The organism is Bartonella sp. TS82HLJMH, from assembly GCF_042193495.1.
Classification (GTDB): Bacteria; Pseudomonadota; Alphaproteobacteria; order Rhizobiales; family Rhizobiaceae; genus Bartonella; species Bartonella grahamii.
In genome coordinates this window covers 115,343-173,013 of the sequence record NZ_JBHILU010000002.1, presented here as the reverse complement: position 1 = coordinate 173,013, position 57,671 = coordinate 115,343, and the positions used below count along the sequence as shown (strand labels likewise).

Annotated in this window: 42 protein-coding genes; 13 read left to right on the top strand and 29 right to left on the bottom strand. The window is 37.9% G+C overall.

What is annotated here, in order from left to right; all coding sequences use genetic code 11:
* Nucleotides 1-72: 72 nt before the first annotated feature.
* Nucleotides 73-1,572 (top strand): helicase HerA domain-containing protein, encoded by a 1,500-nt coding sequence (locus ACFIKO_RS01660; protein WP_375619360.1) that lies wholly within the window; start codon nucleotides 73-75, stop codon nucleotides 1,570-1,572.
* Here ACFIKO_RS01660 and ACFIKO_RS01655 read toward each other — a convergent pair.
* From ACFIKO_RS01655 to lgt, 4 genes are all read right to left on the bottom strand, one after another.
* Nucleotides 1,569-2,501, bottom strand: a complete 933-nt coding sequence (locus ACFIKO_RS01655; RefSeq protein ID WP_012754888.1) for a ribose-phosphate pyrophosphokinase — start codon at nucleotides 2,499-2,501, stop codon at nucleotides 1,569-1,571. The two genes, ACFIKO_RS01660 and ACFIKO_RS01655, sit on opposite strands and share 4 nt — an antisense overlap.
* A gap of 478 nt (nucleotides 2,502-2,979) precedes the next feature.
* Nucleotides 2,980-3,771 carry a peptidoglycan editing factor PgeF gene (gene pgeF, locus ACFIKO_RS01650; protein WP_375673120.1) on the bottom strand — a complete coding sequence of 264 codons (792 nt, stop codon included), beginning with the start codon at nucleotides 3,769-3,771 and terminating at the stop codon, nucleotides 2,980-2,982.
* A gap of 102 nt (nucleotides 3,772-3,873) precedes the next feature.
* Nucleotides 3,874-4,953, bottom strand: coding sequence for a class I SAM-dependent methyltransferase (locus ACFIKO_RS01645; RefSeq protein ID WP_375673119.1), 1,080 nt, complete (start codon nucleotides 4,951-4,953; stop codon nucleotides 3,874-3,876).
* Entirely contained in the window at nucleotides 4,928-5,806 is an 879-nt protein-coding gene (lgt, locus tag ACFIKO_RS01640; RefSeq protein ID WP_375673118.1) for a prolipoprotein diacylglyceryl transferase, read from the bottom strand. The genes ACFIKO_RS01645 and lgt overlap by 26 nt, the downstream gene beginning before the upstream one ends.
* 295 nt (nucleotides 5,807-6,101) lie before the next feature.
* Here lgt and ACFIKO_RS01635 point away from each other — a divergent pair, with 295 nt between their 5' ends.
* A complete protein-coding gene (locus ACFIKO_RS01635; RefSeq protein WP_012754892.1) occupies nucleotides 6,102-6,371 on the top strand; it encodes an accessory factor UbiK family protein in 270 nt (89 codons plus the stop codon).
* Between the two features lie 381 nt (nucleotides 6,372-6,752).
* Nucleotides 6,753-7,253, top strand: a complete 501-nt coding sequence (locus ACFIKO_RS01630; RefSeq protein WP_273724125.1) for a YbjN domain-containing protein — start codon at nucleotides 6,753-6,755, stop codon at nucleotides 7,251-7,253.
* A 44-nt stretch (nucleotides 7,254-7,297) separates the two neighbouring features.
* On the opposite strand, the gene ACFIKO_RS01625 is transcribed toward ACFIKO_RS01630, so the two are convergent.
* Complete coding sequence (locus tag ACFIKO_RS01625) at nucleotides 7,298-8,638, bottom strand: ATP-binding protein (protein ID WP_375619364.1); 1,341 nt, start codon at nucleotides 8,636-8,638, stop codon at nucleotides 7,298-7,300.
* A gap of 8 nt (nucleotides 8,639-8,646) precedes the next feature.
* Nucleotides 8,647-9,351 carry a response regulator gene (locus ACFIKO_RS01620; RefSeq protein ID WP_375619366.1) on the bottom strand — a complete coding sequence of 235 codons (705 nt, stop codon included), beginning with the start codon at nucleotides 9,349-9,351 and terminating at the stop codon, nucleotides 8,647-8,649.
* Nucleotides 9,352-9,492: 141 nt separating this feature from the next.
* Between ACFIKO_RS01620 and ACFIKO_RS01615 the strand changes: the two genes are divergently transcribed.
* Nucleotides 9,493-10,143, top strand: coding sequence for an MBL fold metallo-hydrolase (locus ACFIKO_RS01615; protein WP_375619367.1), 651 nt, complete (start codon nucleotides 9,493-9,495; stop codon nucleotides 10,141-10,143).
* 70 nt (nucleotides 10,144-10,213) lie between these two features.
* Here the strand turns inward: ACFIKO_RS01615 and ACFIKO_RS01610 are convergent, their stop codons facing one another.
* The 3 genes from ACFIKO_RS01610 to ACFIKO_RS01600 all read right to left on the bottom strand — a co-directional run bounded on the left by ACFIKO_RS01610 (nucleotide 10,214) and on the right by ACFIKO_RS01600 (nucleotide 14,525).
* Entirely contained in the window at nucleotides 10,214-11,026 is an 813-nt protein-coding gene (locus tag ACFIKO_RS01610; RefSeq protein ID WP_375673117.1) for a BA14K family protein, read from the bottom strand.
* 582 nt (nucleotides 11,027-11,608) lie between these two features.
* Nucleotides 11,609-13,951: an excinuclease ABC subunit UvrB gene (gene uvrB, locus ACFIKO_RS01605; RefSeq protein ID WP_375619369.1), complete on the bottom strand. Its 2,343-nt coding sequence runs from the start codon at nucleotides 13,949-13,951 to the stop codon at nucleotides 11,609-11,611.
* A gap of 259 nt (nucleotides 13,952-14,210) precedes the next feature.
* Entirely contained in the window at nucleotides 14,211-14,525 is a 315-nt protein-coding gene (locus ACFIKO_RS01600; RefSeq protein ID WP_375638625.1) for an SH3 domain-containing protein, read from the bottom strand.
* 338 nt (nucleotides 14,526-14,863) lie between these two features.
* Here ACFIKO_RS01600 and greA point away from each other — a divergent pair, with 338 nt between their 5' ends.
* Together greA and ACFIKO_RS01590 are read left to right on the top strand one after the other, a co-directional pair.
* Nucleotides 14,864-15,337: a transcription elongation factor GreA gene (gene greA / locus ACFIKO_RS01595; RefSeq protein WP_007347010.1), complete on the top strand. Its 474-nt coding sequence runs from the start codon at nucleotides 14,864-14,866 to the stop codon at nucleotides 15,335-15,337.
* 17 nt (nucleotides 15,338-15,354) lie between these two features.
* Nucleotides 15,355-16,413, top strand: coding sequence for a glycosyltransferase family 4 protein (locus tag ACFIKO_RS01590; protein ID WP_375619371.1), 1,059 nt, complete (start codon nucleotides 15,355-15,357; stop codon nucleotides 16,411-16,413).
* 1,147 nt (nucleotides 16,414-17,560) lie between these two features.
* Here the strand turns inward: ACFIKO_RS01590 and ACFIKO_RS01585 are convergent.
* Nucleotides 17,561-18,955 carry a TrkH family potassium uptake protein gene (locus tag ACFIKO_RS01585; protein WP_375673160.1) on the bottom strand — a complete coding sequence of 465 codons (1,395 nt, stop codon included), beginning with the start codon at nucleotides 18,953-18,955 and terminating at the stop codon, nucleotides 17,561-17,563.
* A 312-nt stretch (nucleotides 18,956-19,267) separates the two neighbouring features.
* Between ACFIKO_RS01585 and trxB the strand changes: the two genes are divergently transcribed.
* Both trxB and ACFIKO_RS01575 read left to right on the top strand, forming a co-directional pair.
* Nucleotides 19,268-20,224, top strand: coding sequence for a thioredoxin-disulfide reductase (gene trxB / locus ACFIKO_RS01580; protein ID WP_375619372.1), 957 nt, complete (start codon nucleotides 19,268-19,270; stop codon nucleotides 20,222-20,224).
* Nucleotides 20,225-20,266: 42 nt separating this feature from the next.
* Complete coding sequence (locus ACFIKO_RS01575; protein ID WP_375619373.1) at nucleotides 20,267-21,172, top strand: LysR family transcriptional regulator; 906 nt, start codon at nucleotides 20,267-20,269, stop codon at nucleotides 21,170-21,172.
* 1,145 nt (nucleotides 21,173-22,317) lie between these two features.
* Here ACFIKO_RS01575 and ACFIKO_RS01570 read toward each other — a convergent pair.
* The 3 genes from ACFIKO_RS01570 to carB form a co-directional block, all read right to left on the bottom strand.
* Entirely contained in the window at nucleotides 22,318-23,520 is a 1,203-nt protein-coding gene (locus ACFIKO_RS01570; RefSeq protein WP_375673116.1) for a pyridoxal phosphate-dependent aminotransferase, read from the bottom strand.
* Nucleotides 23,521-23,841: 321 nt separating this feature from the next.
* Nucleotides 23,842-24,051: a cold-shock protein gene (locus ACFIKO_RS01565; protein WP_012754908.1), complete on the bottom strand. Its 210-nt coding sequence runs from the start codon at nucleotides 24,049-24,051 to the stop codon at nucleotides 23,842-23,844.
* Between the two features lie 246 nt (nucleotides 24,052-24,297).
* Nucleotides 24,298-27,783, bottom strand: coding sequence for a carbamoyl-phosphate synthase large subunit (gene carB / locus ACFIKO_RS01560; RefSeq protein WP_375673115.1), 3,486 nt, complete (start codon nucleotides 27,781-27,783; stop codon nucleotides 24,298-24,300).
* 817 nt (nucleotides 27,784-28,600) lie between these two features.
* On the opposite strand from carB, the gene ACFIKO_RS01555 reads away from it, so the two are divergent.
* Nucleotides 28,601-29,125, top strand: coding sequence for a methylated-DNA--[protein]-cysteine S-methyltransferase (locus tag ACFIKO_RS01555; RefSeq protein ID WP_273788414.1), 525 nt, complete (start codon nucleotides 28,601-28,603; stop codon nucleotides 29,123-29,125).
* Here the strand turns inward: ACFIKO_RS01555 and ACFIKO_RS01550 are convergent.
* The 9 genes from ACFIKO_RS01550 to thiC all read right to left on the bottom strand — a co-directional run bounded on the left by ACFIKO_RS01550 (nucleotide 29,122) and on the right by thiC (nucleotide 40,824).
* Nucleotides 29,122-31,443 (bottom strand): ATP-binding protein, encoded by a 2,322-nt coding sequence (locus tag ACFIKO_RS01550; protein ID WP_375673114.1) that lies wholly within the window; start codon nucleotides 31,441-31,443, stop codon nucleotides 29,122-29,124. The two genes, ACFIKO_RS01555 and ACFIKO_RS01550, sit on opposite strands and share 4 nt — an antisense overlap.
* A 285-nt stretch (nucleotides 31,444-31,728) precedes the next feature.
* Entirely contained in the window at nucleotides 31,729-34,356 is a 2,628-nt protein-coding gene (pepN, locus tag ACFIKO_RS01545) for an aminopeptidase N (RefSeq protein ID WP_375673113.1), read from the bottom strand.
* Nucleotides 34,357-34,428: 72 nt separating this feature from the next.
* The gene (locus ACFIKO_RS01540) at nucleotides 34,429-35,259 is read right to left on the bottom strand and encodes a uracil-DNA glycosylase family protein (RefSeq protein ID WP_375673112.1); all 831 of its coding nucleotides are present in this window, start codon (nucleotides 35,257-35,259) and stop codon (nucleotides 34,429-34,431) included.
* Between the two features lie 452 nt (nucleotides 35,260-35,711).
* A complete protein-coding gene (locus ACFIKO_RS01535) occupies nucleotides 35,712-36,470 on the bottom strand; it encodes a hydroxymethylpyrimidine/phosphomethylpyrimidine kinase (RefSeq protein WP_375673111.1) in 759 nt (252 codons plus the stop codon).
* Nucleotides 36,461-37,066, bottom strand: coding sequence for a thiamine phosphate synthase (locus ACFIKO_RS01530; RefSeq protein WP_375673110.1), 606 nt, complete (start codon nucleotides 37,064-37,066; stop codon nucleotides 36,461-36,463). The genes ACFIKO_RS01535 and ACFIKO_RS01530 overlap by 10 nt, the downstream gene beginning before the upstream one ends.
* On the bottom strand, nucleotides 37,063-37,836 hold the full coding sequence (locus ACFIKO_RS01525; RefSeq protein ID WP_375619381.1) for a thiazole synthase: 774 nt from the start codon (nucleotides 37,834-37,836) through the stop codon (nucleotides 37,063-37,065). The genes ACFIKO_RS01530 and ACFIKO_RS01525 overlap by 4 nt, the downstream gene beginning before the upstream one ends.
* Before the next feature lie 4 nt (nucleotides 37,837-37,840).
* Nucleotides 37,841-38,038 carry a sulfur carrier protein ThiS gene (thiS, locus tag ACFIKO_RS01520; RefSeq protein ID WP_375619382.1) on the bottom strand — a complete coding sequence of 66 codons (198 nt, stop codon included), beginning with the start codon at nucleotides 38,036-38,038 and terminating at the stop codon, nucleotides 37,841-37,843.
* Between the two features lie 3 nt (nucleotides 38,039-38,041).
* On the bottom strand, nucleotides 38,042-38,992 hold the full coding sequence (gene thiO / locus ACFIKO_RS01515) for a glycine oxidase ThiO (RefSeq protein WP_375619383.1): 951 nt from the start codon (nucleotides 38,990-38,992) through the stop codon (nucleotides 38,042-38,044).
* Nucleotides 38,989-40,824, bottom strand: a complete 1,836-nt coding sequence (gene thiC / locus ACFIKO_RS01510; protein ID WP_375673109.1) for a phosphomethylpyrimidine synthase ThiC — start codon at nucleotides 40,822-40,824, stop codon at nucleotides 38,989-38,991. The genes thiO and thiC overlap by 4 nt, the downstream gene beginning before the upstream one ends.
* A gap of 2,575 nt (nucleotides 40,825-43,399) precedes the next feature.
* Between thiC and ACFIKO_RS01505 the strand changes: the two genes are divergently transcribed.
* The gene (locus ACFIKO_RS01505) at nucleotides 43,400-44,374 is read left to right on the top strand and encodes a tail fiber protein (RefSeq protein ID WP_375673108.1); all 975 of its coding nucleotides are present in this window, start codon (nucleotides 43,400-43,402) and stop codon (nucleotides 44,372-44,374) included.
* Nucleotides 44,375-44,594: 220 nt separating this feature from the next.
* Here ACFIKO_RS01505 and ACFIKO_RS01500 read toward each other — a convergent pair whose 3' ends face one another.
* From ACFIKO_RS01500 to ACFIKO_RS01480, 5 genes are all read right to left on the bottom strand, one after another.
* The gene (locus ACFIKO_RS01500) at nucleotides 44,595-45,428 is read right to left on the bottom strand and encodes a heme ABC transporter ATP-binding protein (protein WP_375619386.1); all 834 of its coding nucleotides are present in this window, start codon (nucleotides 45,426-45,428) and stop codon (nucleotides 44,595-44,597) included.
* A complete protein-coding gene (locus tag ACFIKO_RS01495; RefSeq protein WP_375673107.1) occupies nucleotides 45,425-46,522 on the bottom strand; it encodes a FecCD family ABC transporter permease in 1,098 nt (365 codons plus the stop codon). Before ACFIKO_RS01495 ends, ACFIKO_RS01500 begins: the two co-directional genes overlap by 4 nt.
* 5 nt (nucleotides 46,523-46,527) lie before the next feature.
* Nucleotides 46,528-47,430, bottom strand: a complete 903-nt coding sequence (locus tag ACFIKO_RS01490; protein ID WP_375673106.1) for a hemin ABC transporter substrate-binding protein — start codon at nucleotides 47,428-47,430, stop codon at nucleotides 46,528-46,530.
* 18 nt (nucleotides 47,431-47,448) lie between these two features.
* On the bottom strand, nucleotides 47,449-48,492 hold the full coding sequence (locus ACFIKO_RS01485; RefSeq protein ID WP_375673105.1) for a hemin-degrading factor: 1,044 nt from the start codon (nucleotides 48,490-48,492) through the stop codon (nucleotides 47,449-47,451).
* A 270-nt stretch (nucleotides 48,493-48,762) separates the two neighbouring features.
* Nucleotides 48,763-50,940, bottom strand: coding sequence for a TonB-dependent hemoglobin/transferrin/lactoferrin family receptor (locus tag ACFIKO_RS01480; RefSeq protein WP_375619390.1), 2,178 nt, complete (start codon nucleotides 50,938-50,940; stop codon nucleotides 48,763-48,765).
* Between the two features lie 243 nt (nucleotides 50,941-51,183).
* Between ACFIKO_RS01480 and ACFIKO_RS01475 the strand changes: the two genes are divergently transcribed.
* The gene (locus tag ACFIKO_RS01475) at nucleotides 51,184-51,936 is read left to right on the top strand and encodes an energy transducer TonB (RefSeq protein WP_375673159.1); all 753 of its coding nucleotides are present in this window, start codon (nucleotides 51,184-51,186) and stop codon (nucleotides 51,934-51,936) included.
* 1,025 nt (nucleotides 51,937-52,961) lie between these two features.
* Here ACFIKO_RS01475 and ACFIKO_RS01470 read toward each other — a convergent pair.
* The gene (locus tag ACFIKO_RS01470) at nucleotides 52,962-55,052 is read right to left on the bottom strand and encodes a lytic transglycosylase domain-containing protein (protein WP_375619391.1); all 2,091 of its coding nucleotides are present in this window, start codon (nucleotides 55,050-55,052) and stop codon (nucleotides 52,962-52,964) included.
* Nucleotides 55,053-55,303: 251 nt separating this feature from the next.
* Between ACFIKO_RS01470 and dapA the strand changes: the two genes are divergently transcribed.
* Together dapA and smpB are read left to right on the top strand one after the other, a co-directional pair.
* Entirely contained in the window at nucleotides 55,304-56,188 is an 885-nt protein-coding gene (dapA, locus tag ACFIKO_RS01465) for a 4-hydroxy-tetrahydrodipicolinate synthase (protein ID WP_375619392.1), read from the top strand.
* A gap of 19 nt (nucleotides 56,189-56,207) precedes the next feature.
* Nucleotides 56,208-56,684, top strand: coding sequence for an SsrA-binding protein SmpB (smpB, locus tag ACFIKO_RS01460; protein WP_012231306.1), 477 nt, complete (start codon nucleotides 56,208-56,210; stop codon nucleotides 56,682-56,684).
* 48 nt (nucleotides 56,685-56,732) lie between these two features.
* On the opposite strand, the gene ACFIKO_RS01455 is transcribed toward smpB, so the two are convergent.
* On the bottom strand, nucleotides 56,733-57,401 hold the full coding sequence (locus tag ACFIKO_RS01455; RefSeq protein WP_375673158.1) for a uracil-DNA glycosylase: 669 nt from the start codon (nucleotides 57,399-57,401) through the stop codon (nucleotides 56,733-56,735).
* Nucleotides 57,402-57,671 lie beyond the last annotated feature (270 nt).

Sequence of the window (57,671 nt, the reverse complement as noted above, 5' to 3'; positions counted from 1 at the left end):
TTATGGTGTGGATGGAGAATCAACCAATATGTGCTGGCACTGATATGTTCAAAATCAAACACTGGAGATGTTATGAAGGTTGAGATTGCCTTGGGTGAGATGTCAGAGAGTCGTGCTTTGCATAAATCGATGCCAGCACTTCTTGATCTGGAAGAATTATTGGCGACACGTCTTCTTGTACAAGGTAATTCTGGTTCAGGGAAATCACATCTTTTACGCCGTCTTTTAGAGCAAAGTGCTAAGTGGGTGCAGCATTGTGTAATTGATCCAGAAGGCGATTTTGTAACCTTGGCAGATAAATTTGGTCATGTTATTGTAGAGGCTCAACGTAGTGAATTAGAATTGACTCGTATTGCCCATCGCATTCGACAACATCGGGTTTCAGTGGTATTCAATCTTGAAGGTTTGGATACTGAACAACAGATGCGTGCTGTAGGGGCTTTCCTTGGGGCACTGTTTGATGTAGAACGTGATTATTGGTATCCTATGCTTGTCGTTGTCGATGAAGCACAATTGTTTGCTCCAACTGCGGCAGGAGAAGTTTCTGATGAAGCACGTAAGATTTCTCTTAGTGCTATGACCAATCTTATGTGTCGAGGGCGTAAACGTGGTCTTGCTGGTGTTATTGCAACACAACGTTTGGCTAAGTTGGCCAAAAATGTTGCTGCTGAAGCTTCAAACTTTTTAATAGGGCGGACTTTTTTAGATATTGATATGGTGCGTGCTGCTGATCTTTTGGGAATGGAGCGTCGCCAAGCGGAAATGTTTAGAGATCTTGAACGGGGGAATTTTATAGCTTTAGGCCCCGCTTTATCACGACGTCCCTTACCAATCATTATCGGTTCTGTTGAAACTTTGGCACGCTCTTCTAGCCCTAAATTAATGCCACTTCCAACAGAGCGGGATGATGTGCAAGAGCTCGTTTTTACTGCTTCACCAGAGGAAATTTTAACGCCATTTAAACAAACACGAGAGCCGATGAGGGAAAAATCAATGCACGAGATGTTAGAGGAGGTAGTGCATAAAAAACAAGAGTTGTTGGAAGAAAACCCGAGTTTATTTCCTGAACTTTCTGATGTTGAGCGTGACGGGCAAGCAGAACATATTATTCGGGAAATTCTTGAGGATTCAGAGGCTTTTTATCGTTCAACAGCGGTGCTTTATCAAGATTTTTCAGTTCGTTGTCGTATCCATGGTATGTCAAAGGTTCCTTTTAATCTTACACAATTTCGACGTAAATTGGCTATTGCTCAGGCTTTTGTTGATGAACAAACGGCTGTCAGTGAACATTGGAAACATATTTTGCAGATATCAGAAAGTTTAGAAGAAGATGTCCAAGGAGTCTTCTTGAATGTAGCACAGGCCGCATTAAGGGGAAAGCCATGTCCATCCGATGCATTTTTAGCACGTCTTTATGGGACTCATTCTTTAAGCCGTGCACGCCGACTTTTAACCTACTTTGAAGAGCGTGGTCTTATTGTTATTCATACGCATTTTAGTGGTCAACGTATTGTTGCATTTCCTGATCTTGCTGTTGAAACAGCACCAGGAGACCCCAAGGAACCACTTTAACCAAATAAGCTGGAAACCGATTGTTCTGCTGCTGTTCTTGCTATTGCTTCCCCAATAAGGTCGGCAATGGGCAAAACACGAATATTATGGGCTTTCTCAATAGCTTGTGTTGGCATAATTGAATCTGTAATAACCAATTCTTTCATCTCTGAATTGGTAATTCGTTCGATTGCATTACCAGAAAGAACACCGTGCGTGATATAAGCCGTGACACTATTGGCACCATGTTTAAGCAGAGCACTTGCTGCATTGCATAAAGTTCCACCTGAATCAACAATATCATCAAGTAAAAGGCAATCTTTTCCCGATACATCTCCAATGATATTCATAACCTCTGATTCACCGGGACGTTCACGACGTTTATCTACAATAGCAAGCAAACTGTTCAAACGCTTGGCGAGTGAGCGTGCGCGTACGACTCCACCCACATCAGGTGAAACAACGATAACATTTTCAAGAGAATAATGCACTTTGACATCGCGAGAAATAACAGGAACAGCATAGAGATTATCCGTAGGGATATCAAAAAAACCTTGAATTTGTCCTGCATGAAGGTCCAATGTTAAAACACGATGGGCCCCTGCTTCAGTAATCAGGTTGGCAACAAGTTTTGCGGAAATGGGAGTACGCGGACCAGGTTTTCTATCTTGGCGGGCATAGCCAAAATAAGGGATAACAGCTGTGATGCGACGTGCCGAAGAACGGCGAAGCGCATCAATCATGATGAGTAATTCCATCAAGTGATCATTGGCTGGGTAGGATGTAGATTGCAAAACAAACACGTCCTGTCCACGCACATTTTCATGCAATTCTACGAAAATCTCTTGATCAGCGAAACGTTTTACGGTGGCTTTGCCTAAGGGGATGTTCAAATAATTTGCAACATCTTCAGCTAGGCGTGGATTAGAATTTCCGCAGAAAAGTTTCATAGTAGAACCTCTGAATTATCATGGTGGGAATGCGACACGGTTTTTAATTTCTTTTTATTAAATTGCAAGAGAACAATTACAAAAGCCTTACAATTTTATTGATTATTGTTAAAGAGCTATGCCGTCTGTTTTCTCTTTTTCCAAAAGTTTGTTTCTTTTAGAGCAAAGTTTTTTCTCCATGCGGCAAAGAAATACGTATTGATTAAGCTTTTTGGTTATTACTTGATAAAAAAATGCTTTCAATATGGGGAATGCTTCATATTTAAGATGAATGAAGGGGAGTAAATAAAAAGAAGTATCATCTTTCCTTCAATCATTATAACCAAACATTGAAAATGATTCAGAGCAGAAGCTATCATATTTTATGGGCTGGTAAATGATTTTGTAAAAAAAGCAAAGTACAATGGAATTTATTTTTACATTTGAGTAAAAAGTTTAGTTGTGCAGTTTTGGTATTGTTTTAAAGCATAAAAGAGGATCATCTTTTATTTTTTAGCATAATAGCAGAAATTTGCCGTCCGTAATCAGGTTCGCTGCGGTGTATTGCACGGCGATAGGAGAAAAAACGCTTTTCATCTTTGTAGGTACAAAGCTCTACACAAGAAGCTTTAACGCCTGCTTCTATGAGTTGATTTATAATGAATGCCCACAGATTAAAGTAAAAGTAATTTATTTTATCTGTTTTTATAAAATATTTTTGGTATTTGCTATGGCAATCAATAAATTGGTCGTAAAATTCACTTGTTACTTCGTAGTGACAAGGACCAATACAAGGTCCAAGGACCGCTGTTATTGATTGTCTTTTGGCTCCTTGTTTTTCCATAACAGCAATTGTTTTCTCGATAATTCCATTTAAGCTTCCGCGCCAGCCAGCATGAGTTGCAGCGATGACCCCAGCTTGTGGATCAGCAAACAGAATGGGGCCGCAATCTGCTGTAAGAATGCCGATTACGAGTTCTTGTGTGGTGGTAACGAGAGCATCGGCTTTAGGAGGGGAGTCGATAAAAGCTTTATCAATGACAACGACTTCACAAGAGTGTATTTGATTGACAGTGACTAAATTTTGTATCTCAACATCAAAATAATGAGCGACCAAAGTGCGGTTTTGTGTAATATGTTCAGGGTGATCATTTGAGCTTTGGCCAACATTAAGGCTTTTGTAAAGGCTTTTTGAAACACCACCTTGACGAGTAAAAAAACCATGTTTTATCCCATGGGTGTGTAAAGTAGAAAGATTTTTTGCAAGAATGGGATGAGGGATAGATTTCATAAAAGTTCCTTATGGAGATTATTTGAAGTGAGGGTGGAGATGTTCATATTTGTCAATGAATATTTCAGATAATGATGTGCTTATTGACAAAAGCGCCGATCATCAAAATTGGGGAGGGATGGAGATGTTTTTATCACTGAAATGTAAAACTTTAAATAATTTTCCCATTTGATCTTGACCAGCGAGCCGTTCGATGTCTTGGCGAATTTTGTTTTGCACAGGAGCACTTTTGCCAACTCCAAGCTGTTTTGCGCGTTTCAGCAGCCCCATTTTTAAAAGAAAATCTCCTTGCTCGAAGATTTCAGCAAAACAACCTTGTTCAAGGGCTATTTTTTTTAAAAAGAAAAAACCAACATGCGATGTTAAATCATGTTCACCAGGAGCATCAAAAATATCACGGAATCTGTGTTTTGACAGCGCTTGCAGGGTATCGCCAAATGCAAGATCAGCAGCACCATAGTCGATAAGTAAAGCAGAACCTGTCACTTGCACTAAATGGTGGCTGATTTGTTGCATGAACTGATGCCGTAAGGGGGCATATTCAAAAATTGTTCCGTCAGGCATTTTAGAACAATAGGTTTGTAGATAAGAAGAGGGAAGTTTATGCGGGGCAGCAATAAAGATGAGATCTCCATCTTGATTGACTGTAATGCAGCGCTCTTTCCATTCTCCATTGACTTTAATATATTGGTTGATAGGGAGTGTATCGAGAAATTCATTAGCTATGAGGAAGAGAGGTTTTGAAGGAATTTGATTAAAATTTTCAATGCTATGGATTTGTTTTTGATAAGAGCAAAGGCGCTTTTTTTGTTCTTTTGCGAGTTTTTTACTTATTTCAAGGAGAAAAACTTCAGCAGATTCAAATGCTGTCGTGGATAATTTTTGAATGGTACGCAAAACATCATCCATGAGAGTTCCACGTCCTGGACCTATTTCAGCGAGGATAAAAGGGTGAGGACAGCCATGAGCGTTCCAGCTTGCGAGAGTCCAAATGCCAATCATCTCTCCAAATAATTGGCTTATTTCAGGTGCTGTAATGAAATCACCGGTACGCCCAAAAGGTGTTTGTGTTTGATAATAACCAAATTGAGGATCGGTAAGTGCCAACGTCATATATTGGCTAACAGTGATTGGTCCATTAAGGGCAATAATTTCTTTAATTTTTTCTTTTAGATTGGCCATTTTCTGTCGATTTATATTTAAAGGCGTGGAGAAGAAGATAAAACCCTAAAAGAAGCATGGGAACAGATAAAGCCATGCCATAGGTAAAACCTGTAGAATGGAAAAGAGTCGAAAACCATTCTGGATCTTCTTGAGGCGCACGGTAGACTTCAGAAATGCTGCGTGCTACTGCGTAGCCTATAATAAATGTTCCTGCAACAGCTCCAGGGCGCTTTAATGCTTTGAAGGCAAAAATGATAAGGCATAAGATGATGAAGAGAAGAAATCCTTCCATGAAAGCTTCGTAAAGTTGGCTTGGATGGCGCGGTAGATAGTGAGGATCGAGAGGAAAACAAACAGCCCAAGGACGTGTAGTAATATTGCCCCATAACTCTTGGTTAATGAAGTTGCAAATTCGTACAATGCCGATACCAATAGGAGCACCTGCAGCAATGATATCAAACATGGCTCGTATGTTAATATGATTTTTACTGGCAAACCAGATCATAGCAATGATAATACCAATAAGTCCGCCATGAAAGGACATTCCCCCATCCCATACGGCAATGATAGCACTTGGATGGTTAAAATAGTAAATGGGATCCCATACAAGAACTTGTCCTAAACGCCCTCCGACAACAACACTTATAGCAGACCAGACAACAAAATCTCCGATCTTTTCTTTATCCATAGGAGGGTGGTCTCTATACCATAGAGATGTTTTTTTTAATAATTTTTGCGCATACCACCAAGCAAAAAGAATACCCACCACGTAACCAAGTCCATACCAATGAAGTGCTATGGGACCTAACTGGATAATGACAGGATCAAGAAAAGACGGAAAAGCAATGGCTGGACAAGACAGATTGTTCATGAATTAAGCATCTTACATTATACGAGATGAATATGAAGTGACTCTGATGGTTAGAAATGACAGATGAATGCACAATGGTCAAGTCAGTAGGGAGGCTCGTCAGAAAGGGGGATAGATTTCCACTGGTTTATCGCGGTAAAAAAAATATGGTGATAAAAGAAATCTTAAAAAATCGTCATGAAAAATCTGCACAGCATGTAAAATATAGGGTAAAAGGAACAAATTACAGTATCTAAATGTTATGAGAATACGCTATAATGCGTGCATCAATAATTAAAATTTAAGGAAAAATGTTATGCGTAATGGATCAAATCGTATTCTTGATGAATTAGCAAAATTAGCAACAGATGCTGCTGACGTCGCGCAAGGTATACGACGTGAAGCTGGAACAGCTTTTCGTGTGCAGGCTGAAAAGATAGCAAACAAACTTGATCTTGTTTCTCGCGAAGAGTTTGAGACTTTTAAGGAGATGGTGCTGAAAATCCATGCTGATAATGCTGATTTGAAAAGGCGCCTTGATGATTTAAAAAAAGATGATTTAAAAAACGCAGATACAAAAAAGTAAGATAGTTTCTTAAAAAAAGAATCTTCAAAAAAATATCCCCAATTTTTCAATATGATGCGTGAAACTAAAAAATGCTTAATCTTGAGTCTGTTAGAGCGGAGCATTTGTTTATTTTTGATTTTTTTTTGGGGTAAAATACATTTTTTTGAATCAGGGGGGCTGGCGCTATGAAATTGTATCAATACACTGAAAAGACTTGATGATTCGTTTTATGACTATCAGGTTGCCCTAAACAGCGCGATTGTGTTCTGGGTGTTTGTGTACTGTCGATGTTTTATGTGTATTTGTTTGGTGTAAAGGTCCTGATTGTAGCAAAATATTGTTACAGTTTAGGCGGTTTATATTCTGTTGACAATGTTTTTAAGATGATTGAGGATTGTGATGAGGCTTGCATTTTGCGCCACAGAGAGAAAAGAGCACCCTGTTGACTTTATCGAACAGATTGCCTGTGAATATGATTGGTCGTTTGAGCGGGATGCGCAAGATGAAATTAGCGTTTGTGTGGAAGGAAAGCGCGCAAATTATCGTCTTGCTTTTTCATGGATGGAAGAGCATGAAGCACTTCATTTGGCTTGTTCGTTTGATCTCTCTATTAAAAATGCTCGAACAGCTGAAATACAGCGCTTATTGCTAGCAATTAATGAAAAGTTGTTGTTGGGACATTTTGATTACTGGCAAAGGAATAATTCAGTTATTTATCGGCAAGGTCTTCTTTTGGCTGGTGGGATGCATCCATCTCATATACAGGTTGAAACATTGTTGATACATGCACTTAAAGCCTGTGAAAGCCATTATGTTGCATTTCAGATGGTTGCTTTGTCGGGAGAAAGTGCTTACAAGGCACTGCAGTACACTTTGTTTGAAACTGTAGGGAATGCCTAAATACACAGTCTGTTATTTTTACAGACTGTTTGCTGAAATATTGCTCATAGGGGGATATCAAGAATAGCGCGTAATCCCCCCAGTGGGCTCTCATCTAATTGTATATTGCCACCATGGCTGCGCGCTATGTCTTGAGCAATAGAAAGACCAAGTCCTGTTCCACTTGCATCTTGATTTCGCGCCTTATCAAGTCGAAAGAATGGCTTAAAAACTTCTGTGCGCATATTTTCATGAATTCCAGGTCCATTATCATCGATTATCAATATAAAAGATTCTTGTTGAGAGTTAGCTGTTAGTTTAACGGTTGTGCCGTAACAAAATGCATTCGATACAAGATTGCTGACCAAGCGTGTGAAAGCACGGGGACGTACTTGTATTTCTGTAGGACCTTCAATAGTGTAAGAGAATTGACGTTTGTGAAGATGAGCATCGGCGGAGAATTTTTGCATAAGAGCATTTAAATCAAAAGTCTTGACACTTTCACTTTTTTCACCACGAGCAAAAGCAAGATAATCTTCTAACATATTTTGCATGTCACTTACATCTTGCTCAAGCGGTTTAATATCAAAGTCAGTATTTACTAATGCTAGCTGAAGTTTAAAGCGTGTAAGAATGGTTCTTAAATCATGACTTACTCCTGAGAGCATCATGGTGCGTTGTTCGATTTGGCGTTCAATACGTTCTCGCATACGTAAAAAAGCAATGCCAGCACGACGGACTTCATCAGCTCCTTGTGGTTGAAATCCTTGTGGTAAAGGACGACCACGTCCAAAGCTTTCTGCTGCTTCAGCCAATTGTTGAATAGGTTTAATTTGATTGCGCAAAAAGTATATTGCTATCAGCAATAAAACAAGAGCTGTTCCTACCATCCAGCTTAAAAAAATAGCAGTATTGGAAGCGTAGGCTTGGCTGCGTGGAGCAAAGACGCGTAAGATGTTGTGACCAAGGTGGATACGGATTTCAACAAGATCAGAATCTCCTACGGTATCGATCCAGAAGGGACGGTTAATTTGGCGGGTGATTTCTTCACTTAAAAAATAGTCAAGAATTGCAAAAAATGGCTTAGGTCCTGGAGGGGGTAAGGAGGTAGGAGATAGAATAGAAATGTTTAATCCCATACGTTGTTGTGCAATACGCTTAATATCTTCATAGTTATCTTGTTGGGGATATGTTTCAAGAATATCAATAATGGCTGAAATGTCATGCACCACAGCCATTGAAAGACGCTCGGTTACCATTTGCCAATGGCGTTCCATAAAGACATAAGCAATGACTGTTTGCAGAAGTACCATGGGAGCGATAATAATGATCAAAGAGCGAGCATAAAGCCGTTTAGGCATTTTTTTCGTTAACCATCGAAGAAAAAATCTTAAAGGCTTGATCATTCTTGTGCCTATTCAATAGAGAGTTTATACCCTATTCCTCGCACGGTTTGGAGCCATATAGGCAGTGTTGGGTTTTTTTCGATTTTACGACGAAGGCGGTTGATCTGTACATCAATGGCACGTTCACTTATATTGCTGTCATCGGTCGCGAATTTATGGCGCGGAATTGTATCGCCTGCATTTTCGGCAAAAATGACCATCATTTCTTGTTCTTTATCTGTTAATTTAATAATTTCTCCTCCTTTTTTGAGTTCGCGCCGTGAAATTGAAAATATATAAGGTCCAAAAACGATCTGCTCAATTTTGGGTTGGTGAGAAGGAAAACCACGCCGTAAAATGGCATTGATACGAAGGAGAAGCTCACGAGGGTCAAAAGGCTTAGCAAGATAATCATCTGCACCCGCTTCTAAGCCATGGATACGATTGTCTATTTCTGATAAAGCTGTTAGCATGAAGATAGGAACATCCTTTGTTTGACGGAGTGAATGAGTAAGATCAATACCGTTTTCACCAGGCATCATGACATCAACAATAAGAAGATCAAAATCTAAACTTGCCAACAGTCGTCTTGCTTCATTAGCATTGGCTGAAACTGAAACACGAAATCCATTTTTAATGAGAAACTGAAATAAAAGATTGCGAATACGAGTGTCGTCATCAATCACAAGAAGGTGAGGTGCGTCATCACACAAAACTTGAACATGATCGGACATTCTTAAAAACCTTGACAAAAATTTAGTTTACACAAAATGCAAGTTTACATAAGTTGTATAAAGCTGTCGAGCAGCACCTTTAGCTTAAAGGAGAGAAAGTTTTATTTATAGATTTAAAAAAGTTATTTTGAAAAGGATATTATGGGTAGTCTTAATATACATATTATTCCAGTTACGACATTCCAACAAAATTGCACTTTGCTTTTTGATAGTGAATGTAAAACGGGGGTTCTTGTTGATCCTGGTGGTGATTGGCCGCGGATTCAAGATGTAATCGAAAAGAATGGCGTTATCGTTGAGGCTATTTGGATAACACATGGTCATTTTGATCATGTGGGAGCAGCAATGCAAGCGAAAGAAGTGCTTAATGTAAAAATTATCGGTTCACATCGCGATGATAAGCCTGTGATGGATGCCGTGAGCGAAAGCGCAAAAAATTACGGCATCACTGATGCTTGCACCTGTATTCCTGACCAATGGTTAGAAGATGGTGAGTGCGTTCATTTTGCTGGACATGTGTTTAAGGTTTTTCACACCCCAGGACATTCTCCTGGTCATGTTATTTATTTCAATGAAAAAGAACGCTTAGTCCTCTTGGGTGATGTTCTCTTTCGTGGTTCTATTGGACGTACGGATTTTCCATTCTGTTCTCATGAAGAGTTGATGAAATCTCTTAAGGAGAAAGTTTTGCCATTAGGCGATGATGTTTGTTTTATCTGTGGGCATGGTCCCAAAAGTAGCATAGGCTATGAGCGCCAAAATAATCCTTTTCTTCAAGATTTTTATATATGAGCAAACAAAAAAACGCTTTGAAGCGTTTTTTTTTGCCATTTAAGACTTTTTTAGTAGGACGGAACAGAAGTTAATTTATTGGAGCATAACAAACGTGTTCCAAACCATTACGGTCTCGAAAAGTCCCTGTTTTAGGGTTGAAGGAACGATATTTTTTCTTGCAATAGTTAAGCCAATCAGATTCTAATGATTGTTGGAGTGGCTCATATTCCACCGTTTGCTGCACTTGATAAACTCTTTGATTTTGCGGAACTTTTTGATAAATTACCTGCTTTGGTGGTACTATTTGATAAACCACTTGTGGCTGTTCTGGTTTTTTTAAAATTGTACCAAGAATCGTACCTGTTGCAAGACCAAGAATACCCACCGCTAAAGCATCTCCTGAGTTGTCTATATGAATATTACTGTGTTTTGTCTTTTTGCGCTCGACGTAATGATATGTTTTGTTTTCAACATGATGTTGATGATATTGATGATATTGATGATGTTGGTGATGATGTTGGTGATGATGTTGGTGATGATGTTGGTGATGATGTTGGTGATGATGTTGGTGATGATGTTGATGTTTCTTGCTTTTGTCGTTGTCATTAGAACAGCCGTCGAAATCATCAATAAACTTTTGGGAATCATCAGGAAAAAAGCCACGTTTTTTAACAGAACAATGGGAGCGAGAAAAACCAGAAGGACGGATACCAGCTTTCTTCCTCATTTCCCTTATCGCATCATCTGTTTCTTTACGCATCTTCCTCATCATATCATCTATTTCTCTCGAGATAGAGTTACTATGATCCCATGTTATATCCGCAAGCGTTGCATTTAGCGGCATCAAAACGGTTGCAGTTGACATTGCTGATAATACCGCTAATCTGATCACCTTTTTCATAATGATGCTCCTTGTATAAATTCGTATTTTTCACATCCTACACGTTTCAAACTGAATAGAGCCTGAATAATTTTGGACTTTATTGTGACAAAACAAATGAAAATTCATTTAGTTAAACCTATAAAAAATACAGTAAAATAATGACAGAATTTTGATTTCAATAAATGTACTCTTCTTGAGGTTAATTAATAAGTTTGTATTGAGAGTCCCGATTTTTTTACTATGGAGCAGTATCCTGTTTGAATATTCTCTTGTGAGGCTAAATAATATTTTCGTTCGATATCAGAGTATAACTGTATAAAGATAATATATTTTAGGAATATATATATATAAGACATTCTTTTTAAATTTGTCTGCTTTTTTAGAGTTTAGAAGTTTTTTACATTTTTAGGGATTTTTTATAACGCGGTTTAACAAGAAAAATTGCTTAAAAAGTCAATAAAGTTTAGGAATTTTTTGTAAAACGCTCTCTCTCATGGTGTTTTAGATAAATTCGAGCACCCTTGATGTTTGAGGTTGTCTGTTTTGCGGATAATGCTGTTTGCTTTTGAGCTTTAGTCGTTTTTTTAGAAGAGCTGAAGATTACTTTAGGCGGTTTGAAATTTCTTTCTCCTTTGTTGATTGCGTTTTTTTTCGTTTTATGGTTGCTTGATTAGGGGTGTTTTTACGAGATTTTCCTTTTCGATTTTCCAAAATACCAGTGTCCATGGTTGGTCCCATGTGTGCAAGGTTTGGTTTGGAGAAAAGACTTGGTTTTAACACGGGCTCATGGGTAGATTGTTCGCTATGATGTGTTAAGGGGTTCTCAGCGATTTCTAGTTCTATCTTTTGTAATTGTTTGATTTCATCGCGAAGTCGCGCTGCTTCTTCAAAGTTGAGATCAGCAGCTGCTTCATGCATTAATTTTTCAAGGTATTTTATATGAGATGCTAAATTGTTGCCAACCATATTTTTTTTCTCGATGACATCAGGGATACTTGTGCGAATATGGTTGTTTTCATAGCCTGAATTGAGAATATCTCCGATATTTTTTTTGATACTTTTCGGTGTGATATGGTGTTCTTCATTATAGGCTATTTGTTTTTGTCGACGTCTTTGTGTCTCCTGTAAGGCTCGTTCTATGGAGCCTGTGATTGTATCTGCATAGAGGATAACGTGGCCATCTACGTTACGTGCAGCACGTCCGATTGTTTGTATGAGGGAAGTTTCAGAGCGCAAAAAGCCCTCCTTATCGGCATCTAGAATGGCAACAAAGCCACATTCTGGAATATCTAAGCCTTCTCGAAGCAAGTTGATACCGATAAGGACATCAAAGGTGCCAAGCCGCAGATCGCGTAGAATTTCAATGCGTTCTAATGTATCAATGTCAGAATGCATATAGCGTACACGAATATCTTGTTCGTGGAGATATTCAGTTAAGTCCTCTGCCATACGCTTTGTGAGAACTGTCACCAATGTACGGTAGCCTTTTTGAATTGTTTTACGAATTTCATTCATAACATCATCGACTTGATTGCTGGCTGGACGAACCTCTGTTGGCGGATCAATGAGCCCTGTTGGACGAATAATTTGTTCTGCAAAAGTGCCGTGAGATTGTTCTATTTCCCAGCGTCCTGGTGTTGCAGAGACGGCAATAGTTTGTGGGCGCATGGCATCCCATTCTTCAAAGCGTAAAGGGCGATTGTCCATACAGGAAGGTAGGCGAAACCCATATTCTGCTAGGGTTGCTTTTCTTCGAAAGTCACCTCGGTACATGCCTCCAATTTGGGGAATGGTTACATGGCTTTCATCGATAAAAACAAGAGCATTGTTTGGAATGTATTCGAACAAGGTTGGTGGTGGTTCTCCGGGTTTTCGTCCTGTTAAATAGCGTGAATAATTTTCGATTCCAGAGCATGAGCCGGTGGTTTCCAACATTTCCAAATCAAAAATTGTACGTTGTTCTAAACGTTGTGCTTCTAAAAGACGTCCAGCTGCGTTCAACTCATCAAGGCGTTGAATGAGTTCTACTTTGATCGATTTCATCGCTTGATTGAGTGTTGGGCGTGGTGTTACGTAGTGTGAGTTGGCATAAATTTTAATCGATTGAAGGTCGCCTGTTTTTTGACCCGTTAGAGGATCAAATTCCGTAATTGTTTCCACTTCATCGCCAAAGAGCGAAATACGCCAAGCACGATCTTCGAGGTGGGCAGGGAAAATTTCAATTGTATCCCCTCGAACACGAAAAGAACCACGAATGAAATTAATATCTTGTCGATGATAGTGTTGAGAGACTAAATCAGCCAAGAGTTTTCGTTGATTGAGTTTATCACCTTTTTCTATTTTGAAGGTCATAGCAGTATAAGTTTCTACTGAACCAATCCCGTAAATACACGATACAGACGCGACAATAATGACGTCATCACGTTCAAGGACAGCACGTGTTGCTGCATGGCGCATACGGTCGATTTGTTCATTAATTGAGGATTCTTTTTCAATATAGGTATCAGAGCGTGCAACGTAGGCTTCTGGCTGATAATAGTCATAATAGGAAACAAAATATTCGACGGCATTGTGGGGAAAAAAACTTTTAAACTCTCCGTAAAGCTGCGCCGCTAGAGTTTTATTTGGTGCTAAGATTAAAGCTGGACGCTGTGTTTCTTCAATGATTTTGGCCATTGTATAGGTTTTTCCTGAGCCGGTAACACCCAAAAGCACTTGCGTACGCTCATCTTTTTGAATTCCCTCAACCAGAGTTTTAATTGCTTGAGGTTGATCCCCCGCAGGTTCAAAGGGTGTTTCGAGTTGAAATGGAATACCACCTTCAGATTTTTCAGGACGAACAGGGCGGTGAGGTGTCCATAACGCGCCATTCTTAAAAAGAGGATTGCCTGAGGCAATCAGAGCAGAAAGAGCCTCAACTGTTGCTGTAACACCATTTTTCATTGTTGTATCCTTTAATAGAAAAGTGCTGGTGATTTTAAAGAAAATACTAATTTTTACAATTTCATTACGACAACAGCAAAACGTTATTGAACAGATTTATTTTGGTTTATTGGAGCTTTCATTAGGATATTGATCAAGTTTTTTCTATGAGACGAATTCTTCGAAGTGTTTCTTTGGAGGGGGCATATTGTGGTTGTTCGTGGACACTATTGCATTTTTGCCATGATGATATTTAAGATGGCATAAGTTATTATGGCTGTTATGGAGAATAATCGGTACGTTTGGGCACTAAAGACATCGTGTATGTGTGATAAAGATCATTTCCATCTTTAAATGAAAGATAACGAGATGACACCCAACCTATTTGAGTGTTATATCGGATATGGCACCAATTGCCTTCACAGTTTTTAACAAAAACCAATTCTCCAGCAGAGATTAAGCCGCAAAGTGCATACTGAGTGCTAGGACCTGTTCTAAAATTAAGATTTCTCGTAACAAAAGCATCCGCAGCTTCAGATACTGCTGTGGCGAAAAAGAAAGAGCCAAACATAAAAAAAATGACGATTTTTTTCATTCTTCTGTAAAGAATTTCTTTAGAGATTTTCTATCCTTCTCTCTTTGTATCCCATATGATTTCTTTTGCTAGATTATGATAAAACAGAAAAAAATACAATTCTTTCTTCTTTAGGAGATTTTAAAGAGAAGAGTGAAGTTTAACGGGTTAAACACCAAAATGAGATGTTTTAATCACTATTTGTGCATGTTTTGTTTCCTTTATTTATTTTTGTATGGAAAATAGCGATACTGTACTATATAATGAAAAAGATCGTAGTTTTCGGATTCCAAAAGTAATTTTGGAAGCCGTTTTTTGTATTTTTATTAAACCTTCCGTGTAATAGAAAGGGACGGATTATGGAAAAAGTTCCGATGACTACAGCTGGTTTTGAGAGTCTTAAAGAAGAGTTGCGTTGGCGTCAACAACAGGAGCGTCCGCGAATTATTGAAGCAATTTCTGAGGCGCGTGCACATGGTGATTTATCAGAAAATGCTGAGTATCATGCAGCTAAAGAAGCGCAAAGCCATAATGAGGGGCGTATAAATGAGCTTGAAGATTATATCGCACGAGCAGAGGTTATAGATGTCTCGCGTCTTTCAGGCGACAAAATAAAATTTGGAGCAACCATTAAACTCTTGGATGAGGATACTGAAGAAAAAAAAGTGTATCAGATCGTAGGAGATCAAGAAGCTGATGTAAAGGTTGGTAAAATCTCTATTTCTTCGCCTATCGCACGTGCACTCATTGGCAAGCAAGAAGGTGATGTGATTGAGGTAAATGCACCCGGTGGTGCGCATAATTACGAGATCATTAAGGTTCAGTACATCTAAATAACATATGGATTATTATGCGTGTATCTTTGGATGAAACTGAGATTATTGCGCCTCACTTTAAAAGGCGTTTATCGGGAGTAACATCTACGATTATTCAGCTTATTCCACTGCAACGCGAACAGGGTGTGCGTATATCCACTTTGGGGTTTGGTTTACCACAAACTTTGCCGGCTCTTGCCTTTAGGGACCTTTTCGGACTTTGGAAAAGTCCGAAAGGGAAGCCATTTCGTATTTGGCATGCACGACGCAATATTGAGATGCTTTTTGGGATCTTTTTGCGCGATATCTTGAAAATGAAGCTGAAACTTATCTTTACATCGGCTTCACAACGCCATCATAAGCCTTTTACCAAATGGTTGATTCGCTGTATGGATAGGGTTATCGCTACCAGTACACATACGGGCGCTTATCTAGAAGTGCCTCATAAGGTTATTATGCATGGGGTGGATGTGAGGCGTTTTACTCCACCACAGACTCTTGATGATTGCTTTTCTTCGACAGGATTTCCAGGAAAATATGCGGTAGGGTGTTTTGGGCGTCTGCGTTACTCAAAGGGAACAGATTTATTTGTTGATGCCATGATAGCATTATTGCCTGACTATCCTAAATGGACAGCACTTATCGCTGGTCGTACGACAGAGCAATATTATCATTTTGAAAAAGAATTACGCCAAAAGATTGCTAAGGCTGGTCTGGATGATCGCATTATTTTTCTTGGTGAGATTCTGGATATCCCTTTGTGGTATCGTCGTTTATCGCTTTATGTTGCACCTTCTCGTACAGAAGGTTTCGGTTTAACACCATTAGAAGCAATGGCATCACAGGTTGCGGTTGTAACGAGTGATGCAGGAGCTTATAAAGAATTGGTGGTCGAGGGAACAGGAACAGTTGTAAAAGCAGGAGATGGAGCGGCTTTAACAGCAGCAATTGAACCTTATTTTGCTGATGTAGAAAAAACATTGGTAGCCGGAAAGAAAGCTTTAACCCATGTTCGTACACACTTTCCTTTGGAAAAGGAGACAACCGAGATTGAGCGTGTTTACAAAGAACTGTTTGCGGAAAAAACACTTTGATTATTATATCAAAAATCTTTTTGAGGAGTGATAAAAAGTGTTTTCCTTAAAGGTTTTTCATAGTCATCAAGAAAACAGCTCAATGATATAAATGTTATTTTACAAAATTTATATTGTCTTTAGTAGAACGCTATAAGAAGTTCTCAAAATTTTGGATAAAAGATTAAAAATGTATACGCTTGAGAGCAATATGTGCTTTATGATGAAGCATACTAGGAGAGAGGAAAATTATTTTAGAATAAGAAAATAATGCTTTAACTCAAGTCTAGATATACGGTGTCGTACTGATATTGTTCGTTTTGGAAGACTTAAATAGATAGAAAAAACGTTTTCTTGTCTTTAAAAAGATATTTATGGTGTCTCCATGGGTAAAATAGTCGTACATATTTTCAATAAATTCATAATAAGATGGATCTAAGATCAATATATATATATATATATGATTTCTATAGATAATTTACCTTTTTAATTTGAATAAGAGCTATCCTCTTGCACATCACAATTGGAAGAAAGCATGTGGTGGATAAAAACTATTGAAGACAGGGTATAAAGAAATTTCTTATAAATTGTCTGAAATGCAGGCTGTTACGACATTAACAGAAAGAAAATAGTATGGTGGTACTAATTTATATCTTATTTTGTGGTACCGCCTTGCACCTTATTATTATTTAAGTAAAAATGATGGTGCCCATTTTATATCTTTCATGAGAGCTGTCGTGAAATGGGGGTGATGAGTATTGTGAGATGTTTTTTACAAACAAGCTTGTGAATTCGTAATATAATAGCATTTTATTTTCTATAAGGATGTAACTCTATTAAAGAGAAAAAGCACTTTTATCAGTAAATATTCATATTTTTTGCATGAGAGATTATTCGTAAAAAAAGGATGTTCTATGTGCCCACTTTATTTGATAAAGAAGATCAATAAAGTGAAGTTTTATATGTTCTGGATTTGAAGGCTCTTGGTATTTGATTGCTCTTGTCAAATTATTTTTATATCAACATTTATATCGTTGATATGATGATTTGTATGAAATTTTAGGAAATCTTCAGTGGATTGAGTGAGGGGTGAATATTATGACTCATACTGTTCACACCTTTTTATGTTGTAAATTTTTTATCATGGTAGAATAAAATGCTTTATGCATTAGAATTGTTCACGCCAGAAAGCGGGAATAAAAAGGACGAATATTGTTATGATTTCAAGGCGTCCAGCTAACATTAGAAAACTTAAAATCCATAAAGCATTATCGTTGATTGTAGAGAAATTACCAGTGGGGCCAATAATATCTCCAAAGCCTGGACCAACATTTGAAAGTGCGGTTAAGACCCCCGTAAAGGCAGAGGTAAAGTCAAGACCGGTTGTAAGCAAAAGTGCAGTGCCGATAACAAGGCAAAACATATAAAGACAGACAAAAAACAAAACGGCTTGAGCAACATCGTTTGATATATTTGAGTGATCGTAGCGCGCCTTTACAACGACATTAGGAGAAAGAAGTTTTTCTATATTTGTTTGTGTAATACGCCAAAGAATAATGAGGCGATTGATTTTCATGCCACCAGAAGTAGAACCAGAACATCCGCCTGTAAAAGAAACAATGAAGAAAATTCCAAGCGCAAATGGTCCCCAAAGTTGATAATCTTCAGCGCTGTAACCTGTGGTGCTAATAATGGATGAAAGGTGAAAAATGACATCAAGGAAAATCAAGTGGAACGCGCGATGATCATAAAACCGTAGCCATGCCGCTAACGCAAAGCTGAAAAGGAGAACGATATGGAGAAAAACAATCACTTGTGGGTCAAGGAAGCGTTTTGGGTGTCCAGGAAGGACTAATTTAACATAAAGCACGAAGGGCAAAGCAGAAAGCAACATGAAGATTGTTGAAATAATTAAGATGGCTGGTGTATCAGAAAAATAACCAAAAGAAGCATCATGCGTTGAAAAACCAGCTGTTGCTACTGTACTCATTGCATGGTTAATGGCATCAAATAAATTCATGCCTGCAGCAAAATAAGAAAGCATACAAGCCAATGTGAGTCCAACATAAGCGATGATAATTCCGTTAGCAATTTGGTTGATGCGAGGCAATATTTTTTCAGATTTATCAGATGATTCCATATGAAAAAGTCGTACGCCACCCACACGCAGTGAAGGCAAAAGTAAGAGGGCTAAACCGATAAAACCAATGCCCCCAATCCAGCATATAAGAGAACGCCATAACAAAATACTTCGCGATAAATTATCAAGATCAGAAAGGACTGTAGAGCCTGTTGTTGTAATTCCAGAAACAGATTCAAAAATGGCTCCTGCTAGAGAAATGGGAAGAGGAGAAAGATAAAGAGGTAAGGCACCTACGATGCTTCCTGTTAGCCAAAGACAAACAGTGAGCATAAAGCCAAGCCGTGCTGAAAAACGACAAGTAGCTCCCTTAGTTGCTAAAAGAATCAGCGTTGCTAACATGGTGGTTATGGCACAAGAATAGAGAAAGGTTATCCAATTACGATTGTTGTCGTGCAGATCCACAAAAATTGGCAAAAGCATTGCTCCTGCCATGATTAACGCAAAACGTGCACAGACATTGATAATAAACTGAAAAATGACCGTTCCCTATCTTTGTATCTCTTTTTATTATGGTTTTGTGCTCATAAGAATTTACGTTTTTCTCTTTATAGGATAAAGATTAATTCTTAACATTAGCATGCCTTGATGAAATTGGTAATCAGACCTTTTTATAAAACTTGAAAATGAAGTATATATAACATAATTGGAGTTCTTGAAAAATATTTTTTTAAAAGGCTGCATTCCGTTATCATTTATAGAATAATTAAGTTATAATAAAGTGAAGGGGATTTAATGGTACAATCGCATATTCGTCTGCTGATTATTGGCTCAGGTCCGGCTGGTTATACAGCGGCGATCTATGCAGCAAGAGCAATGCTTAAGCCGGTTTTGGTGACGGGCTTGCAGCAGGGTGGACAATTGACAATTACAGCTGATGTTGAGAATTATCCAGGTTTTGCAGATCCTATTCAAGGACCGTGGTTGATGGAACAAATGGCAAAACAAGCTGAGAATATGGGGACAAAAATTGTCTATGATACAATTATAAAGGCTGATTTGTTGAAGTATCCTTTTGTCTTATATGGGGATTCAGGAACACAATATTCTTGTGATGCACTGATTATTGCAACAGGAGCTAAAGCGCGCTGGCTTGGTTTAGAAAGTGAACAGACCTTTATGGGCGGTGGTGTTTCCGCTTGTGCTACATGTGATGGCTTTTTTTACCGTGATAAGGACGTTATTGTCGTGGGAGGAGGAAATACCGCTGTTGAAGAAGCACTTTATTTATCGCATTTGGCTAAAAGTGTAAGCGTGGTGCATCGCCGAGATCATTTTCGGGCAGAAAGAATTTTGCAAGATAGGTTGCTTGCTTGCAAGAACGTACGTATCATTTGGGATCATGTGGTGGAAGAAATTGTGGGGCTGCCAGCACAGGGGGCAATGGGCGCTGTTGTAACAGGGGCACGTCTGAAAAATGTTAAGACAGGTCATGAGATGGAAGTGAATGCAGAGGGAATATTTATTGCTATTGGGCATGATCCTGCTGTTTCTCTGTTTGAAGGACAGCTGAAACAAAAACGAGGCGGCTATTTATGGACAGCACCGGACTCAACAGCAACAAGCATTGCTGGTGTTTTTGCTGCTGGGGATGTAACAGATGAAACATTCCGCCAAGCTGTAACAGCTGCAGGAAGAGGATGTATGGCAGCGTTGGAAGCAGAACGGTTTTTAGATATACCTAAGCGTTAGTAACTCATTGAGAACATAAAGAATCTAGAGGTAGAATTAATTGTGGCGCCACCGTTGGATTGGGATAAGTTAAGGGTTTTTCACGCTGCAGCAGAAGCGGGATCTTTTACGCATGCTGCTCAAAAACTTCATTTATCTCAATCAGCAGTTTCACGACAGGTTTCGGCTTTAGAACAAGAGGTTGGGGTATCCTTATTTCAACGTCATGCGCGTGGTTTGATTCTTACAGAACAGGGAGAAACTCTTTATCGTACAGCTCACGATGTTTTGATGAAGCTTGAAAGTGTACGTTTGCAATTAAGTGAAAGCTATGCAAAACCAACGGGGCACTTGCGTGTGACCTCGACCTTTGGAATGGGGGCAGGGTGGATTGCAGAGCGTATGCCAGAATTTCTTAGTCTTTATCCTGATATGCAGGTTCAGCTTTTGCTTTCCGATGAAGAGCTTGATTTGACAATGTGTCATGCGGATTGTGCTGTTCGCTTACATCAACCCCAACAACCTGATCTTATACAAAGAAAACTCTTTACAATTCATATGCATGTTTATGCTTCGGAAAAGTATATTGCAAATTATGGAAAGCCGGAAAAATTGTCTGATCTCGATGAGCATCGTATTATTTCGTTCGGTGAACCTGTCCCACCTTATTTGTCTGGCTTAAATTGGTTGGAAAAGGCTGGTAGAAGTGATGGATCATTGCGCGTTTCAGTTCTACAAATCAACAATATCATCTCAATAAAGAATGCGCTTATGCGTGATCTTGGGATTGCTGTGCTGCCTGATTATATCGTCAATAATAATGAGCATTTGGTGCGTCTTTTTCCTGATATGGTTGATATTCCTTCTTTTGATACTTTTTTTTGTTATCCTTATAATTTAAAGAATTTGGCAAGATTAAATGCTTTTCGAGATTATATTTTTTTAAAAGCCCGTCAATGGTCTTTTTAATGTTAATGCCTTAATTTATAAGGAATAATTAACTGTTTTACAACTTGAGACTCCCCCTAATATTCTTTCGTTTTAAATTTACCCATATTGAATCAATTAAAACTATTCGTTGCACATTAAAAGTGGAGGAAGTCCGTGTGGAGAAATACTTTTGAAAAAAGGGATAAATGTTTTTTATGAATGCTAGCAAATGTGAGGGTTATCATATATTGAAAACTGGACAATCGTGTGATGGAGTAGCTTACATTTTTATATTTAATTAAAATAGTGGTACATGATGGAGCCAAATTTAAAGATATGTGTTTATTGCATAGCAGATACGCTTAAGTCGTTATTGTACTTTTTCTTATAAAATGACATAGAATACTATCTCTTGATTATGTTGCCTCCCAGTGCATTTTCTTGAGTGTTCCCTTACGAAGATCTATCAGATTGATTTTATCTCTGAGGATTTTCCAGATTTGCCGGACATATGTCCGGCTTTTTTTTATTTTTGAAAGAGCCCTAGAAATTGCAATATATGGGAGGATGATAAGAAAAAAATTTCGAAACTTGTGGATATCCAACACTTTTTTAAGAATACTAAAATTCAATAAGGAGTTTGAGAGAGATTTATCCTGTTGTAGCATAAAAGTCTGTCTTTTAGCGGTGTGATATAAAATATTTAAAACTTTATGCATGAAGTGCTTTTTATTAGAGTGTGAGGTGAATATTTAAGGGAGGTCTTGTTCATAAAGCCTATGAAGTAAATCAAGTCGTTATTAGATAGAACTTAAAGGAAACTGGATTGTTTACATAACGACGGGAGGTGGCTTCTTCTTCATTTTATGACGAAGAAGAAGCCGAGAAATAGAAAAGATTTGATTATAAGGGCAATTGTATTTAAAAGCGCTCGATCTTTTTTAGAGTTATAAATTAAATAGAGAAAGCAGAATAGTTTTTTCATCATCTCATGATAATAAACCGATTCATTTATTGATCGCTAGATTTATTTGATCTTTATCTACTACAGCTTTTATTGTTGTATTTATTCACGGATATTTTTGCTGAATCGATTGATTCAGACCATGATACAATTTTCGATATTTTCTCGGATATACTGACATTCGGCAAAAAAACGATCACAAGAGATGATATTAAAAATTTTAAATTAAACTGTTGCAAAAGCGCTGTATACGTATACAAGCTTCTTCAAGTAATTCTTCTGATGTTGCATAAGAAATACGAAAAGCAGATCCAAGTCCAAAAGCAGATCCTTGGACGACAGCAACAGCTTCTGTTTCTAGAAGCGCTATGGCAAAGTCTTCGTCATTCGTAATATATTGACCGTTTGGTGTTTTCTTTCCAATAAGTCCTGTGCAGGAAGGATAAACATAAAAAGCACCTTCGGGCGTTGGACAGTGAATGCCAGGAGCTTGGTTTAGCATGGAAACAACGAGATCACGGCGTGCTTGAAAAATACTTTTATTTTTAGCGATAAAGTCTTGTGGCCCATTGAGTGCTTCAACAGCAGCCCATTGTGAAATGACACTTGTTCCAGATGTTTGTTGACCTTGAATGGTATCCATAGCTTTAATTAATTCTTGTGGTCCCCCTGCATAGCCGATTCTCCATCCCGTCATCGCATATGCTTTGGAAACACCATTCATTGTGAGTGTACGCTCATAAAGCGCTGGTTCTACTTGAGCTGGAGTAACAAAGGTAAAACCCTCATATGTGAGATGTTCATATATATCATCGGAAAGAATATAAACATGAGGATATTTTACTAAAACGTCTGTGAGTTTCTTCAATTCATTATGTGTATAAGCGGCACCTGATGGATTTGAAGGAGAGTTAAAGATGAACCATTTGGTTTTCGGGGTAATGACAGCTTCCAGCTCTTGTGGTTGGAGTTTATAAGAAAATTCGGCTTTTGTTTCTAAAAAGACAGGCTTACCATCGTTGAGTGCGACCATTTCTGGATAACTTACCCAATAAGGAGATGGAATGATGACTTCATCCCCTTTATTTAAAGTTGCCATCAATGCATTAAAGAGAATCTGTTTACCGCCGGTTCCAACAATAATTTGCTCTGGTTCATAATTGAGATTATTTTCCCTTTTAAACTTTGCAGAAATTGCTTGGCGCAATTCTGGAATTCCAGATATGGGAGGGTATTTTGTTTCTCCTCTTCGAATAGCTTCAATGGCCGCGTTTTTGATGTTGTCTGGGGTATCAAAGTCTGGCTCTCCAGCGCTTAAAGCAATAACGTTGCGCCCTAATGTTTTTAAATGACGGGCTTTTTGGGAAGCAGCAATTGTTGCAGAAGGTTTGATACGAGACAATTTGTCGGCAATAAAAGCCATAATTTTAAATCCTTATATTATATCAACAAATGGTTATTGCTTTAAGGATATTCTATAAGAGATTATATTGTATGCAATAAAAAACTTCCAAAATACTCTTACACGGGCTTTACATTTTCCTTTTTTGAGATTTTTACAAGATAATCTCTTCTTAAATTTTAAGAAAGTTTTAGAGGAAGTATAAAGGGGGGAGGTGATAAATTGTGCAAAGGAGATAAGCAGTCTTTATTTTAACAAGGTGAAATGATGCTTTATACAAAATAAAAAAATCTTCGTCGTTACAGACGAAGATTTTAAATAAAATATTGCAGAATTTAAACCTTAAAGGGCTGCAAGGTTGCCAGCGGCAAATTTTCCTGAACGACGATCTTGAAGAACATCATAAGAAATTTTTTGCCCTTCATTAAGACTGTTTAGACCAGAACGCTCAACGGCAGAAATGTGTACAAATACATCTGCACTACCATCACTAGGCTGAATGAATCCGAAACCTTTTGTTGTATTAAACCACTTAACTGTTCCTGTAGACATAGGAAACTCCTTAGAATATATAATTATATTGAGTATTGAAGCTTTCATTCCTTCAATACGGTTGTAGATCGAAATTAGGTGGGAGAAGTTTCGTCAAAAGTGCAGATTGCACAGGAAAGAAAGTCACGTAACCGAAAATTCGATGAAACTTCTATAAAAGTCTTTAGAACAAAAAGCAAGCCTTAATCAATTTTTATATAAAGAAAAAATAAGAAAACAGTGTATACTTTGCTGAGTAGAAAAAAATCAACTGAAATAACTTTGTAGGGAACGTACTTCAAGGCGCCTTTTTTTGAGTGCTTTGATCGCTTCTACGACGGCTTCGGCTCCAGCTATTGTTGTATAATAGGGAACATTTTGCATGAGTGCTGCATAACGTAATGATTTTGAGTCTGAGATGGCACTGGCAGTGCTAGTTGTATTAAAAATCAATTGAATTTGGCGATTACGAATAGCATCTTCAATATGGGGGTGTCCCTCTAGGACTTTGTTGATTTTTGTTGCTTCAACGTGGTGTTCGGTAAGAAATTTATGTGTTCCACTTGTGGCGACAACAGAAAAGCCAAGCTCAGTTAAACGTTTTACAGGATTTAAGATGCGTTTTTTATCTTCATCTCTTACAGAAACGAACAAAGTTCCCTCTTTAGGGAGTTTTACACCAGCTCCAAGTTGGGCTTTAGCAAAAGCAAGCGAAAATTCATAGTCCAGTCCCATAACTTCACCGGTTGAGCGCATTTCTGGACCAAGAAGTGTATCAACACCTGAAAAACGAGCAAAAGGAAACACTGCTTCCTTGACGGCAATATGTTGTTTTTCCTGCAAAGAAGGTAATCCACCATAAGCTTGAAGAGCATCATGAAGTGTTTCTCCTGCCATAATACGTGCAGCCATTTTAGCAATAGGGCGACCAATCGTTTTTGCAACAAATGGGACAGTACGTGAAGCACGGGGATTGACTTCTAAGACATAAATGGTGTCATCTTTTATAGCATATTGTACATTCATTAAGCCGCGAACATGAAGTGCTTGTGCTAATGCTTTGGTTTGGCGCTCTAATTCAGTAACTATTTTATTTGAGAGCGTACGGACTGGTAAAGAACATGCTGAATCACCAGAGTGGATACCAGCTTCTTCAATGTGTTCCATAATACCAACAATCAGTGTTTCTTTGCCATCACATAGACAATCAACGTCTATTTCAATTGCTTCTGTTAAATAGGTATCAAAGAGAAGCGGATTTTTACCAAGCAATATATTGATTTGTCCTGTTGTGTCGTTAGGATAACGGACTTTGATATCTTCTGAAATTAATTCAGGGACACTCTCCAGTAAATAATTTTGTAAGCTACGTTCATCACGGATAATTTGCATAGCACGTCCTCCTAAAACATAAGAGGGACGTACAACCAATGGGAAGCCTAGTTCGTGGGCAATGAGGCGTGCTTGTTCGATGGAGTGAGCAATACCATTTTGAGGTTGTGTTAAGTTAAGTTTAAATAACAGTTTTTGAAAGCGATCTCTATCTTCAGCTAAGTCGATAGCGTCAGGTGAAGTACCCAAGATGGGAATGTTGTGTTTTTCTAGAGCGCTTGCCAATTTCAAGGGTGTTTGTCCGCCAAATTGGACGATGACTCCAACCAAATCTCCTTTTTCCTGTTCTGCTTCTAAAATAGCGATAACATCTTCTGTTGTTAAAGATTCAAAGTAAAGGCGATCAGAGGTATCATAGTCGGTTGAAACTGTTTCAGGATTACAGTTAATCATAATCGCTTCAAAGCCTGCATCACGCAGTGCAAAAGCAGCGTGGCAGCAACAGTAATCAAATTCAATACCTTGCCCAATGCGGTTTGGTCCACCGCCTAAAATAGCAATTTTTTTGCGTTCAGAAATGTGTGCTTCCGAGTGCTCTACATCTGCAAAGGGAACTTCATATGTTGAATACATATAGGCTGTAGGAGAAGAAAATTCAGCGGCACAAGTGTCAATTCGTTTGAAGACGTGTTTAACATTCAGTGATTTGCGTAAAGCTGCGATATCATCGGGTTCTTTTCCAGTAAGGGAGGCTAATCGCGCATCTGAAAATCCCATAGCTTTTAACATACGTAAGTTATCTGCGTCTTGGGGTAATCCATGAACGCGGATACGCTGCTCCATTTCAATGATGGAGGCTATTTGTTCTAAAAACCACGGATCAATTTTACTAATTTGGTGAATCTCATCTATGGGTAAGCCTGTACGCATGGCTTGAGCAATATAGCGTAGACGATCAGGGCTTGGTATTGCAATGGCGGAGCGTATAGAACTTTTTTCATCACCTTCAGCATGCTCTGGAATAACAATTTCATCAAGACCCGTAAGTCCTGTTTCAAGTCCACGGAGTGCTTTTTGTAACGATTCTTGAAAAGTGCGTCCAATGGCCATGACTTCTCCTACAGATTTCATTGCAGTTGTAAGGACAGGCGATGAACCGGGAAATTTTTCGAAAGCAAAACGAGGAATTTTTGTCACAATATAGTCAATAGAAGGTTCAAATGATGCTGGTGTTGCACCACCCGTGATATCATTTTTTAATTCATCAAGAGTATAACCAACAGCCAGTTTAGCCGCTACTTTGGCAATGGGAAACCCCGTTGCTTTTGAGGCAAGCGCTGAAGAGCGAGAAACACGCGGATTCATTTCAATAACAATGAGGCGCCCATTTTCAGGATTGACAGCAAACTGTACATTGGATCCCCCCGTTTCAACACCAATTTCACGCAAAACAGCAATCGAAGCATTACGCATACATTGATATTCTTTATCTGTTAAGGTGAGAGCAGGTGCTACAGTGATCGAATCACCGGTATGAATCCCCATTGGATCAATGTTTTCAATAGAACAAACAATGATACAGTTGTCGTTCTTATCACGAACAACTTCCATCTCATATTCTTTCCACCCTAAAACACTTTCTTCAATTAAAACTTCTGTTGTAGGCGAAGCTTCAAGACCGCGTTCGATAATTTCATAAAATTCAGAACGATTGTAAGCGATTCCACCACCGGTTCCACCAAGGGTAAATGAAGGACGAATAATAGCTGGAAGTCCAACAACATCAAGAGCTTGAACTGCTTTTGCTGTTGCATGGGCGATATAATGTTGTTTGCGATCAATTTCGGTATGTCGCCAGTTTCGCTCAAGTTCTTCGAGTGCTTTATCAAGTGCAGCACCAGAAAGTTTTGCTTTAAGTTCAGCACGCGTTTTTGCGTGCTGTCGGCGATTTTCTTCTTTTAATTCTGTTGCATTGGCTAACATAGAGCGTGGCGTTTCCAAACCGATTTTTGCCATCGCTTGGCGGAATAAAGCACGATCTTCAGCTTTATCAATAGCATCAGCATTGGCCCCTATCATTTCAACATGATAGCGGTCTAAAATACCCATACGCTTTAATGATAAAGCAGTGTTGAGGGCTGTTTGTCCTCCCATAGTGGGCAAAAGGGCATCGGGACGTTCGTGGGCAATAATTTTGGCAACTATTTCAGGAGTAATGGGCTCTATATACGTTGCATCAGCTAGATCTGGATCTGTCATAATCGTGGCAGGATTAGAATTTACCAAAATAATTCGATAACCTTCTTCTTTTAATGCTTTACAGGCTTGTGTGCCTGAATAATCAAATTCACATGCCTGACCAATGATAATAGGTCCTGCTCCGATGATAAGAATAGATTTTATATCTGTGCGTTTGGGCATGGCTTTTTCCTATGACAAATATCTGTGCGCAATCGTTGCGGGTAAAATATTTCAGTTCTGAGGCTACAGTCATTTTATAAGTTAAGTGATAAAGAAAGTAAGCACTAAAATACCTTTTCCATGCTTTTTTTCATAAAATTGAAGATAAATTTCTTTTTTGAGCTGAGTCATCTCGTCAGTATATCAAAAGTATGATCTTTGATAAAAAATAATAATAGTGCTCCAACAAATTAGAATATTTAAGCATACTGTGGAGAATAAAAAGCCGGAACATCTTTCCAGTCCATTGCAGGCATATTTTGTGTTTTTATGACGTTGTTTTCCTAAAGAGGGTGCGCACTTTTTCTGTTGCTTGTAAAACATAAGCCATTATTTATGGTTCGATGGGATTTCGTAAAATGAAATGGGAAGTTTATCTTGTTGTTCCGTAAAGTACTACCGTTTAGAGCTGTGATATAAGGTATGAAAATTTACTACATTAAGGTGTTTTTTGTTAGAGTCTATGATAGAATTCAGGGCGGGATTTGTTTTTAGAGAGCTTATGAAATAAACCATATGAAATGGTCTTAGTTGGAATCTGTTAGATAAAAAGCAAGATTGTTGATAGATCGGTTCTGGTCGAACTTTCCGTTTTAGGGTAGGAAGAAAATCAATAGATGTATGTTTCCATTTCATAAAAGGGTGAGAGTGTATTTTAATACAATGGCTAAGGAGATAATTTCAGAATGATTTTGTTTGCTGTTAAAAGATAGTGAATACTCTCTCTTTACTTTATAGATGATGTTCAAAAATATTTAAAAATATAAAGAAGGCTAAAATGCTGAACATTTCCCAAACGAGAATATTCTGTCTGAAAGATGTATCAATAGGAAAGCTTTTGGTGGCTAGGTCTCAAAAAGGGATTTGTTATATAGCGTTAGGAGACACTATAGAGCAATTATTACAGGAGTTTACGATACGATTTGGCAATGCACAACAAGTTGTAGGTGACAATACATTTAAGAGAGAAGTTGCTCATATTATAGCCATGATAGAAACACCTAAGTTGGTCAAAAAATATAATTTTCCCTTAGATATAAATGGTACAGTTTTTCAACGACAAGTATGGGCAGTATTATGTGATATACCATGTGGTGAAACAATTTCATATGAAGTCTTAGCATGCCGTATTGGTATACCGAACGCTTTTCGTGCCGTTGCTAATGCGTGTGCACGTAACGAATTGGCTGTTATCATTCCTTGTCATCGTGTTGTGCGTAAAAATGGTTTTATTTCAGGGTATCGTTGGGGATCCAAACGGAAACAGATTTTGCTACAACGAGAACAAAATGGAGGAATTTAATTTTGTGTGATGGGCATTATAATCGTTACAGTTGTTCCTTTCATTTCTTTTGAGGTAATTTCAAGTTTTCCTTTGTGGAGTTCTAGCAAGGAGCGTGAAATGGCTAAGCCAAGACCTGAGCCCGTGTGAGATTTAGTAAGTTGATTTTCAACTTGTTCAAAAGGTTGCCCAAGTTTTTTAATTGCTGATTGGGGAATACCAACACCTGTATCTGTAATTTTAAAAATAAGGTTGTTTTTTTTCTTGAAAGCACAGACATCAATATTTCCGCCAGAAGGCGTAAATTTAACGGCATTAGAGATGAGATTAAGGAAAATCTGTTTCATTGCACGACCATCAACTTCAGCATGAAGTTCTGGCGTAATATTTGTTGTAACAATAATATTTTTTTCTTGAGCTTGAGGCGTTAGTGTCCGTACTGCTTCACTAATGATGGGCTCAAGATCGGTATTTTTACAATCAAGCGAAAATCTTCCAGCTTCAATTTTTGACATATCAAGGATGTCATTGATAAGGGTTAGAAGATGGGTTCCCGAATTGTAAATATCATGCATATATTCCTTATAGCGTTGTGAGCCAAGAGGTCCAAAAGTCGATTGCAACATGATATCTGAAAAGCCTAGAATAGCGTTAAGTGGAGTGCGCAATTCATGGGACATATTAGCCAAAAACTCTGATTTAGCTTTGTTAGCACTTTCAGCACGCTCTTTTTCTGCCTTGAGACTTTTATTAAGTTTTTCAACTTCTGAGGCACGTTGTTGAGCACTTCCTCGAGCACGTTTGAGTTCTTGAATAAAAGAAAAAAGACGCCTTTCACTGTCTTCAAATTTTTCCTGTTGTTGTTTAAGCTCAGAAATGTCAGTACCAATACAAACCAATCCTCCGTCTTGGGTTCGCCGTTCGTTAATTTTGAGCCAACAACCATCTGCCGTTTGGCGAATACTGGTTAAGTTACCAGTACCATCATCTTTAAGGGGATATTCACTGAGTGCAGGGCGTGCCATGGCTTCGACGGTTGCACGTTGGATACCGGATTGTAGAATTTGTTTAGGAATAGCAGCATATTCGCAAAATTTGCTGTTGGACATGACTAAACGTCCTTCTGAATCCCACAAGACGAAAGATTCTGAAATGTTTTCAATCGCATCACGGATACGAAGGTCGGCTTGCGCTGTTTGTTCAGCCAATTGTTGCTGTTCACTAATATCGAAGGAAATACCAACCAAATGGGGTTCTTCTTCTTCAGTAACTTCAGCACGAATGCGCATCCAGACATAATGGCCATCGGCATGACGCATGGGAACGTTAATATCGATATGCTTTTTTTTACCGCTCATTAATTCCTGAGCAAGATCAAAAAAGTTCGCATCATTTGGATTGATAATGGCGCTAATTTGGGAAATTGAGAGCAATGCATCTTGAGGGACATAGCCCAGCATTTCATACATTGCTCGTGACCAGTAGACGCGTCCACTTGCCATATTCCAATCCCATAGTCCACAGCGTCCACGCATCATTGCCATATCAATACGGTTTTGAATTTTTTCTGAGACAAGATCCGTTTTGCGTGCTCGTACAATTTGGTTGTAATAAGCATAAAGAAGAGCGAGGATAACGCCACTAGTTCCAATGAATAGGGTTATATTTAACGAGAGAATTTTCCGCCATTCCATGGCGCTATCTTGCATTTTTTCGCTAATGAATACGCCATATTGCCCATTTTCTGTTTGCTGAAATGAAGCAAGAGCAGGGGCATCTTTTCCTATTGTGATTTTCATAATTCCAACGTGCTGTCCAAGAGATTGTAAAGCAATGCTGTCAGAGATAAAATCTTGCAAAGGTTTTCCTAAAGAAATCTCTGAACTGGATGAAGCTAAGACATTTCCTTTTTGATCAATAATGGCGATCAGAGTGCTAGGATTAATAAGATCTTGATTACGAAAAGTGGTGAGGATATTTTGCAAATGACTATGAGAAAGGGCAGAGACTTTTCCTTTCTGAGAAACAGCCAGTAAGTCATGATTAATTGTATTGGTAATATGAGAAGCTAAGAGAGTGATGGTAGAACGCGTGTTCTTATCAATCGTGTTACGCCAATCATAGAGTGATATAAAACGAATTGATGCAAGTACAATAAGAAATGCTAAAATAACAAACGGAAGTGAGCGACGCAACCAAGGTTCAATAAAGAGAAGCTTTTGATAGGCGGAGCCAGAAAGCAGATGAATACGTTTTTTCTGCGCTTTATGACTTGGAGCGCTCGATTTTGAATCAGCATACACCTCCGTTGGCGCATGATATGCGTCCAATTTAGCCATTTCCAGTTCCTTTAATTATGGAATAATGTGATTTAAAAACTGCTTCGATATTCATAGTAACCCCATCGAATGCAATGAATCAAAACAGGAGTCTTCTGTCCAGTCTTTTTTTTTAAAAAAATAATTTTACTTCTATGAACTTGGAATATGAAAAGGAAAAGCCACTTTAAACATGATCTATAAACAGGCTTAGATTGCCTGTTTATAGATTTAATGATGATTGAATAGTCTGTAGAATTTATTTAAAAAATATTATAGAATATTGATTTAAAATAAATTTTCGTTTCAAGTGAGCAGACGGTTGATGATATCAGCGACATCGCTTGATAACTTTGGCGCAGCAGCAATCATTTTTAATTCAGTTTCAAGTTTTTGTTGTCGAATGGGTTCTAATTGTCGCCAAGAGCGCATCGTTGTTAATAACCATGAAGCGAGCTGTGGATTTTTTTTGTCAATTTCCAAAATAATTTGGCAAAGAAATTGATAAGATGCTCCATCCATCCTGTTAAAGCCCGTGAGATTGTTAGAGGCAAAGGCACCGATTAGGGAACGCACACGATTGGGATTATCTTTTGAAAAGAGCGGGTGTTGCATGAGCTTTTGAACATTCTCGAGCGTTGATGCCCCTGCAACCATTGCTTGAATGGAAAACCATTTATCCATGACCAAAGGATCATGGCGATAGCGGTTTTCAAAATCATTTAAGGCATTTTGCGCCTGCTCACTTTCATTAAAACGCTTCACGAGAACAGCGATACTAGCCATACGGTCAGTCATATTATCAGCTGTTGCATATTGTGTGGCAGCACGATTTGGATTGGCCTCAGTAATGGAAAGATAATCCAGTATTATATTCTTTAATGCTCGCTTTCCAGCTTGTACAGTGTTTGATGAATAGGGCTCTTTGGTTTGCATTTGCCCATAAAATTTTGTGAAGAGTCCTTGATGTGTATGCGCGAGCGAAGCTAAAAACTGATTGTGCACATGATGAATACGCTCTGGATCAACATTTTTACCAAGTGTATGGGCAAGTTCAACTTCGCTCGGTAAACTTAAACAAAATGCACGAAACTCAGGTTCAAGACTTTCATCTGTAATGATAGCTTCAATCAATTTTATCAAAGCAGAGGGCATACCCTCTTTTGCTTTTGTTTCATCTTGAATGTTTTGAATCAAAGCTTGCGTCATTAAATGATTAAGAGATTGCCAGCGATTGATGTGATTGTCATCATGTTGTGCAAGAAAAATAAATTCGCTTTCATTGAATGGAGTGTGTAGATTGATTGGTGCAGAGAAGTCTCTAAGGAGTGATAAAACAGGTTTTTCACGCAGACCCTTTAATGTAAACGTTTGGTTTTCCTTGGATAAAAGCATAACGTTTGATTGAATATCCGTATCCGCTTCATAGGTGAGGTTTTCTCCATTAGGTCCTAACAAGCCAAATAATATAGGGATAAGCATGGGCTTTTTGGTATTTTGTTGTGGGGTTTCGGGAATATGTTGCTTTGCATGAATTGTTAAAACACCATCGCTATAATGACTATCGATTTCTACATTTGGTGTTCCAGCTTGTTCATACCACAACATGAATTGGGAAAAGTCTTGACCAGATACTTCAGCAAAACAGGCGATAAAATCTTCAATTGTACAAGCTTGTCCATCATGACGTTGAAAATAAAGATCAGTACCTTTACGAAATAGAGAGGGTCCTAAAATAGTCCGTATCATGCGAACAACCTCAGCACCTTTTTCATAAACAGTTGTGGTGTAAAAATTGTTAATTTGGCTATATTGACGAGGACGTACAGGATGAGCGAGGGGACCAGCGTCTTCGGCAAATTGAGTAGCTTTTAATGTTTTTATATTTTCAATTCGCTGTAGGCTGCGTACATTTTGATCTGATGAAAATTCCTGATCACGATAAACAGTGAATCCTTCTTTTAAACATAGTTGAAACCAATCGCGACAGGTAATACGATTACCACTCCAATTATGGAAATATTCATGTGCAATGACACGTTCAACATTTCTATAATCCTGATCGGTTGCTGTTTCAGGATCTGCGAGAACATATTTATCATTAAAAATGTTAAGTCCCTTGTTTTCCATTGCTCCCATGTTAAAATCGGAGACAGCAACAATATTAAAAACATCAAGATCATATTCGCGCCCAAAACATTGTTCATCCCAACGCATGGAACGTTTAAGAGCATCCATTGCATAGGTTGCGCGTTTTGTTTTTCCTTTTTCCACATAGATACCAAGCTCGATACGTCGTCCAGATACAGTTGTAAAATGGTCTTCTAACTTATCAAGATCTCCACCTACTAAAGCAAAGAGATAAGATGGTTTGGGATAAGGATCTTCCCAAATGGCAAAATGGCGATTATTCTCTAAAGTTCCTGTTTCCACCAGATTACCATTTGAAAGCAAGATTGGGATTGTTTGGGAATCTGCTTCAATTTTCACTCTATAGGTAGAAAGAACATCTGGGCGGTCGTAAAAATAAGTAATACGACGAAAACCTTCCGATTCGCATTGTGTGCAATAAACACCATTTGAAAGATAAAGTCCCATAAGTTGGCGGTTGCTTTCAGGATTCAGTTCCGTAACCAATTTCAATGTAAAAGGAGCCGCTGGTGGGTTTGTAATTTCTAAACGTGAAGGCGTCACTTTATAAGTGTTTGGGGCTAACATCTCATCATTAATAGAAACGGAAATTAAAGTAAGATCATCACCAGAAAGAACAAGAGGTGTTAATTTTTTTGTATTGTGACGGGATTCAATAGACAATATGGCTGTAACATAGGTTTTTGTTGGTGCCAATTGGAAGGAAAGTTGTGTTTTAGGGATAGCGTAAGGGGTTGGCTGATAGTCTTCCAAACGATAAATAGATGTTGTTGGCTGTTCCATAGTTTTTCCCATTCGTATTTTAAGAGTTAAAGAAGAAGGTGTTTAATTTTAGAGTCAAAGAAGATTACAGAATTACAAAAGGCTATCGAGGCGATTTTTTACTTCTAAGAAGTCTATCCATGTAAGTTTTTTTTGACTAGGGGTTCGGAGAAGGTAGGCAGGGTGGAAAGTTGGCATAACAGGTATTTTAATATTATCCTCACTTTCATAAATATGCCATTTCCCTCGTGTTCGGATAATCCCATTTTGAGATCCCGTAAGAAGCTGTGCAGCAATGCCTCCCAGTGCTATAAGTATACGAGGACGCGCTAAATAAATGTGCCGTTCAATAAAAGGACGGCACAAGGCAACTTCTCTTGGTGTTGGTGTACGATTTCCTGGTGGACGCCAAGGAATAGTGTTGGCAATGTAAACATTATTTCTTGTTAAGCCAATTGATGCGAGGATTTTATTAAGCAACATCCCTGCTTTTCCCACAAAAGGAATTCCTTGTATATCCTCTTCTCGTCCTGGTGCTTCGCCTATAAGCATCAGGGGGCTTCCAGCTGTTCCATCTGAAAAGCAGGTATTTTTTGCTGTCAATTTTAGTGAACAGCCATTAAATGCAAGGAGCGCAGATTTTAATTCATCAAGTGTTTTTGCATTGTTTGCACTCTCTATAGCTGTGGGTTCATTTTGTATAGCCCCGCTAGAGTTATGCAGCGGACGATGATCTGATTTTACGGTGGGAGATGTTTGTTGATTATGAGAAATGTTCACGACAGATATTAATTTGCTCTCTGAACAAGCAGACTGCTTAAAACGATTAATAGGGAAATCTGTCAGAACAGCATCCGCACCACTTTCTTTATAAAAGTTTAAGAGTTCTTCATAGGAAATTGAGCACGGCGTTTGATTTAACATTTTATTTTTTCTAATGATCTAACAACTATAGATCAAACAAAATTATCCTTCAAGTTTTATAAATGTATTCGCTAGCCATTAATGTACAAGAACGCTGATAGGATTCTCTCTTTTCACAAAAAAGGCAAATCGTAAAATGCGAGTGTTCGCGATTATATACATCTTTAAATGTACAATTTGTTTAAATTACGCTATTTTAAATTTTTAAACAGACTAAGCCCTTTATAATAAAAGAATTCTCTACTGAATGCAAGTGGTATGATAACATTTTTGATCATTATATTTTATATTTAATAATTAATGAAAGTGACTTTTATAGTATTTTATTTATAAAATTAAGTATAAATTTTTTATTATTATATTTTTATCTTTTTTTAATAATTTTTATTAAAAATATTAAATATATGAATGAGATATATAAATATTACTTTTATATGTGAAAATACTAGACTTTACAAACTGTTTTTACAATGGGTTAAAAGCAATGTGTGGATATATGCTTTTGCTTTTTTTACCGCTTCAGTCATAGATTCATTTAATGCTAAATGCGCTGCAATAGCGCTTGAGAGAATGCAACCTGTTCCTCGCATTGTTCCTTTTAAACGTGGCGTAGAAATATTTATGACTTCAGTTTTGTCAATGAAGCTATCAATTGCAAGAGGACCCTCTGCATGTCCCCCTTTTACTAAAATAGATCGAGCTCCCAATGACAAAAGTTTTTTTGCTTGTTGTATTGCTTGCTTATCATGAGATGCCAATGGACTTTGGCTAAGAAGAGCTAGTTCTTCTCTATTTGGTGTTAAAAGAGTAACATGAGGAAGCAGTTTATCGATCATCGTGTAGATGATTGTTTCTGTTGTTAGTTTTCCTCCTGATGAAGCGACAAGTACGGGGTCCAGAATAACTGGAATATGGGGATAGTCTTTGAGTACGTTACAGATTGCTATTATAATTGCTTTTGTCCCCGTCATACCGATTTTTATTGCGCTTATTGGATTTGCTTCTAGGGCAGCACGCATTTGCGCAGCGACGAGGCCTCCACGCATTGGAGTGATTTCGACAACGCGATTATCATCTTGTACGTTAACACAAGTGATTGCTAAATTTGCTTTTATTTGAAAATGTGTGGCGGTTTCTATATCACGAATAATACCGGCACCTCCTGTTGGATCCGTGCCTGCAACAATAAGAATGGAAGGTATTAACGCCATGTTTGTGTCACTTTTATCCACTGCTGGACACGCTCTTCAGGTTTTTTATGGAGGATAATATCAGTCACAACAGCAGCACTATTTGCTCCTGCTTTTAAAACACCAACTGCGCGTTCTGGTGTTAAACCACCAATACCCACCAAAGGTAAAGCACCAATCCGTTTTCTCCATTGTTTGATTTTTTCTAGTCCTTGCGGCATCCATTTCATTTTTTTTAAGATTGTCGGATAAATAGGACCAAGTGCAATATACTCAGGATTGACAGAGAGTGCGATATCCAATTCATGTTCATCATGTGTACTAAGACCAAATTTTATACCACTTTTTCGAATTGCGTGAAGATCAGCATTGCTTAGGTCTTCTTGTCCCAGATGAATAAAATTGCACTTTTCATCAATTGCTATTTCCCAATGATCATTAATAATTAATTGTGCTCCCAATTTATTGCATATGTTTTTTGCGCGCTTGATATGTTGACGGATTCTTTGTTGATTTTCATGTTTCATACGCAATTGTACGAGCTTGATGCCAAGAGGGAGCAAACGTTCAACCCAATCAGCGTTATCAACGATGAGGTAAAATGGATCCAGTTTCATGAAAATACTGCTTTTCCAATCACTGGTGTTGAAGGGACCGCTACATTGCGTGCTTCGATCATGCCAGCTTTATATCCCATACGTCCTGCTTGAACAGCTTTAGAAAATGCTTCAGCCATTAAGACAGGATTACCTGCTTTAGCAACTGCAGTGTTAAGCAGTACTGCATCATAACCGAGTTCCATAGCAATGGTGGCATGTGATGGACGTCCAATACCGGCATCAACAACAAGAGTAATATCAGGAAGGTAAGCGCGGATAGAACGCAATCCATCAGTATTATGAGGTCCTTTGGCAGATCCAATAGGAGCACACCAAGGCATAATGACACGACAACCAACATCCAAGAGCTTTTCAGCAACAATGAGATCATCCGTTGTATAAGCAAAAATTTGGAATCCTTCATCATTTAAAATTTGCGCTGCTTCGATTAAGGAAAAAATATTTGGCTGTAAGGTGTCTGGGTTTCCTATCACTTCGAGTTTAATCCAAGCTGTTTTAAAGAGATCTCTTGCTAAATGCGCTGTGGTTACGGCCTCTTTAACAGTATAACAACCAGCAGTATTAGGAAGCACTGTTACCCCAAGTTCTTGAAGAAATTTCCAAAATTGTCCACCTTGTTTTCCACCTGCAGTTTCACGGCGCAAGGAAACAGTCACAATTTCCGTATTCGATTTATGAATAGCATCACGAAGGATTGCAGGTGAAGGATATTGCGCTGTACCTAATAGAAGACGGGAAGAGAATTGTCGTCCATAAAGATTCAGCATAATTTTAGCCTCCTTGCATTGGGCTTAAAATTTCAATTTTATCCCCTTCATGCAAGACAAATTGGCTTCGTGCATCTATGGAAACAACTTCAGCGTTAACAGCGGTTGCAAGCCAATTTCCTTCATATCCCAATTCTTCAAGTAAGAGACCGAGAGTCATAACTTCTGTTTGGACAGTTTCACCATTAACAAATATTTTCATGCTTTATTCCAATGCCAATTTCATTGCTTGTTTTGCCATTTCTGGAGACAAAAGAAAACCATGTCTATAAAATCCATTAATAAAAATACAATTACCATCTTTATGCACAGAAGGGAAGTTATCAGGATAACATGGACGAACACCAACGCCAGATTCAATAATTTCTGCTTCAGCAAAAGCAGGATGTAAAGTATAAGCCGCATTGAGCAGTTCCATCATTGATCTCACTGAGATTGCACCATCAAAGTCACTTTCAATCATTGTTGCACCAATCATAAAAATATTATCTTGTCGAGGTACAATGTAGAGAGGAAACCGTGGATGAAGAAGACGAATTGGACGCGAAATTTTAACATCGGTGCAGCGCACGAGAAGCATTTCGCCACGTACGCCCCGTATATTTTTATCTTTTCTTAAACGCGCTATTCCTGTCGCATCAATAACAATATCAAAATTTGTTTCAGCTGTCTCTACATCAACAAAACACGCTCCATTGTTGAGAAGCTTTTCTTTTAAAGCCATAAGTGCTTTGCGAGGATCAATATGGGCTTCATTTTCATAAAAGAGCGCACAGTTAAAACGTTCCGCAAGATCTGGTTCAAGATGAGCTATTTCTATATTATCTATGGTTTTGTGATTATGCGTGCGCTCAGAAAATCGTTCAAGCTCTCCTCTATCTCGTGTAGGTGCAACCACTAAAGTGCCTTTTTGTATGACAAGGTTGGGGAGCGTTTTACGCCACCACTGTATAGCTTGTATACCAAGATCTTCAACAATCTGTTCCGCATTTTCTCTCTCACAGTAAGGTGCGAGCATTCCTCCTGCATACCAACTAGCACTTCCTATAGGAGAATGAGGGGGAGCCGATATAGTAACAGAAACACCTTTTTGCTGTAACATAAAGGCAACCGTTAAGCCGCCTACACCTGTACCTTTGATAAGAATGTTCTTCAACTGTTTGCTTTCTCTTTTTGAGGAGAAACGATTTCCATATAAAGCTCACCATTTTTTTGATATTTCTCGGCCATGGCGATCATACCTTCCCCTTTTGTTTTTCTTATTGCTGCTGCCTCACGAATATCATGAGAAATACGCATAGAACAGAATTTTGGTCCACACATGGAACAAAAATGTACCAATTTATGGGCTTCTTTAGGCATTGTCTCATCATGAAAGGCACAGGCTGTTTCCGGATCAAGAGAAAGGTTGAATTGATCATACCATCTAAAATCAAATCGTGCACGCGAAAGAGCATTATCGCGCAATTGTGCTCTAGGCAAACCTTTGGCAAGATCAGCAGCATGAGCAGCAATTTTATAAGTGATCACACCAGTTTTTACGTCGTTTTTATCAGGCAATCCTAAGTGTTCTTTAGGTGTTACATAACACAGCATGGCAGTTCCAAACCATCCAATCATAGCAGCACCAATGGCCGATGTAATATGGTCATATCCCGGTGCGATGTCAGTTGTAAGAGGTCCCAAAGTATAAAAGGGTGCTTCATGACAGAGATCTAATTGTTTTTCCATATTTTCTTTAATTTTATGCATTGGGACATGTCCAGGTCCTTCAATCATAACCTGTACATCTTTTTCCCAAGCAATTTTTGTCAATTCTCCCAAAGTTTTAAGTTCAGCAAATTGGGCTTCATCATTAGCATCGGCAATAGAGCCAGGGCGCAATCCATCTCCCAAGGAAAGAGAAATATCATATGTGCGTGCAATATCACAAATTTCATCAAAATGTTCATAGAGAAAACTTTCTTTGTGATGATGCAGACACCATTTTGCCATAATAGAACCGCCTCTTGAAACAATACCCGTTATCCGATCAATAGTTAGAGGGATAAAAGGTAATCTTAATCCTGCATGAATAGTAAAATAATCAACACCTTGCTCTGCTTGTTCAATGAGCGTATCACGGAAAATATCCCATGTTAAATTTTCAGCGATACCCTGTACTTTTTCGAGTGCTTGATAAAGTGGGACAGTTCCTATGGGAACTGGGGAATTTCGAATAATCCACTCACGAATATTATGAATATTCCGACCTGTTGAGAGATCCATCACTGTATCTGCTCCCCAGCGAATGGCCCAAACCATTTTATCAACTTCTTCTGCCATAGATGAAGTAACTGCAGAATTTCCAATATTGGCATTAATTTTAACACGAAAATTGCGCCCAATAATCATTGGTTCGCATTCTGGATGATTGATGTTTTGAGGAATAATGGCGCGTCCGCAAGCAATTTCATTGCGAACAAATTCTGCAGTGTAAATTTCTGGTATTGATCCAGCAAATGTTTCATTTGATGGTACATTCTGCTGTTCTTTTACTGCTAATCCTTCATTTTCTCGTATAGCCACATATTCCATTTCTTCGGTAATAATGCCTGCGCGCGCATAAGCTATTTGTGTAACTGCTTTGCCATTTTTTGCTCGTAAAATGGGACGTTTTTGTTTAAAGGCTGGTGTAAGGTTTTTATCAGAAGCCAATCCATTATCTTCAGGTTTTACTGATCGTGCAGGATAAGTTTCAGTATCATCCCGCTTAGAGAGCCAAGGCAAGCTAATTGCTGGCAAGCCTTTTGTAATATCAATGATCATATCTTTATCTGTGTAAGGGCCAGAAGTATCGTAGACGCTTAAAGATTTTTCACTACTGCCATCAGTTAATGAAATTTCACGCAATGGGACGCGCACATCAGAAAAGAGAAGGCTCTGTTGATAAATTTTGCGTGAAGCGGGAAAGGGGCTACAACTGATTGATGGAGTATTTTTCTGCACAAACTTTTTCCTTATAGACATAGGGTTCAAAAATAGGTTGCGATGTTAATGGGGATGTATTCAAATTATCAATTACGAGCATTCGGATGAATAGGAATAGTATTGCTTTATAGTAAAGCAAACCCAATAAAGCTCAAGAAAACTTATTTTGAAAATTGATACAATATCTATTCTAATATTTGCATGTCTCCTCCCACTTAAAGTATTTTTGTTAATACGAATATGGTTGGCTTAAATATCTATATTGTCAATCATAAAAATATATTTAAACGATTTTGGTGTGTTTTTTAAGAGTGAAAATAGATATTATGAAGTGATAAACTATGATACTGAAGCTTTTATAAACAAGAATAAAGTTAAAAACGGATTATCAAGGAAAAATTAGATAGTTTATAGCTCTGACCGAGATTTTTTTCATATTAAAATAATAACTCAGAATACCATAAGATTCTCTCATCATACATCTTTTCATATAAAATCATTTCCTTGCACGTCATCAGTGGGAGCATATGGGGCAAAACACTTGAAGAAAGAAAGCCAAAAGTCATTCATGAACATTCTCAGATGCGAGGACTATTGCAATGTGGGGACCAACAAAATGTATGATGGGTTCCAGCTTGTATCTTCAAAAGCTTAAAGATGATGATCTATATTGTATCATTGACGTGCGCTGTCGTAAAATGAACGGAGTATATTTTGAGCAATATTTCTTTAAAAAGTGCGTGATATGCGGTACCATTATATTTTGTGCGGGGCATTCTATTTTTTATGATGGGATGTTCCCATTAAGAATGCGATAAACAAAAGCGTGAAACAATACCTAATCTTTATTATTAAAAATAATATTGCCTTGAATGTTTTGAAAATCGTAAAGCTGAATAAAAAAATGATGATGAAAATGAACAAAGGCTTTTCATCTTGAAATTTCATCAACAATTTTAAATAGTTGGAAGAGAGAGAAAAGCAAAAGGATCTATCTCAGCATAAAGTATTACGTAAATTCATTAATTAATTTGCACTAGAAATGTGTGCAAAACGCTGTGTTTTAGCTTAAGACGAGATAAAAATTCATTTTCTGAGACATAAAGCTCTTTGTTTTCATGGCAAAGTTATTCAAGAGTCATGTGGTATCGTGCAACAATATTACAGATAAGAAATCACTAATTATATACAAAAAGCTTTCTAATTATAATGGAGTACTCTTATTATTATAATACAAAAAGAGAAAAATTGAGTAAATTTGCATTAAAAAAATTTTAAACACTAAAATAGGTAATAAATAAAACAAACGCAAACAAAGAATTATTATGATAATGATTACCAAAGCCAAAAAACAATTTTAGAATAAGTAGGGAATTATGAGGAAGAGTAACCAAATTCCCACTAATATTGCTATTATTAGCAATTTTACAATTGGTAGCCATATAAAAGCGGCAGCTATACAGGAAAAGATGATTGGTATACCTCAGAGATAAAAAAATGTGTTAACAAGAGACTCATAGATAAATTCGTTAGTGAACTCTTTATCTACACTATCATAGCATTCTATAATCGCTTTTCATTGTCCCACTAATATCATAAAACTAGTTATGAACATTATGAAAGATATAAAAAACAGTTTATCTTTTAGATCTTGTTAAAAAATCATTTTTAAGTAGTGCAATTATATTAAATAATGAAGTAACCGCTGGAAAGAATAGAGAAGAGCACCAATAATTGTAAGATGTTGTTGAGAATAATTTATTATTCTTGCAAAAAAAATATACATATAATAATATATATAGAGGGATGTGCTAAGTGCGGGAGGGGAGAATTTTGTTGCGGGGCGCTTAAAAAATAGGGGTATTGTTTATAAAAATTGGGGGAGGGTGCTAGGTTATGTTTTTTAATGTTTTCCGGATCGGATACAACCTTCAGATTTGGTGAAGGTGTGTGATGTTTCTTTAGTATTTCAAAGTATTTCAGCGTGAAGAAGTGTCCATATTGAATATATTTTCTATGGTGCATTTAGATTAGACAAAAGCTTGTTCAAAAAAACATAATGAAGCATGCAACGAAGTTGAAGCTAACTTTTAAAATTTTAATACAAGTGATAGCCAAAAGATAGAGTTTCTTTGTTTTAAAATATCGACGCGATAGATTTAACCTATTGAAAAAAATAAAAAAAGATAATGTTTAAGTCAGAAACTTTCTATGTAGATGATAAGTTATTACATTCGATAATGGTTATATGAAATCCATAATAAGGAAAATTTTGAACAGTATTTATAAATTTTGCAATAAGACGCAAGATTTGAAAAATAATTATATAACAACAGCAAAGCAACAAAACAAGATATTAAGTAACATCAGATGAGGTGGTTACATTACACATTAGAAGAGAAAACATTAATACTAATGTTATGAAAAGCATCTGGTGAATTTAGGTTATTAAATTGCAAGGAGTGAAGAGAGATAAAATGCGTAAATACGGATGGTGCAGTGATTATGATGTACCAATCAACAGTGGCAGCACATTTTGGTGCACAGAACGAGAAGTTATTAGAAAAACTATGAAAATAATGGGGGATTTATAATGTCTAATATTTACGATTGGTCTCTAAAGGCTGATGAAAATGCTTATTCAGATAGTATCATTAATTGGGCAGAAGGTCAGCCGCCTAGTTCTGTTAATGATAGTGCACGGGCGATGATGCAGCGCGTGCGTGAATATCTTGCAGATAATGGTGGATCTATTAATTCAAGCTTTATAGTAAATGTGGAAGATAAAACAACATTAATTACCTTAAAGACAGTTTCGCCTATAAAGAAATACAATAATGATATCGTCATACGTTTTAAAGCTTGTGGTGTAAATATTGGCACGACAAAAATAACTGTTAATAATATAGGAGAAAAGCTTATCTATAAAGCAACTGATGCGGGGGTTATACCATTAGAAGGTGGAGAATTTCAAACAGATGGCATTTATGAAATGGTATACAATAATGGTGTTTTAATAAAAGAGCATGAGGGTTGGTATTTATTAAATCCTACACCACCAAAGATAGAAAGTTTCCCCTCTGGATTCATTGCAACATTTGCTATGCAAAATGTGCCAAATGGTTGGCTTTTGTGTGATGGTAAGGCCTATAAGCGTGAAGATTATCCGCGGTTATTCAATGCAATAGGTGATAAATGGGGAAAAGACAGCAATAAAACTTTTAAAGTTCCTGATTTTAGAGGCATGTTTTTACGCGGCTTTGATAATGGTCGGGGTTTAGATAGTGGTAGAAAATTTGCAGATGAACAACAAGATAGCATAAAATCGCATACGCATATTGGGAGTATTGAAAATGCAGGCGAGCATACGCATAATTTTGAGTATCAAGGGGTAGGATGGCCAGTTGGTGATATTGGGAGACTACCAAATCATTATACCTATAATGCGACCCTGAAAGGGAGAACAGGTTCTGCTGGTGCACATACACACAAGGTAACTCTTTCCCATACGGGTGAGGCAGAAACGCGCCCTGTTAATGCAACCGTTGTCTATGCTATAAAATCATGAGTATGTTTGAGTAATAATAATCTATACACCCTGATAATTTTGTTAACGCGGAGCAATTCCGCGTTATTTTCTAGCATATGAAGAGGAAATCTATACTGTTAATATGATACTTGAGAGAGTCAAAAAAAAACAATTTTTTAAAATGACAGATGACAAAAAAAGCTCATATAAAAATAAAAAAAATTCTTGAATATTTGCATGTTTTATTTTTCTATGGACTTTAGTTTTTAGATTGAAACCGATAGCTTAGAGATCTAATTTCATAGGAGGATGCCGTTTGAGGGAGTATAAATGGGATATCTTCTTTAGGTAATTCAGAAACGTTTAAAGAACAATGATAAACATCGCGGAGATTTTGTGTTGTTAAAACGTTAGTTGCATTTCCTTCGCAATAAATCTCTCCTTCCTTGAGCAAGATCATGTTATCGGCATAATGTGCTGCGAGATTGAGGTCATGAAGAACAGCAAGAACGCCGCCACCAGAATGGGCAAATTGTTTAGCAATATCCATAACGATGATTTGATGTTGAATATCGAGGCTAGCAATAGGTTCATCTAGTATCATCCAGCGAGGAATCCCATTATGAACAGGTTTCCAGATTTGACAAAGTACACGGGCAAGTTGTACTCTAGCTTGTTCTCCGCCTGATAATTGGTGATAATACAGGTTGCCATAATCAGAAAGGTCAACGCACTCTAAAGCTTTTTGGATAAGATTTTGCACTTTGGTTTTGGCAATGGTAAATTGGTTTACAGAAAGGCCAAGCCCTACAACTTCATGGACTAAGAATGGAAATACGAGCGTTGTTGATTGTGGTAGCACAGCGCGCATTTTTGCCATTTCATGAGTTTTTGTTTGGCATACATTATAACCATTTAAAGTTATTTTTCCACTGTAAGGAATTTCACCACTCAGAGCTTTGATAAAAGTACTTTTTCCTGATCCATTAGGACCAATAATAATGGTAAAAGCACCACTTTTAGCTTGAAGATTAATGTGTTTAAGAATCTGCTTCTTTCCGCGCTGAACACAAATATTTGTTGCTTTAATCATGAAAAGTCTGTTCCTCGTTTGCAGATAAGGATCCATAGAAAGAAAGGTGCACCAAAAAGTGCTGTTACAATTCCAATCGGTAATTCTGCGGGGGCAACAATTAAGCGTGCAAACGTATCAGCAAAAATAAGTAATGCTGCTCCTAAGAGAGCAGAGCAAGGAATGAGATAGCGATGATCAGGACCAATGAGCTGACGTAAAATATGAGGAACAATAATACCAATAAAACCAATACCCCCACTGACAGCAACAGCACTACCACACATAAGAGCAACAAGGGGAATAGCAATATTTTTAACGCGTTGAATATGGAAACCAATATGGCCAGCAACAGCTTCTCCAAGAGCAAGGGCATTAAGTGCTCGTGATAAAAAGGGAGAGAAAAGAAGACCAATAATGATGAAAGGGAGAACGAGCCATACTTTCAACCATGTAGCGCCCGCAAGAGAGCCAAGACTCCAAAAAGTGATATCACGGAGTTGTTGGTCATTTGCGATAAAAATCAATGTTCCGACAACTGCACTGCTTAATGCACCAAGAGCAATACCAGCAAGCAGCATGGTTGCAATAGAGGTAAAGCTATTATGCGTTGCTATTATGTAGAGAATAATCGTTGATAAAAGTCCACCAAAAAAAGCACCTATGATAACTTTGTAAGGCTCTAAAAAAGGTGCAAATGAAACAGGAAAAGCAATACCGATAACAATTGCTAAGACTGCTCCAAGTCCAGCACCTGCTGATACACCTACAATTCCTGGATCTGCAAGAGGATTACGGAAAAGCCCTTGCATAAGAACACCGGAGACAGCTAAAGCTGCTCCAATCAACAATCCAAAGATAACACGGGGAAGCCTTATATCGATAAGAATAAGATAATCACGTGTCTTACTACTCACTGAAAAGTCTTGCGTAAGCATCACATGAAGAAGATTAATGAAAGAAGCGCTTGATGCACCAAGTAAAAGCCCGCTAAAAATGCTAAAGGTAAGGAACACTACTAAGCTAAATAATAAAATTTTTCCCAATCTTGCACGGTTTAGTCTTTTATTCTCTTTTGTTTCAGGGGTACGCACCATGGATGGATTGTCTAGCATTTCTATCAACTCTTATCATTTTGATTTGTACCATAAAGTATATGGATAAGCTCTTTTGATGCATTTGCAGTGCGTGGACCAAATCCCAAAAGATACATGGCATCCATCTGTTTAATGGCGTGATTTTTTGCAGCAGTTGTTGCTTGAACTGCTGGAATGGCTAAAATTTTATCAATGTTAGCAGATTTTCTACCATGCTTGACAAGCAAAATAACATCCGGATTCGATTTCAATAACGCTTCGTTATTGAGAAGCTTATATCCTTTATAATCGGTAATAGCATTGATCCCACCTGAAAGTTTTATCATACCATCGGCAGCTGTCCCTGTTCCAGACGCCATAACACGCCCATTTTGTACTGATAAAACAAAAAGAACGCGCTTTGGTTTTGTTACTTTTTCCAAAAGCGCATCATTGTCGACAAAATCACGACTTATTTTTTCAATTAATGTAGCTGCCTGCATTTCCCGATGAATGGCTTTACCAACGAGGCGGATTTTTTCTATCACATTTTCACGGGAGTAGTCTTCTGGTATGATCACCAGAGGTATTGATGTTTTTTTGAGAATATCAATGGTTGAAGCGGGACCGCTTCCTTCAACAAGTAAGATGCCCTCTGGAGAAAGTGATAAAATACCTTCAGGAGAGAGCGCGCGCATATACCCAAGCACAGGAAGCTTGAGAGCTTCCTCTGGATAGACGCTTGTACTATCGCGAGCGATAAGTTGATCTTGTCCCCCTAATGCATAGACAATTTCTGTAAGTGCTCCGCCGATAGAAACAATTCGAGCATTTTCAGGAAAACCGGTTGTGGGTTCAGCAATTACTTGTTTAGAAAAACAGGTAAGAGAGAGCAGTAAACACATAAGAAAAAGGTTTGATAACCTATGCAAAAGAGATATGAACATGTCCGACCTTACCTTATCTTAGTTACTGCTGTTTTCTTGGCACGATGGTAAACCATTCAATAAAGAGCGCCAATCTTCACGTTCTTTTTGACCCTCCTTGCGTACGCCAAAGAATTGAATAATCATCTCGTCATCTTTATCGAAAACTTCAAGTGAGTTGACATACCCATCAATTGTAGGTTTGCGAACACGCCATACCTTTTTGATTCCAGAAACGAGTAAATGGAGGTGAAATTTCTGATCGAGAACATTAAGCCAAGGTCCCATTTGCTTAATATTCTTTACTTGTCCAGTAAAAATTTGGATACATCCTTTGTTTCCAACAAAACACATAATTGGTAACTCTTCTTGCGCAACTTGTTTGAGCATCATCTCAACAGCTTCTATTTTCAACTCATCGGCAAATTCATTTCCGGCATGTTTTACAGCATTATGTCGATTAATTTTCAGTTCAGAAATAATCCCATGAAGTTGATGCACATCAGTCATCTGTCGCCAACGATCTCGGAACTTTTCAACATCTAGCTTTGTCGTATCACATTGTACTGGAGTAGGAACGGGAGAAATATCAAGTACGGGTGATTGATCGTTATGAAGCAACTTGTCAACAAGTGCAGCCCATTCTTCCATATTTGTTGCGTCTTTAGAATAGAGCTTGAAGATAGCAATGCCATATTGATCAAAAAATTGCAGACTTTTCATAGGTGTTCCGAGAATAATCACGTCATGCTCGAAACCAAACTTCCACTGTTTTGAAAAAATACGCAAGTCTATTTCACCCAGTGTTATCGGAATATGCTGGCTTTGAACAATCTTCTCAAAACATCCTGTTATTTCATGGACAGCATTTTCATTCCGTGTTAATGCCATAACTGTTCCAAGTTTAGGAGCATTTTCCAAGAGAGTAGCGACATCAGTGCGTAGTTTTTTTGCTTTTCCAATTGTACAATAAGCCGCAATGAGTTCTGCTTCGGATATACCAATAGAGTCCGCGAAATCGCGGCTACGCATCTCCTTTTTTTCTTCACGCAAGCGAATAATCATTTCGGCTGTGTATGACATGGGCTTATCCCTATGTTTCCTGTTTGAAGGTTAATTGTTTAATTTTAAAACTCAAAGACAGTAAGTTGAACCACCATCAACTAATGGTTCAACTCACCACCAAATAAGCCTTTATTTTATCAACAGTAGAACAATAAAAACCAATAATTACAAATAGCTAAAGCGCTAACCTCAAAATTTGTTGTTCAAAGAACAATGGGAACAAAAACGCAATAATTTATGTTTTATCGATATAACCTTTTTAATTGATCTAATGGTTAACAAAAGTGACTAAAATTTTTGCACAAACGAAACTTTAAAGTTGCGACCCGGCTGACTATAATAATCCTTCGGTGTGGTACTCTTACCGGAAGGAAGATCCGATACATTCCAATATTTTTCATTGAACAGATTATAGACGCCCACCCTCACAACAAGGCCTTTCTCGCCGAATGGCTTCAACCAACCTGATACATCAACAACCTTGTATCCGGGTATCTTTTGATAATCAGAATCCTTAGCAACTTTATCACGTTTGGCAGATGAGGTAAGCACGACATCTGCACCCCAAGTTTCTTTTGCATATCCTATCCCGATAACTGCTTTAAAAGCTGGAATTGAGTTAAGATATTCATTTTTATCAGTGTCCTTTCCTTGTGAATAAGCAAGGGCAACATTGGCATGGAAACCATTATTAAGAACCCAATGTATTTTTGTTTCAGCACCATAAATACGCACATTCGCACGATTTGTATAATGACGACGCGAAAATCTGAATTCTTCTGAAGGCCCTTTATCTATAGTATCTATGAAGTCCTTATATTGATTGAAAAAGGCATTGAGTGTACCGCCGAAATTTTCATTTCCATATCGCACACCAACATCATACCCATTACTCGTTTCTGCTTTAAGATCAGGCTCTCCTTTCACATAATAGGCACCGGGTTTTATATAAGAGACGTAAAGTTCTGAAATGCGTGGTGCACGAAAAGCTTGAGCCCATTGAGCATAAAGTCTTATTTGATTACGCACATCCCACTCCACACGTAATTTGGGAGAAAAATGTGAACCACTTCTTTCTGGAGGAAATTTATCAGAAATCAGAGCTTTCTCATAAGAGGGTGTTTTCTGAGGGACATACTTATACCAATCATAACGAATTCCAGGTGTTACACGGAAATGGTTATCAGCAAAGGCAATTTCATCTTCGAAAACAAAACCCAAATTATAGCCATTTGTATCTGGTGAATCTGACCGATTAGCGGGTACAAAGAGGCACCCCCGTGCATTTTCCGGCAAGTGACAATTATCTTTCCCGAACAAATAATGATGAAATTTAGATGACATAACATTAGTGGCAAGCTTTAATGTATGATCTACAGTGCCAATATGAACTTTTTTAAGAGCATCAGCATTGAAACCATAATTAGTGTTACGCAAAAAATTGTCTCTCAAATAATCCCCGTTTGGGGCTGCAACACGAAATCCAGTCATAATATAACGATTTGACTGTCTTTGCCAATACATTTTTCCATGAAACGCATCAAGAACAGAATCTTCATTGCCGTTATAGTTATAAGAAAGAGAAAGGCGTTCACGAAGTTTGTTGTCTTTATCATAAACGGAACCTGGGGCATACCTTTTAGAAGCATCCAATGAATGTGTGTTTCTATCATCATCAAAACGCTCTGCGGTAAAACCAAGTCGGTGATTATCATTAAAGTATTGATGAATTTTAAAGAGCAAATTATTTCGGTCAAACTGAGCAGGATTTTTCCGTGTACGCTCTCCATAACCTTCTACGGTTCCCATATTTTTACGTTCATGACCTTCTACATGAGACCCTTGAAAAAGAAACAATGTTTGGTAATTACGCACCGCAATAGCTTGATCTACTCGCCAACTGTTATCAACAGAATGATAACCACCCTTTATAAGACCACCCCAATTCCTCCCTTCCTTGATAAGATCTTCAGGATTAAGAGTACGTAAAGCAACAACCCCCCCTAGAGCACCAGATCCATAAAGACTAGAATCTGATCCCTGAATAATATCAAATGTAGAAAGTGCACCAAAGTCAAATGTTGTATTTCCACCGTTCCCGCGCAATATATCATCGAACCATGGAAGAGCGATACCATCCATAGTTGTAAGGACACGATTTGCATCTAACCCACGAATTACAAAACTATTTTTTCCTGTGTTGTAAGTTATGGACGGATCAAGACGACTAACATCATGGACATCACTTATTTGTTTTTCATTAATATCCTTAGCGGTTTTATGATTGGTCAAAATGGTTACTGAACCTGAAGAATCTTCTATTTTTTTCCCTTTAATAACAATTGGCTTAAGTTCAGTTACAGCACCACGCTCTTCATCTCGTGCAAGAACAAATGAAGGGGTACAGACCGATAACGCACTTAAAATTATACAGCTTTTATAGATATTTTTTCGTCTTATTTGCATAACACATCACAACCCTTTTAACATCCCCTCTCTGTTTTGAAATTTATATTTATACAAAAAGGCTGGACTCGCTGATTAAAACTTGCCAGCCAAGTAGAAATGATTTTGAGAACAGCACAAAATCATTGAAAAACCATATTAAACATGACAAAATCAGTCAAGAAAAAAGTTGCAATTTCAAAATAGCCTGTTTTAATGAGGTTGAACACCAATATTAAGCTTAAAATAGTGGCAGAAGAAACGATGAATTTTGCAAATACAAGGCAATTATTAACTCTTTGGATTGGTGCATTTGTTGGAGCTTTCTTTTTGCATGTATTATTGGCAGCACAGTTTTATTTTCAAAGTACTGGTGTAAGTAATGGCTCGCTTTCGTCGACGATTATGCTGACTTTTGCGCAAGAGATTGTAGATCCAGATGTTAATATAGATTTATTGGACATTAATACAGAGCCAGAAGTATTACAGTCAGACCTTCTAGAGCAGGAGGAAGAGGGACAGGAATTCATGGATGAAGTTCAACCCGAGGAGCCTCAGCATACTGTAGAAAAAGATGATTTCAAGTCTTTGGAAGAACCTCTTCCTCAAAAAGTGGAGCATAAAGCGCTCGTCAAAAAAACAATACCGATGCTAAAGGCTAAAGTAAAGCGCTCCAATACAAAGGCGATACCTTCCTCTCCTACCAGTCAGAGTGCTAATGCAGCAGCGCTTGAGGATGCACTGTTAATGGAATGGTTGGCAAAGGTACAAGCACAATTAGAAAGGCAAAAAGAATATGTTGTTGGACATCGTACTAGCCGTGCAAAAGGAGCGGTAAAGTTAGAGTTTAGGGTACATGAGCAGGGGAGTATTTTTTCTAGCCGTGTTGTAGTTTCTGCTGGTGATCCAGAACTTGATCGTTTAGCTATGGTGGCACTTCAACGTGTTGGCACTTTTCCTCCGCCCCCTGCATCAAAGGTGAACAAAATTATCAGAGTGTCCCTGATATTTAGTTGATTTTTTATATGGGGCGCTTTTCTTATAACATATTGATTTATAATAATTATTTATAATTTGAATGAAAGTTAAAATATAGTTCGTTCGAATTTTTTGACGTTGCATCAATCAAAACCATTCGCTTACTTATGACACAAGTTGAGGGAGAGTATGGGTAAAAACTTCTAAAAAGCAGTGAATATACTTCTTATGAATGCTCTAAATGAAAGGGCTGTTACAACATTGGGAGTTAAGGTATGATAGAGCTATAGCTTTTATTCAGTAAAGGTTAATTGTGTCTAATCGCTTTTTATGCCATTCATGAAAGGATTTTTGTAAGTACTTTTCAGATACACCGTTGTGAAATGGGCTTAGAAACATTAAAACAAGAATATAAATAAGAAAAACATACTATTTTGGGATGCTCTGTTTTGTGTGAAGGATGTGAGCTTATATGTAAAAATGGGGAAAAAAGCAAAGCTTTATCTTCATCATTAAAAGATATTGACATATTTAAAAGTCGTAAAACCGAATGAAAAGGGAAGGGGTAGAAGAGAATTGTTTGTCTTTAAGGCTTTCTAACTCAATGAGTCTGTCTTTCTGTTATCAGAGATAATCCAAACGATATATATATATAATAAACGTACTCTTAATTTGGTATAGAAATGTTATAAGCAGAACAAAATAGTCTTTAAATATGTTGTTGCACAAGATTTGAATATTGACACTAATAAGCAACAATAAAATGACCTATTTGTTTCATTCTCCTCTTATATTTGTAATCATCTATGATATTGTCGTTTATGTTAAGAAGAAATGAACTATTTGTACGACATGTTGATTTATAATGATAACTCATCATTTTGTATTTGAAATAAAAGCCCCGAATAGGCTAGGGTTTTCTCATTTCGAATTTATTGATACTGAATCAATTAAAATTACTTGCTTATACATCATAAGCAGGTTGGTATGTGGGTACTATTTAAAAAGGAATAAAAACACTTCTTATGAACGCTTTCAAATACTATTTGTGAAGTTAAGGCATATTATTTCCGTTGACCAGAAAGCAGGTCGGTTTTTATATCTATTTTCCCAGTGAGTCTTGCTTTGTAGACACCATAATTTTCCATGACACGCATCACGTAATTACGTGTTTCTGTATAAGGAATACGCTCAATCCAATCAATGACGTTATCGAGAGGTTGTCCTCGAGGATCGCCATAACGTTTTATCCATTCATTGACTCGACGGGGACCCGCATTATAGCCAATAAGAGTTAGTATATAGGATCCATTAAAACGTTCCAATTGTTCATTGAGAAAATGGGCACCTAATGTTGCATTATAATGAGCATCACTGCTAAATTTTTTAGGAGACCATGCGATTGAGTATTTTTTTGCCAATGCTTTTGCTGTTGTAGGAAGCAATTGGAGTATACCTTGTGCACCTGCTTTTGATATGGCTGTTGGATTAAATTCGCTTTCTTGGCGTGCAATGGCATAGATAAGTGATTTTTCCTCTACAGAAATATTAGTAGAAGCTGGTATAGCTCCCAGAGGATGGGAGAGTGCACCAACATTTTTTCCCTGAAAAACAGCCATTTTTCCAATTTTGAGGCTGGTATAATAGTCTCCATTTTTTTCTGCCATAACAGCCAGAAGAGCTAATTCGCCGGGGCTTTCTATTTTTTTTCCGAGCTCTCTATAAAAAATTTTAGCAAAATCAGCATAGCCGGCTGCTTCAAGACGTTGAATTGCTTTGATCGCTTTTCGTGCACTAAAATGTTGTCGCTCAGCGGTTGTTGGTTTGGGAAAGGAAACTTTAAGCTTTTTTTGGTTGAGTCGTGCAGCGGCTAATTGACCATAGTAAGTTGCACCAAAATGAGCTGCACGATGAAAGTATAGCTGGGCATTTTTATGTTCTTCTAGCGTTTCTGCTGTTCGTCCCATCCAGTAATATCCACGTGATGCAGAAAAAGGTAAAGAAGAGAGTTGAGGAATACGTGAAAAATGCTGCATTGCCAATTTAGGGTTATGAAGAAACCGTAGTGCGTACCATCCTGCATGAAACTGAGCATCAATAGCTAATGCAGATGTTATACCAGTGTGCATTGCAACGAGTTGGTAAGCAATTTTTGGTTTGTTTAAATCGAGCATTTCACGAGAAAGGGCGCGTTGTTCTTTCCACAATGAATGAGGGTTCATAAGGCGGAGTGCATTTTTTGATGTTTTCATCATGAGTGCTGCAGCTGCATCATATTGCTCTGTTCGTCGAAGATGGCGTATTCGAGCAAACTGAAAAAGAGGATCTTTTTGCCATGATCTCTCTACAGCCTTTAATTTTTGTGTAGCTCTAGGATCATTTTTTTCAACAGCCACAAAAGCATCAAAAAGAGATTGAGCATGGGCTAATTTTGCAATGCGTGCTGCTGAATCAAAACGATATGCATACAGCATAAACTGCATGCGTTTCAAATGATCAATAGGTTTTAATGCAGCGCTTGCATTTTTAAGAACAAATATTTCTTCTTTTGCATTAAGCTGTGTTTTATGCCACCATGGCGCAATAACGTGTCGAGCACGGGTGGTTTGTCCCGTTGCGATAAGTGCTTTAGCGAAGAGAGCCATTCCTTGCGCTGTTTGGGGCGGGTGATGAGAAAATTTTTGGATGATTGCGTGTGTAACGTTGGTTTCGTTAAGAAAAGCACGTTCAGCATTGCGTTGCATCGTTTCTATACCTGGCCATCCTTTTAGCATGTTGATTGCATTAAATATTTCAGAACTTGGTATATTAGCTTGGTTTGATACCCCCAGCGCCCATGTCAAAATATAACGATCAAGACTATGTTTTTCCATTGAATTACGAAGATTTATTGTTTTTGCAATATTGTTGTTTGCTAGTGCATCTAGCCCAGCTTTCAGTTGCTGAAGTGTAGCAGTATTGTGTGATGTCGTGTGTATCTGTTGAAGAGGCTCTAGAGCTTCTTTTTCGGTAAAGGGAGTAGGGCGCAACAAAGGGATTGGCGCTTTCCCGTGCAAAAGGGGTGTTTGCGCGTATGCACTTGAAAATAAAATTCTTATTGCCAGTATAAGTGCAATAAAGGTTGGTACGAAAAGAGAGGTGGAAAATACACGCATAGAGAAAAGACCTTAAGACCTTGCTTTTTGTAAAAACTTAAGGATTTATAGAACACAAGCATGAAAAACGCGTTAATATAGACGGTTTATTTTAAAGAAATGTGCAACATTTAAGGAGGGAGATTTTTATCTTATGAGGGCTTTTTTTGAAATTCATCTTGCTTCAATGATAGAGCAAGATTATGCTCTATTTAAAATTTATAAAAGGCGATTATTAAAAAAATAAAAGCGAACATTATAGGGAGTTTATCATGCTCAAGGGAGCTATAACTGCGCTTATTACACCGTTTGACAATAAGGGCGCAATTGATGAGAAGGCGTTTTGTGATTTTATTGAATGGCAGATCACACAAGGGATTAACGGTGTAAGCCCAGTTGGGACAACCGGTGAATCAGCAACGTTAAGTCATGAAGAACATAAGCGGATTATAGAATTGTGTGTTGAGCAGGTCGCAAAGCGTGTTCCTGTTGTTGCTGGAGCGGGATCAAATAGTACAAGTGAGGCTGTAGAGCTTGCACAATACGCGCAAAAAGCTGGTGCAGATGCAGTTTTGGTTGTCACTCCCTATTATAATAGACCAAATCAATCTGGTTTATACAAACATTTTTCTTCCATTGCCAAAGCTGTTTCTATTCCGATTATAATTTATAATATTCCTGGTCGTTCTGTTATCGATATGGCTGTGGAAACGATGAAAGACCTTTATCAAGATTTTAAAAATATCATTGGTGTAAAAGATGCAACGAGCAGAATTGAACGCGTTAGTGAACAACGTGAAAAGTGTGGGAAGGATTTTGTACAGCTTTCCGGTGATGATTGTACAGCGTTAGGTTTTAATGCACATGGAGGTATGGGGTGTATTTCAGTTTCCTCCAATGTTGCTCCAAAGCTTTGTGCAGAGCTTCAGTCCGCTTGTTTTCGTGGTGATTATAAAACAGCACGAGAATTAAATGATCGCTTGATGCCTCTTAATCGAGCTGTGTTTATTGAACCTAGTCCAGCAGGTATTAAATATGCTGCTGCAAAATTAGGATTTTGTGGTGATACTGTGCGTTCTCCGATTGTTCCATTAACAGAAAGAACAAAGAAGATTATTGATGCAGCCCTCAGTCATGCTGGTCTTTTAAAAGCATAACAATGATATTGACAAAGCCATGAATAAAAAAAAGAACGCGCCCGTACGGAAAATAATTGCTGACAATCGTAAAGCACGTTTTAATTTTGAAATCCTTAATAATCTCGAGGCTGGTCTTGTCCTTCAGGGAGCGGAAGTGAAGTCCTTACGTTCTAATCATGCCAATATTGCTGAAAGCTATGCGAGTTTTGAGAATGGGGAATTATGGTTAGTAAACAGCTATATTCCTGAATATACGCAGGCTAATCGTTTTAATCATGAACCACGACGTTTGCGCAAATTATTACTTTCAAAACGTGAGATGGCACGTTTTTTTAATGCAACGTCTCGTGAAGGAATGACACTTGTTCCTCTCAAACTTTATTTTAATGAACGAGGGCGCGTTAAGTTGGAGATCGCTCTAGCGCGGGGGAAAAAGCTTCATGATAAGCGCGAAACGGAAAAAAAACGCGATTGGGGACGTGAAAAAGCAAGACTTTTAAAAAGATATGGATGACGGATGCGATCTAGATATCCTTTATTTATAGCGCTATTTAAAACAGTTTTAGCATTGATCTAAGTATGTTTTTGCTGCCTGAAAAATTTGGTGAAACATGGCGTCTGTCAGGCGTCCAGTATTTGTATTATAACGAGAACAGTGATAGCTCGAAAAGATGCGTAATCTGCCGATGTTATTGATTTCGCCGTGTCCAAAAGGGTGAGCTAAAACTTTTGCATTAAGGGCACGTATCGTTGAGTGGTGCGCAATGGTGCCTAAGGTAATAACGGCTTTAAGTTTGGGAAGATTTGTTAAAAGAGGTGAGAAGAAATAGCGGCACGTGTTGATTTCTGCACCGGTGGGTTTATTTTCTGGTGGAACACAACGAACAGAGTTAACGATTGCTGCATCAATAAGTTCAAGAGTATCATCTGCTCTTTCTTTAAAGGTTCCTTGGGCAAAACCAAATTTTTTTAAAGTTGAATAAAGTAAGTGCCCAGCATAATCACCAGTAAATGGACGTCCAGTTCGATTTGCTCCGCGTAATCCAGGAGCAAGCCCAACAATAAGAAGGCGTGTTGTGTCTGGCCCTTTATAAGGAAAGAATGGGCGCACCGGTGCATTATACCAACTTGGTTCTTTTACACGCCAGCCAGCGATAAATTGATGAAGCCTAGGACATAAGTTGCAATTTTGGGGTGGTTCTGGGCAAAGTGGTGTTAATTGGCTATTCATGGTGTTAGGCATCAATCGTTTTTTCTATTTTTTTGAGTCTTTTATAGCGTATATGACGGGTTATGTTTTGAGAAACAATCTATAATGAATATAAATAAAATTTAGTATAAACTTATTGCTAATTATTATGTAAAGAGAGGTGATCTTTCAGTAATTTATTCGATGAATAAGAGTACAATACATATGATGTTCAAAGAAAAAAGTTTTTTCTTTAAATAAAGATATTATCATAAAAAGTATGTATAAGGTTGCTGTTATTGCAAAGGATTT

Coding starts and splice junctions, on each gene's coding strand:
- ACFIKO_RS01610 (WP_375673117.1), bottom strand. CDS start 11,026: ATGAAAAAGGTGATCAGATTAGCGGTATTATCAGCAATGTCAACTGCA.
- ACFIKO_RS01590 (WP_375619371.1), top strand. CDS start 15,355: ATGCGTGTATCTTTGGATGAAACTGAGATTATTGCGCCTCACTTTAAA.
- ACFIKO_RS01500 (WP_375619386.1), bottom strand. CDS start 45,428: ATGATTAAAGCAACAAATATTTGTGTTCAGCGCGGAAAGAAGCAGATT.
- ACFIKO_RS01480 (WP_375619390.1), bottom strand. CDS start 50,940: ATGCAAATAAGACGAAAAAATATCTATAAAAGCTGTATAATTTTAAGT.
- carB (WP_375673115.1), bottom strand. CDS start 27,783: ATGCCCAAACGCACAGATATAAAATCTATTCTTATCATCGGAGCAGGA.
- ACFIKO_RS01485 (WP_375673105.1), bottom strand. CDS start 48,492: ATGTCATACACAGCCGAAATGATTATTCGCTTGCGTGAAGAAAAAAAG.
- ACFIKO_RS01550 (WP_375673114.1), bottom strand. CDS start 31,443: ATGGCTAAATTGGACGCATATCATGCGCCAACGGAGGTGTATGCTGAT.
- pepN (WP_375673113.1), bottom strand. CDS start 34,356: ATGGAACAGCCAACAACATCTATTTATCGTTTGGAAGACTATCAGCCA.
- ACFIKO_RS01615 (WP_375619367.1), top strand. CDS start 9,493: ATGGGTAGTCTTAATATACATATTATTCCAGTTACGACATTCCAACAA.
- ACFIKO_RS01645 (WP_375673119.1), bottom strand. CDS start 4,953: ATGGCCAATCTAAAAGAAAAAATTAAAGAAATTATTGCCCTTAATGGA.
- ACFIKO_RS01660 (WP_375619360.1), top strand. CDS start 73: ATGAAGGTTGAGATTGCCTTGGGTGAGATGTCAGAGAGTCGTGCTTTG.
- ACFIKO_RS01570 (WP_375673116.1), bottom strand. CDS start 23,520: ATGGCTTTTATTGCCGACAAATTGTCTCGTATCAAACCTTCTGCAACA.
- pgeF (WP_375673120.1), bottom strand. CDS start 3,771: ATGAAATCTATCCCTCATCCCATTCTTGCAAAAAATCTTTCTACTTTA.
- uvrB (WP_375619369.1), bottom strand. CDS start 13,951: ATGAAAAATGGTGTTACAGCAACAGTTGAGGCTCTTTCTGCTCTGATT.
- ACFIKO_RS01540 (WP_375673112.1), bottom strand. CDS start 35,259: ATGTTAAATCAAACGCCGTGCTCAATTTCCTATGAAGAACTCTTAAAC.
- ACFIKO_RS01655 (WP_012754888.1), bottom strand. CDS start 2,501: ATGAAACTTTTCTGCGGAAATTCTAATCCACGCCTAGCTGAAGATGTT.
- ACFIKO_RS01530 (WP_375673110.1), bottom strand. CDS start 37,066: ATGAAACTGGATCCATTTTACCTCATCGTTGATAACGCTGATTGGGTT.
- thiS (WP_375619382.1), bottom strand. CDS start 38,038: ATGAAAATATTTGTTAATGGTGAAACTGTCCAAACAGAAGTTATGACT.
- ACFIKO_RS01495 (WP_375673107.1), bottom strand. CDS start 46,522: ATGCTAGACAATCCATCCATGGTGCGTACCCCTGAAACAAAAGAGAAT.
- trxB (WP_375619372.1), top strand. CDS start 19,268: ATGGTACAATCGCATATTCGTCTGCTGATTATTGGCTCAGGTCCGGCT.
- ACFIKO_RS01620 (WP_375619366.1), bottom strand. CDS start 9,351: ATGTCCGATCATGTTCAAGTTTTGTGTGATGACGCACCTCACCTTCTT.
- ACFIKO_RS01635 (WP_012754892.1), top strand. CDS start 6,102: ATGCGTAATGGATCAAATCGTATTCTTGATGAATTAGCAAAATTAGCA.
- ACFIKO_RS01475 (WP_375673159.1), top strand. CDS start 51,184: ATGAATTTTGCAAATACAAGGCAATTATTAACTCTTTGGATTGGTGCA.
- ACFIKO_RS01505 (WP_375673108.1), top strand. CDS start 43,400: ATGTCTAATATTTACGATTGGTCTCTAAAGGCTGATGAAAATGCTTAT.
- ACFIKO_RS01525 (WP_375619381.1), bottom strand. CDS start 37,836: ATGCTGAATCTTTATGGACGACAATTCTCTTCCCGTCTTCTATTAGGT.
- ACFIKO_RS01585 (WP_375673160.1), bottom strand. CDS start 18,955: ATGCTTTTGCCAATTTTTGTGGATCTGCACGACAACAATCGTAATTGG.
- ACFIKO_RS01490 (WP_375673106.1), bottom strand. CDS start 47,430: ATGTTCATATCTCTTTTGCATAGGTTATCAAACCTTTTTCTTATGTGT.
- ACFIKO_RS01565 (WP_012754908.1), bottom strand. CDS start 24,051: ATGTCTACAGGAACAGTTAAGTGGTTTAATACAACAAAAGGTTTCGGA.
- lgt (WP_375673118.1), bottom strand. CDS start 5,806: ATGAACAATCTGTCTTGTCCAGCCATTGCTTTTCCGTCTTTTCTTGAT.
- ACFIKO_RS01625 (WP_375619364.1), bottom strand. CDS start 8,638: ATGATCAAGCCTTTAAGATTTTTTCTTCGATGGTTAACGAAAAAAATG.
- ACFIKO_RS01630 (WP_273724125.1), top strand. CDS start 6,753: ATGAGGCTTGCATTTTGCGCCACAGAGAGAAAAGAGCACCCTGTTGAC.
- greA (WP_007347010.1), top strand. CDS start 14,864: ATGGAAAAAGTTCCGATGACTACAGCTGGTTTTGAGAGTCTTAAAGAA.
- ACFIKO_RS01455 (WP_375673158.1), bottom strand. CDS start 57,401: ATGAATAGCCAATTAACACCACTTTGCCCAGAACCACCCCAAAATTGC.
- ACFIKO_RS01535 (WP_375673111.1), bottom strand. CDS start 36,470: ATGGCGTTAATACCTTCCATTCTTATTGTTGCAGGCACGGATCCAACA.
- ACFIKO_RS01555 (WP_273788414.1), top strand. CDS start 28,601: ATGCTGAACATTTCCCAAACGAGAATATTCTGTCTGAAAGATGTATCA.
- ACFIKO_RS01470 (WP_375619391.1), bottom strand. CDS start 55,052: ATGCGTGTATTTTCCACCTCTCTTTTCGTACCAACCTTTATTGCACTT.
- ACFIKO_RS01600 (WP_375638625.1), bottom strand. CDS start 14,525: ATGAAAAAAATCGTCATTTTTTTTATGTTTGGCTCTTTCTTTTTCGCC.
- dapA (WP_375619392.1), top strand. CDS start 55,304: ATGCTCAAGGGAGCTATAACTGCGCTTATTACACCGTTTGACAATAAG.
- smpB (WP_012231306.1), top strand. CDS start 56,208: ATGAATAAAAAAAAGAACGCGCCCGTACGGAAAATAATTGCTGACAAT.